Below are 57,671 nucleotides of genomic sequence, written 5' to 3'. Positions count from 1 at the left end.
GTTCACCGAACCTCCAAACCCGCCGGTTCGGGCCACGCCGCCACCTGCGCGGAAGGCCGATACCGAAGCCCGGATCCCAGGTCATCGTGCCGGTGGGGCGCCTGCGCTCCGGCCGCTTCGTGGGCGGGGAAATCGATCGCGCCCCGTGAGGTGAGCCGTTAGCCTCCGCCTGAGCGCAGCGAGGTACGAGACGCGACGACACAGGGGCGGTCATGGAGACTCACGGCGCGCGGACGGACCGACTGGGTCTGCTGCTCGACCAGTTCGACCAGGTCAGGGAGATGGCCGAGGTGCGGCTGACGGGGCTCGGCGACGAGGAGTACCTGTGGAAGCCGGTGCCAGGCAGCTGGTCGATCCGGCGCCGGGACGAGGCGGTGACGCCCAGGGCGTACGGGCCGGGGGAGTGGCTGATCGACAAGGGCGCCCCGGACATCCCGGCGAACGAGTACGCCGAGGTCGCCCGGCAGGCCGCCGACGGCATGACCGTCGCCAAGATCGCCGAAGACTGGAGCGTGAGCGTCGAGCGGGTCGAGCAGATCCTTGCCCACACGGGTACGCCGGAGCCCGACGAAGTGCCGGTCACCACCATCGCGTGGCGGCTGGGGCACCTGCACTCCTGCTTCGCGGGCCAATGGGAGTGGACCTTCGGCGAACGCCGCCAGGACCCGAAGCTGCTGGTCGACTTCACGCCCTCCGCCGCCCTGGCACTCGAGCGGTTCTGGAACCTGATCGACCGCTGGCGCGACAGCGTCGGCGCCGTCACCGAGGAGCAGCTCGACACGGTCGGCTTCTCGCAGTACCCGTACGGCTCCGACCCCGACGATCCGTTCATCTCCGTCCTGGCGGGGTCCAACCTCGAATTCATCCACCACATGGCCGAGATCGCGCTGCTCCGCGACCTGTGGCGGGCCCGCTTCACCGCTTCGCGGTAGAGGGGCCGGCCGAAGCCCCGGCCCCTCTACTGGTGCCGGGGCGCGTACATGATGACGGCCATGCCGACGAGGCAGACAGCGGCTCCGCCCAGGTCCCAGCGATCGGGGCGGTAGCCGTCGGCGATCATTCCCCAGGCCAGGGAGCCGGCCACGAACACACCGCCGTACGCGGCGAGGATGCGGCCGAAGTTCGCGTCGGACTGGAAGGTGGCCACCACGCCGTAGACACCCAGGGCGATGACGCCCAGGCCGATCCAGACCGCGCCTCTGTTTTCCCGGATGCCCTGCCACACCAGCCAGGCGCCGCCGATCTCGAAGAGGGCGGCGAGGACGAACAGGACGACGGAGCGGGCTACCAGCATGGCGGGGCGTTCTCTTCTCTGGGACGGGCGGGGCGTGAGGGACGGGTAGGCCGGGTGGGACGTCAGGACGTGGGGGCGAAAAGCTCGGCCAGTATGGTCGCGCCCTCCTTGGGCGCGCGGACCTCCGCACGCATCAGAGCGCCGTCGACGTGGATGCGGAAGTCGTAGAAGGGGCAGCACTGTTGCTCGGCGACCGCGAGCTCGGCGAAGGCGCCGGCGCGGTCGACGGGCAGGGTCAGGCGCAGTCCGTCGTCGATGGGTTCGGCGGTGCTCCCGGAGAGCACGCGATGCCATCGCTCGGTGCGCTCCATGCGCGAGGAATCGGTCAGGCTGCAGGCCACCGGGGGCGAGAGCCGGCGTGCGGTCCCGTCGGCGGGAGCCGTATCGCTCCCGGGGTCACCGGGCTCGTCCCGCTCCACGCCGGTCGGCACGTCGCAGGCCGGGTCGCACGGGCCTGCTCGGGAAGGGAGCCGGTCGAGATGCTCGACCGCTCTGCGCAGAGTGGTGATGAAGGTGCCCAGGCCCGTGATGTGCCGCTGGGCATCGCCGATGCGTGCGTCGAGGCGGGCACGCAGTTCCGTCTTGACTTCGGTGCAGTCTCCGGCTTCCCGGACCCTCAGCAGGTCGGCGATCTCCTCCAGGGGAAGGCCGAGTTGCTTGGCCGTGGTGATGAAGGAGAGCCGTTCCATCGCGTCTTCGTCATAGATTCGGTACCCGCTGGGGCTCCGGTCGGCCTTGAGGAGACCGACGGTCTCGTAGAACCGCAGTGCGCTGGCGCGCACGCCCGTGCGCTCGGCCAGTTGGGAGATCAGCATGGTGCTCACGGGAGAAACGGTAGGCCTTCAAGTCGTCTCGAAGGTCAAATCCGGCTGCACCCGGAGCGAGCCGCCCGCCACCACCTGCGGCTTCGCCGGCAGCTTTGCTCAGCCGCCGCTCGAGGGGTCGCCACGGGAGGGATCTCCCTGCGCCCGATGCGCCCGCCTGTCGCGGTACCGGGCGAGCATGAACGCGGCGGCGAGGGTGGCGAGCGCGATGGTGAAGAGAATGCGGGCGACGGCGTCGTCCGCGTTGGTCGCGGTACCGGCGAGCACCGCGCTGGCCGCGGCGGCGGCGAGCAGGAGGGCGGTGACGCCGACGCCGGGCTGTGAGTTGCGTTTGGGCACGATGTTCCGCCTTCGGCCGAGTGTGCTGGGGGGAGCTCTGTCTGCCCGGCGGGGGAAGTGCCGCCGATGCGCCGTGGCTGTGCGTGCCGCCGTCACTCCGGACCGCGTACGCGAACGGTGCCTGCGGAGTCCGGCGCGTGCCGTATCAGCAGTGCGGTGATCTCCCGGCGGAGCTCTCGGAGCAGGACCATCTCGGCGTCCAGCGCGCCGAGGTGCCGGCGCAGCAGGCTGTCCGCCGTGGAGCCGGGTGCGCCGTCGCGTACGGACAGGAGCTCTGTGATCTCCGCCAGGCTCAGGCCCAGCCGTTGAGCCGAGCGAATGAAGCGCAGGCGGCCGAGAACGGCTTCGTCGAAGCGGCGGTGGCTTCCGCGGGCCCTGTCGTGTGCGGTGAGAAGACCCAGGCGGTGGTAGTAGCGCACGGTGCTGGCCCTGAGGCCGGATCGGGCGGCGACGTCGGCGACCGTCAGGAGGTGTGTCACGGCGTGTTGCTCACTCCCCTTGAGGAGGCAGGTCCTTGAAGCCGTCCTCGAAGCGTCGGTCAGCGGGAAGGCGGCGGACGCGGACGGGAAGCTCCGCGTCCGCCGGGCACAGGGTGTCAGCAGCCGCAGCTGGAGTCCTTGCCCGCTGCCTTGCCCACGCTCACCTTCTCCTTGGCCTTGACGGCGCCCTCCGGCGGCTTGACGGCGCGGCCGATGGCCATCGCCTCGATGAACTGCCACGCGCCCGGCATCTTGGTCTCGTCGAGGTCGGCGATCTCCAGCGAGGAGTCCGCCAGCGTGTCGAGCGTGGGCCGGTTGCAGTGGCACTCGTTGCCGAACCAGTACCAGCCGAGCTGCACGATGTCCTGCTTGAGCGCGATGCGCGGGTCACGGTTGCGCACGTGCTCCAGGAACAGGTACTGGCCACCCGGCTTGAGGACCCGCTCGATCTCCCGCAGCGCGACGTCGGGATCGGGCACCGTGCAGAGGATCATCGCCGCCGCGACCGTGTCGAAGCTGTCGTCGGGGAACGGCAGACGCTCCGCGCCGGCCACCGTCAACTGGATGCGCCGCGGGTCGTCGCGGACCTTCTCCTCCAGCTTGGACACCATCGGCGCGTAGGGCTCGGTGAGAATCAGCTCGCTGACCGCGTCCGGGTAGTGCCGCAGGTTCAGGCCGGTGCCCGTACCCAGTTCGATCGTGCGTCCGTATGCCGGTGCGAGCATCTGGGCGCGCTTCTCCGCCAGGCCGTGCTTCTCCACGTGAGACAGGAACTTGTCGTACATCCCAGCGAAGACGTACTTGCCCCATGTTGCGTTGTAGGCCTTCTTCAGAAGATTAGCCACGTCACTCCCTCAGAGCAGTCACTTTTGCTCCCCCGTTCGGAGAGTTCTTAAACCGAGCGCTTGTCGATGCGTTGCCGTGCGCACTTTCGAGGGCCGAGCCGAGTGCCTCGAGAGACCATGTCCATATGCCGGCCGCTGCGAAAGTGAACGCTCCGCGCAAGCCGCACGAACCGCCCTTTGACCGCGAGCTGGGCAAGGCAGCCCTGCCCTTTCTGTCTGGAGCCAAGGCCTGGATGGCTGATCTCTCGGACGGTAGTGTTGCCGTTGAAGCCAGCTTCAAGTCAACACTGTCGGGGGAGTTCATGGACGACACGTTGCTGTCGATAAGCGAGGTCGCGCGGAGAGCGGGTATAGCCACTTCCGCCTTGCGGTACTACGAGCGATGCAGCTTGATCCCCGAGGGTGTGAAGGTGGCCGGCCGCAGGCACTATCCGCCCGCTGTCCTGCACCGATTGTCGGCGATCAAGATCTGCCAGCGGATCGGGTTCAGCCTCGCGGAGATCTCCGGACTGCTGCAGAGCAACGGGGTCGGAGGCGGCGTGTGGCGCCACGTGGCCACTGCCCGCCGGTCACAGGTCGAACGTGAGATCGTGGCCCTGAACGAGCTGCTTCGGCTCATCGACCAGACCCTGGACTGCGACTGCCGGACCCTGTGCGACTGCCCGCACATGGGTCCCGACGGCCCGTTTTCGGCCGCCGCCCAGGAGGCCGAGGAGGACGGTTGCTGCGAGCTGGAGCCCTGGCCCTCCCAGGTGTCGGGCCTGTGACCCATGGGGCCGGCGCTCCGGCCGCGGGCGCGCCGGGCCCATGGGTTGTCCTGAATGTGCAGGGTCCGCCCCAGGTCGGGCGGTCCCCCCGGGGGAGTGCCTCCTTCCTTTGAAGGATGGGAATCCGGGGTTCCCGCTGCGGCCTGTCCGGGTGTTCGCGTGAGGCGGTAGTTCCAGCCATCACGTTTCCTTTCGGCCGTTTCATTTCGGCCAGCTGCTCGTATGGTTGCGCAAGCGATCGTGGTGGTCTAGCTTTCTGGCCGTCGAGCGCTGTCACCGTGAAGTATCACGGGTTATCGAAGTCATCGTTCTGTGATGCCTCGAATCATTCGCTGCCGTTGCCGTGCAGAGTGAGCGCGCCGCCTTTTCCGTGCCTGTTCCAGAAACATCGCCGCTTAATGGTCGACGGTTCATCACCGTCCAGTCCGGCTGGAGCAATGAATTGCCCGGAAAGCGATCTGAAACAGTGCTGACCAAATCGGGTGTACCTGCCGCAGGAGCGGAAACCTCCGTGTTTCCGGGCCGCAGTCACCTGCCCGTCACTTCCTCGTGGATGACCGCGGTCCTGGTCGCCACGGGCGGCTCACTCATGGTCGTCGTGTCGCTGGGGGCGATGGCCGCGGAACTCGGCAACGTGTCGATCTGGGTGTGGATCGCCACCGCCGCCATCGGCGGCGCGCAGTGCATGCTGATCGCGGAACTCGCGTCCCGCTTCCCCGAACGAGCCGGCGGAACGGCGCAGTTCGCCTACCGCGTCCGCGCCCAGGGCTCTCCCACGATGGGCGCCCTCTCCGCATGGTGCTACTGGTTCGCCTGGACCCCGGGCATCGCGGTCAACCTGATCCTCGCCGGGACATTCCTCAGGAATCAGTGGCTGCCGGGAGCTTCTCCCGTCGTGCTGGCGCTCGCGATCGCGGCGGTCCTCTACGTCATCACCGCGCTGGGCCTGAAGCTGTCCACAGTGATCAACAGCGTGCTGGCCCTCGTCGCGGTGGCCGTCGTCCTGGTGGTCGTCCTGTCCCCGGTGGCACGTCCCCACGCCGCCGACCTGTCGCAGGTGTTCCCCTCCGCGCTGCCGGCTGACACCGGGGCGAAGGACGGGCTGTGGGATCAACTGGCCCTCATCGCGAAGTGGAGCTTCGTCGCCACCTGGTCCGCCTACGCCGCGGAGATGGCCTCCACGGTGTGCGCGGAGATCAGGCAGCCCGAACGCACCATGAAGCGGGTCATGTCGACATCCGCCGTCATCTGCTTCGTCGCCTTCGCCGCCGTGCCGACAGCGATGTTCGCGCTCTCGGGCGTCGACGGCATCCAGCAGGACCCGTTCGACGTCTTCGCCAACGCGGGACATGTCCTGCTGGGCACGACCGGTGAAGTTCTCGTTCCGCTGGGCCTGACCGCCGTCCTCATCCTTGGAGCCGAGACGTTCATCATCGGCTCGTCCCGGACCATCTACCAGATGGCACAGGACGGCCATCTGCCCGCCTCCTTCGGGAAGGTCAACAGGCGTGGAGCGCCGGTCGGTTCCATCGTCTGGGACGCGGTGGTCATCGCGCTGCTGCTGGTCGTCTTCGGTACCAACGTGGTGGACGTGGTGGCCGCCGCCAACTTCGGCTACATGGCGGTGTTCGTCCTCTTGCCCATCGCCTACCTGGTGCTGCGCAAGCATCCGGCCGGCCGGCCCGGCAGCTTCCGCCTGGGCGGGTATGCCAGACCCCTGGCCGTGGTCCTGTGCGCGGTGAACGTGGTGCTCCTGGTCTTCGGGGGAGCCCAGTGGGGCGGCTCCGTCCTGCTGATCGGCCTGGGCGTGAGCCTCGCGATCGTGCCGATCTCCTACCTCACCCGCCGGCGGCGCGCCAGGACCGCACCGTCCGAATCGAAGGAGCCCGAGCTTGTGCCCTGACCTCGGGCCGAGTGCATGACGGCCCAGGCCGAGTTGTTCACCAGGCACGCCGGGTACGCACCAGGTGCCCACCGAAGTGCCGAGCACCTGGACGAAGCGTTGCCGCGATCCGCCTGAACCCATGGGGGAGAACCAGACATGACGCACGCGGAATCGACGATCCCCGGAGAACAGGGCATGTCCGTCGCGGTGTTGGCCCGGCTGGCAGGGACCACCTCGGACACCATCCGCTACTACGAGCGGCTCGGCCTGCTGCCCAAGGCTCCACGGAACGGCGCCGGCTATCGCCGGTACGGGAGCGACGCCATCGACCGCATGAAGTTCATCCAGGGCACCCAGCGGCTCGGCCTGAGCCTGAGCGACATCGGTGACCTGCTCAGCATCCGGGACACGGGCACCTGCCCGTGCGGCGACGCCGCCGTGATCCTGCGCAGGCGCATGGACGAGGTCCGCACGGAGGTCGAACGGCTCACGGCCCTGTACGGCGAGTTGGCGGTGATGGTCGGCCAACTGCCCAGCCAGGAGTGCCCGGACCCGGCTCCCGGCGTATGGAAGCCGCAAACGGCGGAGTCGGCCTGAAAGCGGTGGCAGCCGGAGCGCACGCTGCCGGCTGCCACCGCCGCACCGGCGCGGACGCCCCGCCTGCAGGCCGGCACTTGCTGTCCAGCGCGGCTCTCGTGCGGATCATCGCGCCCGCTGGGAGTGAAGGCGAGCGTCAACGCCCGCAGGTAGAAGCCCGACTGCCGGGGGATTGCAGTCGGGCTCCTGGTCAGGAAGGGATCACGTACGGCGTTGCGACGTGATCGTGCCGATCGCCGGCGTCGACGAGCAGCCGCACCCGCCGTCGCCGCAGCCGTCCGTGGTGCCGGCCGGCTCGGGCAGCACGACGGCCTCTTGCTTCGGCGTCCCGCAGCCGGGGCCGCAACCGCAGTCGGCGTCGCCGGACGCGGCTCGGGCCGTGGCCGTGGCCTTGGCCGGCGGGGTCGTCGAGGTCATGGAGCCGGCCGTCCGCAGGGACGAGTGCAGCCGCAGCAGCCTCAGCCCGTTCGCGATGATCACCAGGGCCCAGGCCTCGTTGATCAGCACACCCTGCGTGAGGGTGAACCTGCCGCCGACCGCGAAGACCACCAGGAACAGAATGACGGCCAGTGACAGGGCGATGTTCTGCGCGATGATGCGCCTCGCCCGACGGGCCAGCGCGACCGCGTAGGGCAGCTTGTTGAGGTCGTCGGCCATCAGCGCGACATCGGCCATTTCCAGTGCCACGTCGGTGCCGGCAGCGCCCATGACGATCGAGACGTCCGCGGTGGCCAGTGCCGGGGCGTCGTTGACGCCGTCGCCGACCATGGCGGTGATGCCGGACTCCTTGAGCGAGGCGACGGCCCTGCTCTTCTCGTCGGGCATGAGCTGGGCACGGACGCTCTCGATACCCAACTTGTCGGCGATCGCGACGGCGACTCTCTCCCGGTCGCCGGTGAGCATCGTGGTGTGCGTGACACCGAGCCGGCGAAGGGACTTCAGCGCGGTGACCGCTTCCGGGCGCAGTTCGTCGGCGACGCCCAGCAGCCCGATGAGGCGGCCGTCCACGCTGACGGCGACGGGAGTACCGCCGGCGTCCTCGACGGCGTCGAGCGCGGCCTGCGCCTCGGGGCTGCCGCGCAGTTCCCCGACCCTGCCGACCACGACCGTCGCCCCGTCGACGACGGACTGGGCACCCACACCGGGAACGACCTCGACGTCGTCGGCCGGAGTGACGACGATTCCGCGCTCCCGCGCCGCCCGCACGATCGCCTCGGCGATCGGATGGGTGGCCCCGGCCTCCACGGCGGCCGACAGCGTCAACAGCTCGGTCTCGCCGCAGCCGTCGAGCGGATGCGTCTGGAGGAGAGTGGGCCGGCCCAGCGTCAGGGTGCCGGTCTTGTCGAAGGCCACGGAGCGCAGCTTGGCCAACTGCTCCAGATACGCGCCGCCCTTGATCAGTACGCCGTCCCGGGCCGCCCGCGCCACCGCGGACACGACACTGACCGGTACGGACAGCACCAGGGAGCACGAGCAGGACACGATGAGCACGACGAGCGCCCGGTAGAGAGCGTCGGTGTAGGAGATGTCGAACAGCTGCGGGCCGAGCGCGGCCATGAGGACCGCGAGCGCAATCATGATCGGCGTGTAGATCGTGCCGAACCTGTCGGCGAACCGCTGCGCCTGCCCGCGGTTCTGCTGAGCCTCCTCCACCTCCTTGATGACGCGGGCCAGCACCGTGTCCTCGAAGGGCTTGGCGACCTGGATCCGCAGCGCCGCATGGCCGTTCAGGGTCCCGCCGTACACCTCCGCGCCGGGCTCGACCTCCACGGGCATGGACTCACCCGTGATCGCGGAGGCGTCGATCCAGGACGCGCCCTGGACCACGGTGCCGTCGGTGGGCAGCCGGGAGCTCGGGCGGACCAGCACGACGTCGCCGACCTGGAGCCGTTCGACCTCGACCCGCTCGACGGTGCCGTCGGCGGAGAACCGTTCCGCCATGGCCGGGCTGAGGTCCATCAGCTTCTGGATGGACTTGCGTGCCCGGTCGGCGACGTAGCTCTCCAGCACGACGCCGAGCGAGAAGATCACCACGACGCAGGCGGCCTCGCGCACCTTGCCCAGCGAGAGCGCCCCCGCCACCGCGACGACGAGCAGGACGTTGATGGACACCCGCTTGGCCTTGAGCATCATCAGGGCGGTGCGCGCGGGATAGAAGATGCCGACCGCCACACAGGCGTACGCGAGGAGGGTGGCGATCGACTGGGCCCGGGTTGCGGAGGCCACGACCTCGGACGCCACCATGAGCACGGTAGCGATCTCGAGCATGATCATTTCGGGGCGCAGCCACCAGCGGGTCCGCTTCGCGGGCTGTTCGGCCGCCTCTGCCGCGCCGCCGCCGGTGTGAGCGGGCTCGAGGACCAGGCCGGACGCGTTCGCCGTCCTGAGCAGCACGGCGTCATCCAGCACCGGCGGCGCCTCGATCACGAGGGTGCCCGTCGCGGACAGCACGCGTACGTCACGTACGCCGGGGACGCGGCGCAGCGCCGTCAGGTCACTGGCGCACTCGACACAGCCGGATATCACCCGGTAGCGGCGGGACTCGACGTCGGCTTCGGGCGGGACAGTCGTATGGCCGCCGGTCGAGGCAGCGAACTCGTTCACCCTTGATCACCTGCCTGTTGATGGGGACTTGTGCCAACTGGGCGAGCGTAAAGTTTGGAGTCGACTCCAAGGTCAAGCCCTCCGGCGCACTTTTTTCGCGGTGCGCGGGCAGCGTGCTCGCGCTGCCGGCCGGTATCAGCTCGGAACAGGGTTGACTTAAAGCCGGGTTCAACGGAAAGACTCGCGCCCTGGCAGCAGCCCTGGTACCCGCCCTACGCGGCAGCGCCGATCACACGCCTCGTCTCGCACCTCTACCGGTGACGTTCATTCAGCAGGTTCGGCCCCTCGGCCCGGCCTCGAAGGAGGAATGGAAAATGGGCGATTCTTCGGAGTCTTCGATCGAGCGCGCCGTCGAGACGATGACCCAGGGCATCGACTCGAGCGGCCCGGCGGCAGACCGGCGGGCGTTCATCGGCGGCGGCCTCGTCGATCTGCTGGCGGCGGTCACCGGCCTCCCGGCCTCCGACGTGCCCGAGGAGACGCCACTGCAGGTCGAGTCACTCCAGGCGGCCCTCATCAGCACGGTGCTCGATGCCGCCTTCGGCGTGCGGGTGCCCATGGCCACTCTGACCACAGGGGTCCGCGTTCCGGAGATCACCGAGCTGCTCCTCGACGCCGCCGCGCCGAACCCCGACAACCGCCCCACGCCGGAGGCACTCGCCGATCCCGAGCGCAGCTGCGATCCGTTCGACCTCACCGACGTTCAGCAGGCATACCTCCACGGCAGGGAATCCGGCCACGAACTCGGCAACGTGGACGCCTCCTTCTATGTCGAACTGGACACCACGGAGCTGGACGTCGACCGTTTCGAGCGGGTGCTGCGCGCCGCTGTCGCGAGCCACGACATGCTCCGCGTGGTCATCCTCGACGACGGGCGCCAGCAGGTGCTGCCCGAGGTGCCCGACTTCACCGTCGTCAGGGAAGACCTCTCCTCGCTGTCCGCGACGGACCAGCAGGAACGTCTTGAGGCGCTGCGCACCGCGGCGACGGCCAAGCGGCGCGATGTGCACACGTGGCCCCTGTTCGACGTGCATGCCACGCGACTCGACCCTCGACGGACCCTGCTGTGCTTCGGCATGGACCTGCTGATCTGCGACGGCGCCTCGTTCGCGGTGCTCGTCGAGGAACTCGCCGGGCGCTACGAGGACCCGGAGCGGCAGTGGCCGGTCACCGGTCTCAACTTCCGTGACTACCAGCGCGCCGTCACCGGCCCGGAGCACACGGACGGGCAGGAGAGCGCACGCACGTACTGGACCGACCGGCTGGACAGTCTGCCGGCCGCGCCCCGACTACCGCTGGCAGGGCCGCTCGCCGCCATCGGAACGCCGCGCTTCCACCGCCGGCATCACACCCTCTCCGCGCCGCAGTGGCAGAGTTTCAGGGCCCGCGCCTCCGCGCGCGGGCTCACCCCTTCGGCCGCTCTGGCCGGCGCCTACTCCGATGTGCTGGCCCGCTGGTCGCAGTCCCCCGATTTCACCGTCAACCTGACCGTGAACAACCGCAAGCCCGTGCACGAGCAGGTCGGACGGGTGATCGGGGACTTCACGACACTCACGCTGCTCGAGGTCCGCTCCGACGGCGGCAGGCCGTTCACCGAACGCGTTGCCGCCCTGCAGGCACAGCTGTGGGAAGACCTGGACCACAGCGAATACAGCGGGATACGCGTCATGCGGGAACTCGCACGCCGGTCGGGGCCCGGGACCGCGGTCGCCCCCGTGGTCTTCTCGACCTTCGTCGGCTCCGGATTCAGCGACGACTTCGACCCCGACTGGCTGCGCGGCATCAACTACACGCTGGCGCAGGCGCCCCAGCTGACCCTGGAATGTCTCACTCTCGAGTACCGCGGCGAGTTGCACATCACCTGGGACTCCGTCGACGACGCGTTCGCTCCCGGGCTGCTCGACGACATGTTCACGGCCTACCGGGACCTCGTGCGGCAGCTGGCCTCGAGCGACGAGGCATGGGAGCAGCGGGCGACCGTCCCCCTGCCCGATCGCCAACTGGACGTGCGCCGACGGGTCAATCGGACGGCGACGGCGGCTCCGGACCTGCTGTTGCACCGACTGGGTACGGCCCTGGAGCGCCGCGGCCGCGAGCCGGCAGTGATCACCTCGGAACGGACCCTCAGCTACGACGACCTGGACAGGACGGCCTGCCGCATCGGCCGCGGGCTGCGCCGCGCGGGAGCCCGCCCGAACCGGCTGGTGGCCGTCGTGATGGACAAGGGCTGGGAACAGGCCGTCGCCGCCCTGGCAGTCCTCTACTCCGGCGCCGCCTACCTCCCGATCGACGCATCCCTTCCTCCCGACCGCATCCACCGCCTCCTGGCCCTGGGCGAGGCCGGCATCGTCCTGACCCAGACGCTTGTGCGCGACCGGCTGGAATGGCCCCCCGGCCTCACCGTGCTCGACGTCACGGACCCGGGCGCGTGGTCGCACGAGACGGACGGCCCCCTGGAGGACGTCCAGAGCGCCACGGACCTCGCCTACGTCATCTTCACCTCGGGATCGACCGGCGAACCCAAGGGCGTGATGATCGACCACCGCGGAGCGGCCAACACCTGCCGGGACATCAACACCAGGTTCGGCGCCGGACCCGACGACCGGGTCCTCGGCCTGTCGTCGCTCAGCTTCGACCTGTCCGTGTGGGACCTCTTCGGAGTCTTCGCCGCCGGAGGAGCACTGGTCCTGCCCGAGCGCGACGCCGGGCGGGACCCCCAGCGCTGGGCGGAGCTGGTCACCCGGCACCGGGTGACCATCTGGAACACGGTCCCCGCCCTGATGCAGATGTACACCACCTACGCCGAGGCGCAGCCCGCCTGCGACGCGCTCGAGCCCCTGCGCCTGGTCCTCATGTCCGGTGACTGGATCGAGATCGGCCTGGCGGACCGTATCCGGGCACAGAAGGCCGCTCCCATCGAGATCATCAGCCTGGGGGGCGCGACGGAAGCCTCCATCTGGTCGATCTGGCACCCGATCGGCACGCCTGCCCCCGGCTGGAAATCGGTGCCCTACGGCAAGCCGCTGGCCAACCAGTCCTTCCACGTCCTCGACGACCACCTGCGGCCGTGCCCGGACTGGGTGACGGGCCGGCTCTTCATCGGCGGCATCGGACTCGCCCGCGGCTACTGGCGGGACGCCGAGCGCACCGGCGAGCGTTTCGTGGTGAACCCGCACACCGGCGAGCGCCTCTACGACACCGGTGACCGCGGCCGCTACCACCCCGACGGGACCATCGAATTCCTCGGCCGTGACGACGGCCAGGTCAAGGTGAACGGCTACCGCATCGAGCTCGGAGAGATAGAGCACACCCTCACCGGGCACAGCGAGGTGCAGCAGGCGGTGGCCGTCGCGGAGGGCAACCGGCTGCTGGCGTTCGTGACCACCCGGGGTGAAACCGCCCCGGACCATCAGGAGGCGGCACGCGCGCAGGTCGCCGACTGGCAGCAGGTCTTCGACTCCCTGAGGAGCGGGACCTCGGCGCAGACCGCCGGATGGGCCGACAGTTTCACCGGCCGGACGATTTCCGACGAGGACATGGCCGACTGGGCCGACGTCACGGCGCGCCGCGTCCTCGCCCACCGCCCGCGCCGGGTCCTGGAGATCGGATGCGGAGCCGGGCTGATCGCCACCCGCCTGCTGCCCGAATGCGTGGAGTACGTGGGGACCGACCTGTCCGCACGTACGCTCCAGGACCTGGCGCTGCGCCTCGAACAGGACGGCACCCGCGACAGAGCGACCCTGCTGCACCGCGAGGCGACGGACCTCGCAGGCATACCGCGCGACCACTTCGACTGCGTCGTCGTCAACTCGGTCGCCCAGTACTTCCCCTCCGCCGAGTACCTGCTGGACACCGTGCGCACGGCACTGTCCGCGCTGCGTCCCGGCGGGGTGGTCTACCTGGGTGACGTCCGGGACCTGCGCCAACTGCGCCCCTTCCACGTGGCGGTCGAACGCGCACAGGCCGGACCGCGGGACGTGGTCCGGGACCTGCTGTGGCGGGTGGAACAACGGGAGCTGACCGAGAGCGAGCTGGTCGTGGCGCCCGGCCTGTTCTGGTCGGAACTCGGCAGCCCGGCCACGGTCCTGCCGCGGCCCGGGAACGCGCACACCGAAATGGCCGACTACCGCTACGACGTCGTGGTGTTCAACGAAGCAGGCGCTGCCCGCGAGCTTCCCCCCGCCCTACGGTGGACCGACCGCACGCGCACGCTGCCCGAGCTCGAACAGACCCTCGGCCGCCGGCTCCCGTCGGTCTGCCTGCACGGCGTACCCAACGAGCGTCTCCAGCACGACGGCGCCTGGGCGGCACACCTGCGCGACCCGGCGACGGCAGACCTGCCGCTCGCCGAATTCGGCGACGCGGTGCGGCCGCGGACCGGCACCGACCGGTCTCTCACCCCCGCGCACCTTCTCGACCTGGCCGGCCGGCACGGATACGCCTGCGAGTTCTTCTACCGGCCGCAGGCGGCGCCCGGCACCTTCGACGCGGTCTTCACCCTGACCCCGCACGACGCCGAAACGGCGGTCCGGGCCTACGCGTTCGCTCTCGGCGACCCAACCGAGGCCGGGGCCATGTCCAACACACCGTTGCGGGCACGGCGGATCGCCGCTCTTCCGGCCCGGCTCATCCAGCACGCCCGCACGGTCCTTCCGTCCTACATGGTGCCCAGCGACGTGTTCGTCGTGTCCGCGCTCCCGCTCACCGCGAACGGCAAAGTCGACACGGCCCGTCTCCGCGAGACCGCCGGCCGAGACGGCGGACACCCCCACACACCGCGGGACGCGCAACCCGCGGACAGCGTCGAGCAGGCACTGGCCACCGCCTGGCAGCAGGTCCTGGGCCTGGCAGGGGTGTCCGTGCACGACGACTTCTTCCGCATCGGCGGCGACTCGCTGCTCGCCGTGCACCTGGTCAGAACGGTCGGCCACGCGGGCATCGACATCACCGTCGCCGAGGTGTTCGCCCACCCCACGATCGCGGGACTCGCCGCCCTCGTACGCGACCGGCAGCCGGAGCACCGCACCGGTCTCGAGCCGGTGGAGACCGCTCCCATCACTCCCGCCCCGGAGGACCGTTTCACCCCGTTCCGCCTCACCGATCTGCAACAGGCCTACCTCCTCGGCCGCAACGGCTTCTTCGACCTGGGCAACGTCGCCGCCTCCTTCTACGTCGAGCTGAGCGCGCCGGACCTCGATCCCGGACGCCTGTCCGCGGCCGTCGACGGGATGGTGCGACGCCACGACATGCTGCGCGCCGCCATCGGGCCGGACGGCCAGTGGCATGTGCAGCGTGAGGCAGCGCCCTACCCGGTGGCGGTGACCGACCTGCGCTCCCTCGGCCGGGCCGAGGCGGAAGCCGGACTCGCCCGCGTCCGCCGCGAGTGCAGCACCACGATCTTCGACCCGGGCCGGGCGCCGCTCTTCGACGTCCGAGTCAGCCGGCTCCACGGATCCAGCCGGCTCCACATCACCCTGGACCTGCTGATCGCGGACGGCGGGACGGTCGCCGTGTTCCTCACCGAACTGGCCGCACGCTACGCCGACCCCGACCGGCACTGGCCGGAACTCGAGCTGACCTTCCGGGACTACCAGCGCGCCATGGACGACGCGGAGAACAGCCCTCGCTACCGCCGCGCCCGTGACTACTGGACGGCACGGGCCGCCGACCTGCCGCCGGCCCCCCGCCTTCCCCTGGCCGCCGACCCCGCGGACATCGACGAACCCCACTTCACCCGCCGCACCCACCGGTTGCCCGCCGCCGCCTTCCAGGCCCTGCGACGCCGGGCCGCCCAGCACGGCCTCACCCCGTCCGCCGCCCTCGCCACCGCCTACGCCGACACGCTGAACGCATGGTCCGACGGGGACCCGTTCACCTTGAACGTCACCGTGAACAAGCGTCCTCCGCTGCACGCCCGGATCGCCGACATCATCGGCGACTTCACCGCCACCAGCCTGCTGGCCGTGTCCGTCGATCCGGCGGCGCCCTTCGCCGAACGCGTCAGGACGCTCCAGACCCGGCTGGCCACGGACCTCGACCACAACGAGTTCACGGGCATCAGGGTGCTCCGGGAACTGGCACGGCTGCACGGCCCCGAACGGGCCACGATTCCGGTGGTCTTCACCAGCGCCCTCGACTCCGCGGGCGCCGACTTCGGACAGGCGGCCGACGCCCTGGGAACGATGGTCGACAGCATCGTGCACACCCCCCAGGTCCATATCGACCACCAGGTGTTCGAGTACGACGGAGAGCTCGTCCTGAACTGGGACTCGATCGACGAACTCTTCGAGGCGGACGACCTCGACCGGATGTTCCGGCTCTACGTGGAGCTGGTGGAAGGCCTGGCGGCGGAGGACCGCGCATGGCAGGGCGCGGCCCCGCGCCGCGCCGAGGCCGGCGGCTCCGCCCGGACCCGCCCCCTGCCGGCCACTGCCCCCGACACCTTCCCGGCCGCGGCCACGACCGACGTCGCGCAACGGACACTCAGCCGGATCTGGGCCGAGGTGCTCGGCATCGAAACGGTGCCCCCCACCACGGAGTTCACTCGGCTGGGAGGCGATTCCCTGCTGGCCATGCAGGTGATAGCCGGAGCAGCCGCCGCAGGGCTCGTGATCTCTCCCCGGGACTTCTTCGCCAACCAGACCGTGGCCGCGCTCGCCTCCGTCGCACGCCCGGCCGTCCCCGATGCCCGCCCGCCGCACGAGGGCGACATGGTCCTGCTGCCCCGGCAACAGGTCCTGCTCGAGCAGTGGAAGTACCCGCAGGAACACAACTACGTGCTGCTCTTCGACATCGCCGAACCTCTGGACCGGACCGCGCTCAGAGTGGGGCTGCGAACCCTGCTGCGGCACCACGAAGCACTGCGCCTGTCCTTCACCGCGGGGGAGCGGGGCCACACCGGGCACATCACGCCGATGGACCGAATCGAGGTACCGCTGACCTGGGTGGATCTCACCGAAGCCGCAGCGGAGACGGTCGCACAGACCATCAGGGACGTCAGCCTCGGCCTGCAGTCCTCCATCGACATCGCGGCCGCTCCGCTGCTGCGCGTCGCCGCTCTGCAGCAGCGGGGACGCCAGCAGCTGCTCATCGTCGTCAACCGGCTGGTCTGCGACAACTACTCCTGCCGGATTCTGTGCGAGGACCTCGTCTCCGCCTACCGCCAGGTGCAAGCGACCGGTGAGGCCGCCCTCGCCGCGGCGGACTCACTCGCCGCCTGGTCCGAGCTCGTGCGCTCCCGGGCCGACGATCCAGAGGTCCGGGGCGAGCTGGCCCACTGGCTGGCCCTGGAAGCCGCCCCCGCACCGCCGGCGATGGACGATCCCCAGCCGGCCGAGCCGGCTCTCATCGCACTCGACGCGGAAGCCGGCGCGGCACTCGTCCGCACGACAGCCGTCCCCGACACGCTGCTCGCCGCCATCGCCCGCGCCGTCGCCCGGCGCGGCGGCGGACGAACGGTCCGCGTCGACGTCGACTCGCACGGCCGCGATGTGCCGTCCGGCGCGCTGAACCCGGCCCGCATCGTCGGCCGCCTGGCCACCCGATGGCCCCTGGACGTTCCGGCCCTGCCCGACCTGCCCCTGCACGAGGCCGCCGCCGCGGTCGGCGAGAAACGCCGCCGGACCCCAGCCTCCGGAAACCACTACGAACTGCTCGCCACCCTCGGCGCCGACCCCGGCCTGCGCGTCGCCCCGGCCCCCCTGCTCTTCAACTACCTCGGCCACTCGGACGCGTTGTGGGAACGACTCGGCCTGTCGCTCAGCCCGGATCACCCAGGGGTACTGCCCGACCCCGACCCGCAGAGCCACTGTCTGGAGTTCATCGCCGGCTTCTTCTCGGGCCGGCTCGTGCTGGCCTGCCTGTCCGGGGCGCCCGACCTGCTGCATGAGATCGGCGACGACCTCACCGTCGGGCTCCTGGGGCGTCCCGCGCCCCTGACCGTTCCGGACGATCTCGACGTACTGCGGCACTGGCTCGCCCACTGACAGAGGAGACCACCCCGTGACAGACATGACAGACCGGTCGATCGTCGAACGCCTGGCCGTGCAGCCCCACGACCGGCCGCTGACCGTCCTGGACGACGAACTGCGCCCCACCTCGGTCTCCCTGGGCGACCTGCGCACCCGGGCCGAGGTCGTCGCGGGGGTACTGCGCCACCGGTACGGCGTCGGACCGGGGCATCGCGTGTGTGTACTCGGCCGCACCTCGCTGGACCTGATCACCACGCTGTACGGGATCTGGCGGGCCGGCGCGGCGGTCACCGTCCTGCCCGCCCCGCGCACCGGAGACACGACCGACCTGCACGACCCGGCCCAACGCAGGGTGACGGCGGCGCACGCCTCGCTGCTGGTGACCGACCCGCACACGGCCACCGCCCTAGAGGGCAGACTCTCCGTCCCCGTGGCCGACTTCCCGTCCCTGGCCGTGAGCGTCCCCGGCGGGCCGCTTCCGCTGCCCGATGCCCACGACACGGCCCTGCTGCAGTTCACCTCCGGCACGACCGCCCTGCCGCGCGCCGTCGCCGTCACCCAGGGCCAGATCGTCGCCAACTCCGCCGAGTGCTTCGCCGCGGGAGGGATGACACCGGGCGATGCCTTCGTCTCCTGGCTCCCGCTCTTTCACGACATGGGCATCATCTTCCTGACCGGCGCCATCGTGCACGGCCACCATGCCTGCACCATGGCCACCCAGACGTTCAGCGCCCGGCCGGGCGCCTGGCTGGAAGCGCTGACCACGTACCGCGCGGCGGCCACCGTCGCCCCCAACTTCGCCTACGGACTGGCCCACCGCTACCTCACCCTGAGCCGCACACGCTACGACCTGTCCTCCCTGCGGTTCGCCGTGAACGGCGCCGAGCCGATCGACGCCGAAGCCCTGCAGCGCTTCACCACGTCCGCGGCCGCCTACGGGATGCCGCCCACGGCGATGGCTCCCTCCTACGGGCTGGCCGAGGCCACCCTGGGGGTCACGCTGGGACGCCACGACGAGAACTACCGCAGTGTCACCGTCGACCGGACCGCGCTCGAGGAAGGGTCCGTCCAGGAAGTTCAGGACGGCGCCGGCGGCCGGACCTTCGTGGACTGCGGTACGGCGATCGCCAACACCGACGTCACCGTCACCGACGACCACGGAGTGCCGCTGGCCGACGGCCGTATCGGCTCGATACGGGTCCGGGGACCGGGCGTGGTCGACCAGTACTGGACCGTGGACGGCAGCCCTCACCCGGTCCCGCTGCTGGACGGGAGCCGGCGGCTCGTCACGGGAGACCTCGGCTTCCTGCTGGACGGGCGCCTCTACGTCTGCGGACGCCAGAAGGACATGATCATCGTGGCGGGCCGCAACCTCTATCCCGAAGACTTCGAGTTCACCACCGAGCGGATTCAAGGCATCCGGCTGGGCAACGTCATGGCCTTCTCGCTCCCCGCCGGCGAAAGCATGGTCGTCGTGGCCGAGACCAGCCTGGTGGGCGCACCGGCGATGGAACTCGCCCGCACCGTCCGCGACACGCTCTCCCAGGAGCTCTCCTACGCGCCCCACAATGTGGTGCTGGTGCCCCCGAGAACGCTGCCCAAGACAACCTCCGGAAAGCGGCAGCGCGGCCGGTGCCGCACCCAGTACGAGACCAACCAGCTCACCGTGCGCGCCAGCACGCTCGCGGCGAAGTAGACCGGGATGCAGCCCGCGACCCCCACCCACGCCCAGGGACGACGCGCCGCGCATGCGGCCGACGACGCATGGTTCCTCGCCGTCGATGCTCCCGCCTCGCTGCCGACACTCGTCGTCTTCCCCCACGCGGGGGCCGGCGCGGCGGCCTACTGGCGGCTGGCACAGTCGCAGCGGGATCTCGCCCGCTCACTCGTCGTGCGCCTGCCCGGCCGCGAGAGCAGAGCCCAAGAGCGCCGCTTCACCGACATCCGACCCCTGGTGCGGGCGCTCGCCCCGGCCCTGCGCCCGCACCTGGCCGGCGACTACGTGCTCTACGGCCACAGCATGGGCGCCCTGATCGCCTTCGAAACGGCGAGACTGTTCTCCCTCGCCTACGACATGCCGCCCCGCCGCCTGGTCGTCTCCGGGATGGAACCGCCCCAGGACAGCCCCACCGGGCATGCCCGCCACCGGCTCAGCGACGGCGAACTGTGGCGGGTGGTCGGCGAGATGGGCGGCATCCCGGCCGAGATCATGGCCGACGACTCGATGCGGCGGCTACTGCTGCCCACTCTCAGAGCCGACTTCGAGGTGACCGACACCTACACCTTCCGCGCCATGCCGCTGATCTCCTGCCCCATCAGCGCCTACGCCGGCGAGACGGACCCGGAACTGCCCGCGGCCGCCATGGCCGGGTGGGGGGCCAACACCGCGGGCGACTTCACCCACACGGCGATGCCCGGAGACCACTTCTTCAACCTGGACAGCCGGTCCGGGTTCACACAGGCGCTGAGGACCTGCCTGACCGGCTAGCCCGGCGACAGCCCTGATCATCCCCGAGGGGTCAGAGCTTTCGTGCCGCCGGGCGCCGTTGCGCACAGTGGTCACGGTTCGCGGCCGGTGCGGCGGGGCCGGCGTAGGCGCATCCGACGGCGGCAAGCCGACGCGGGCCTGAGGGGCGGAGGGTCGACGGGGTTCGGCGGTGCGGTGCGCAACCCGGCGACGCCCAAGTCGTCCGCGAGCAAGAGCAGCACATCCGGTTCCTGTCGGTGCAGCACGTCCACGGCCGTCCACAGGTCGATGGCGAAGGCCCGCGCCGTAAGGCGCTGGGCCGCCTCGGGGTCGGTCGCGTTGGCCAGGTGGGCCAGGGTCCGGGCTTGGATCTCCGGGCGGGTGATCCGGTCCGCGATTTCCTCCGCCCGCTCGGGCTGTCCCGTCTCGGCCGCTGCCCGGGCGAGACCCGCGAGCAGATCCTCGTTGTTGTGCGAGCCCGCCGCCTCAAGCGCGTCCTCGATCTCAGTGGCCAGCGCGGCAGCCCGTCCGTGATCCCCGGTCCAGGCGATCACCTCGGTGACCACCGCCAGGGTTCGTGCCCGCACCGACGTTCCGCCGACGGGGCGGGCCAGCACTCCGTCCCCGCCGACGACCACGACGACCTGCTCATGGTCTTCGGCCTGGTTGATCGTTTCGAGAAGGGATGCCACGGTACGTACCCGATCGTGAGGTCCACCGATGCTGCGGGCCACCGCCTCGGCCTCGTCGACGAGCGCCGTGGCTCGGCTCACCTGGCCACTGCGGGCGGCTGCCCGCGCCACCGCCGCCAGTGCCCGGGCTCGTAGCGCGAAGTCCTCGATCACGCGGGCGGCGTGCTCGGACTGCTCGACGCCACCGGCGTCGGCGACGGCCTTGGCCAGGGCGAGCACGCTCGACTCGTCCAGGTCCTCACCCGCTTCGGGGATGCCCTCCATGAGCCAGTCCATCAGGGCTACCGCACCATCGCGGTCACCAGATGCCTCTCTCACGCCGACCACCGCGGCAGCGGCCAGCATCAGCGGACGCGACGTCTCGATCTTGGCAATGATCTCCGCGACCCGTTCCACGGCACCCGCTTCGAGGGCGGCCTCAGCGACGACGGCCAGTACAGCGTCGCGCTGGCCGATCACGTTGTCGATGGTGCAGGCGACGGCCTCGGCACGATCGAAGTGCCCCGCGTCCGCTGCGGCCCGAGCAGCCCCCTCCCGGCAGCGGCCTGCGGATGGTCGGCCAGCGCCCTGATCTCGCGAACCAGCTCGGCGGCGCGCTGCCGGTCACCTGCCGCAGCTGCGTCCGTGGCCAGCGCGGCCCAGCAGCCGGCCCGCGTAAGGAAGTTGACTGTCCGGCGGGCCGCCCGCTCAGCTGCAGCGGCCAGCTCGGCGGCCCGATGCCGGTCGCCGTCCCTGGCGGCCGCTGCGGCAACCCCCGAAAACGCCATGGCCCGTTCGTCCGGTTCGGTGATGCTCCGTGCGATGGACTCGGCGAGCACCCGGTTGCCGGTTACGGCCACCTCCCTCGCCACCCCGGCGAGCGCCATCTTCGAGCTCCCGCTCCATATGGACTCGGCCAGCGCCCGGGCCGGTCGACGCGGCCGAGCAGCGCCAGACGACGGGCACGGCCGCGGGCAGCGAGGCGTTACGCTCCGACAGACTCACCCGGCACAGGACGATTCTGGTCAGCTGTGGCAGGTCCGGGCTCGCAGCGGCGAGGATCGCGTCCTGGGTCGCGGTGAGTTCGGCGAGGGCGGTGGCGTCGCCGCCGGTGGTGTCGAGCAGCCAGGCGTGGCGGCCCGGGTCGAGCGCGAGGTCAAGCATTCTGGGGATGCCGCCGTCCGCGCGCAGACTGCGGAAGTAGCCGAGCAGCAGGTAGCCGGGGGTGCGCGTCCCAGCCGCGTTCCCGGTGCCCGTCCACCCATGTGTGCAGGCGTAGACGGCAGGCGGCGAGCCGCTCTCCGGCGAGGAAGGCCGCCGCCTGCTGGAGGTCCTCGTGGGCCAGCAGATAGACGTGCTCAGGTCGCTCCGGTCCGTGCCGGACCAATGTCGGGCGCTGCGCGAACGTCCGGCCCCCTGACGCATTGAACGCCCAGCCTTCCAGCACACCGCTTTCTCCGCACGAGACTTCGACGATTTGCCCCATAGGCAGTGTGGCGAGCTTCGTGTAGCAGGTCGACATGGCGGTGACGCCGTGGCAGAGAGGAAGTTGCTGCTGTGCCCTTGGTCCGGTGGCGCGGCAGCGGAAGCATTAGGTCAACTTGAGCCGGTCGAGACCAGCCGAGGTGGATCCTGTCGTGGCGCTCCCAGGCGTGCTGCTGCTGGACGCGACGAGCCCCGGAGTCGGGTTCCTCGTGGCGGCGGACGAGGTCGCGGGCGGGGATGCGACCGGCTGTATGTCACCTGACCTGAGAAACGCCGCCTACTTGGCGGCGCGTCAGTGGCGCCCCCGGCAGGACTCGAACCTGCGGCCAAGCGCTTAGAAGGCGCCTGCTCTGTTCCTGGACTTTCGCTCGTCCAGGTCGAGTGCTTGGTGGGTGAGCGTTAGCGATTTCCAGGTCAGCATGGTGGTTCACGCTGCGGAAGCACTCCCACTTCCTGCCCCGCGCCGGCGCACGAGGCAGCGCCGCCATCGACGCGATCTTCGCGTAGCCGAGGCCGGTCGGCAGAGCCCGTGGAGCGTGGCTCGTAGCCCGCCGCAGGCCCAAAGTCCCGGAGAAGTCCCAGAGATGCCGCCGCACCCCTCCCTGACCAGCTGAGTAGCAGGTCAGGGAGGGGTGCGGCGGCATCCGCGTATCAAATGTCGCGGAAGATCTCGATCTGCGCCCCCACCGAGTTCAGCCGCTCCGCCAGCTCCTCGTAACCGCGGTTGATCACGTACACGTTGCGCAGCACCGACGTGCCCTCCGCCGCCATCATCGCCAGGAGGACGACCACCGCCGGGCGCAGGGCCGGCGGGCACATCATCTCGGCGGCGCGCCAGCGGGTCGGGCCCTCGACGAGGACCCGGTGTGGGTCGAGGAGCTGGAGGCGGCCGCCGAGACGGTTGAGGTCCGTCAGATAGATCGCGCGGTTGTCGTAGACCCAGTCGTGGATCAGGGTCTGGCCCTGGGCGACGGCGGCGATCGCCGCGAAGAACGGGACGTTGTCGATGTTCAGGCCGGGGAACGGCATCGGGTGGATCTTGTCGATGGGCGCCTCCAGCTTGGAGGGGCGCACCGTCAGGTCCACCAGCCGGGTACGCCCGTTGTCCGCCGCGTACTCGGGGGTGCGGTCGTGGTCGAGGCCCATCTCCTCGAGGACCGACAGCTCGATCTCGAGGAACTCGATCGGCACCCGGCGGATCGTCAGTTCTGACTCGGTGACGACGGCGGCGGCCAGCAGGCTCATCGCCTCGACCGGGTCCTCGGAGGGCGAGTAGTCGACGTCGACGTCGATGTTCGGGACGCCGTGCACGGTCAGCGTCGTCGTTCCGACGCCCTCGACCTTGACGCCGAGCGCCTCCAGGAAGAAGCACAGGTCCTGGACCATGTAGTTGGACGACGCGTTGCGGATGACGGTGACGCCGTCGTACCGGGCGGCGGCCAGCAGCGCGTTCTCGGTCACGGTGTCGCCGCGCTCGGTCAGCACGATCGGGCGGCCGGGGGAGACCGAACGGTCCACCACGGCGTGGTAGATGCCCTCGGTCGCCGTGATGTCCAGACCGAAGCGGCGCAGCGCGATCATGTGCGGCTCGATGGTGCGCGTGCCGAGGTCGCAGCCGCCGGCGTACGGCAGCCGGAAGTTGTCCATCCGGTGCAGCAGCGGGCCGAGGAACATGATGATGGAGCGGGTCCGGCGGGCGGCCTCTGCGTCCATGGACTCCATGTCGAGCCCGGCCGGCGGCACGATCTCCAGGTCGCGGCCGTCGTTGATCCAGCGGGTGCGGACGCCGATGGAGCCGAGGACCTCCAGCAGCCGGTAGACCTCTTCGATACGGGCGACGCGGCGCAGGACCGTACGCCCCTTGTTGAGGAGTGAGCCGCAGAGCAGGGCCACGCACGCGTTCTTGCTCGTCTTGACGTCGATGGACCCGGAGAGCCGGCGGCCGCCGACAACCCGCAGATGCATGGGGCCGGAGTAACCCAGAGCGACGATTTCGCTGTCAAGCGCCTCGCCGATTCGGGCGATCATCTCAAGACTGATGTTCTGATTGCCGCGCTCGATGCGGTTGACCGCACTCTGGCTGGTTCCCAGTGCTTCGGCAAGCTGCGTCTGTGTCCAGCCACGATGCTGACGGGCGTCACGGATGAGCTTGCCGATACGTACGAGGTAGTCGTCTGCCATGACGAGGAGGCTATCTCACATATGAGATGGGGTCGCATCGAGGTGGCCCATCGGGGTGACGCCCTGTCATGCGCCCGGCCTTACGCGGGACTGCGCTCCCGAAGCTGCGCACACTCCGCTCCCGATGTTCGGCGAACCGCGCGCCCCGGGCAATCGGAGCGCGGCCGGACGGGTTGCGTGATTAAGGGGGTGAATGTCGTATTCATGTGCTCGGGAGGTGTATTGAGCGGTATGACTTGCCCTCCTGGGCGCCGCACCCGTCAACCGTGTTTCGGCCGGGCGCGGTTGCTCACCCCGTGCCGGCCACCGGGAGCGAGCGCCGCATCAGGAGTGCGTAGACGGCGGAGGCGACGACCATGCCCGCGGGCAGGGCGAGGTCCACGCCGTCCAGGGCCCGGGCGAGCGGGCCCGTGTAGAGGGTGTCGACGCACAGCGCGGCCGTGGTGACGCCGGCGCCGAGGGCCAGGGCGCCGGCCGGGCTGACTCCGGCGGTGTACCAGAAGGGGCTGGTGCGGCTCTCGTCCGTGAGCGCGAGGCCGTCGTAGCGGTTCCGGCGCAGCAGGATGTCGGTGGCGTAGACGGCCATGCTCGGGCAGAGCAGGACGACGGTCGGCTGGAACACGTTGCTGACGGTTTTGAGGAAGTTGGAGACGAGCAGCCCGTACAGGGTCAGGGTGACGGCCACGGCACCGTCGACGAGGACGCTGTAGGAGCGGCGGATGCGCAGGCCGACGGCCTGGAGGGCGAGGCCGGCGCTGTACGCGGTCAGCGCGTTGATGGAGATGGTGCCGAGCACCAGGGCGAGCAGGAAGACGGGCGTGAACCAGCCCGGCAGGATCTGCTCCAGCGCGGCCTGCGGGTCGCTCATGTCGACCGCGGTCGCGGCGAACGCGCCGAGGGAGCAGGCGAGCACGCTGGGGACGAAGCTGCCGAGTGCGGTCCAGCCGGCGACCGCCTTCGGTGAGGTGGTGCGCGGCAGGTAGCGCGAGAAGTCGGACCTCCCCGTGCTTCTCACCGTCCTCGACGGCCGCCCCACCCACCGCGCCGCGAGCCTGTGACCCGGCCACCCCGCCCCCCGGCCCGGCCGACACCGGACCGGGGGGCGGTGGCGCGTCAGTTCTCCGTGGGCGTCAGCGCGACGACCGGGATGCGGCGGCCGGCCCGCTTCCGCCGGGACGGAACAGGGGGTGTCCGGGCATGACCTCGAAGCGGTCATGTACTAGAGTTATCTCGACATCGAGATATCTGCCGAAGGCGTACCGCAAGCCGCCAATCGGTAAGGGTTACCTAACTAAGCCTTACCTTAGCGGATCGGCGAGCAGCCGTGGCGGCAGCATTGAGGTAGTACGCGCACATTGATGAAGGAGACTGTCGTGTCGGCGAACAGCTTCGACGCCCGCAGCACGCTGCGCGTGGGCGACGAGTCGTACGAGATCTTCAGGCTGGACAAGGTCGAAGGCGCTGCGCGCCTCCCCTACAGCCTCAAGGTTCTGCTGGAGAACCTGCTCCGCACCGAGGACGGCGCGAACATCACCGCCGACCACATCCGGGCGCTCGGCGGCTGGGACTCCCAGGCGCAGCCCAGCCAGGAGATCCAGTTCACGCCGGCCCGCGTGATCATGCAGGACTTCACCGGCGTTCCCTGTGTCGTCGACCTCGCCACCATGCGCGAGGCCGTCAAGGAGCTCGGCGGCGACCCGGCGAAGATCAACCCGCTGGCCCCGGCCGAGCTGGTCATCGACCACTCCGTCATCGCCGACAAGTTCGGCACCGCGGAGGCCTTCGGCCAGAACGTGGAGCTGGAGTACGGCCGCAACAAGGAGCGCTACCAGTTCCTGCGCTGGGGCCAGACCGCCTTCGACGAGTTCAAGGTCGTCCCGCCCGGCACCGGCATCGTCCACCAGGTGAACATCGAGCACCTGGCCCGTACGGTCATGGTCCGCGGCGGCCAGGCATACCCCGACACCCTCGTCGGCACCGACTCGCACACCACCATGGTCAACGGCCTCGGCGTGCTCGGCTGGGGCGTCGGCGGCATCGAGGCCGAGGCCGCGATGCTCGGCCAGCCGGTCTCCATGCTCATCCCGCGGGTCGTCGGCTTCAAGCTCACCGGTGAGCTCAAGCCCGGCACCACCGCGACCGACCTGGTCCTCACGATCACCGAGATGCTGCGCAAGCACGGCGTCGTCGGCAAGTTCGTCGAGTTCTACGGCGAGGGTGTGGCGGCGACGAGCCTCGCCAACCGCGCCACCATCGGCAACATGTCGCCGGAGTTCGGCTCCACCGCGGCCATCTTCCCGATCGACGACGAGACCCTGAAGTACCTGCGCCTGACGGGCCGCGACGAGCAGCAGGTCGCGCTGGTCGAGGCGTACGCCAAGGAGCAGGGCCTTTGGCTCGACCCGGCCGCCGAGCCCGACTTCTCCGAGAAGCTGGAGCTCGACCTCTCCACGGTCGTCCCCTCCATCGCCGGCCCGAAGCGCCCGCAGGACCGCATCGTCCTCGCGAACGCCGCCCAGCAGTTCGCCCAGGACGTCCGCAACTACGTGGACGACGACATGGAGGCGAGCAAGGAGTCCTTCCCGGCCTCCGACGCCCCGGCGAACACGCCGAACGGCGGACCGTCGAAGCCGGTCACCGTCACCGCCTCCGACGGTTCGACCTACGAGCTCGACCACGGCGCCGTCACCGTCGCCGCGATCACCTCCTGCACCAACACCTCGAACCCGTACGTCATGGTCGCCGCCGCGCTGGTGGCCAAGAAGGCGGTCGAGAAGGGCCTGACCCGCAAGCCGTGGGTCAAGACCACGCTCGCCCCGGGCTCCAAGGTCGTCACCGACTACTTCGACAAGGCGGGCCTGACCCCGTACCTCGACAAGGTCGGCTTCAACCTGGTCGGTTACGGCTGCACCACCTGCATCGGCAACTCCGGCCCGCTGCCGGACGAGGTCTCCAAGGCCGTCAACGACCACGACCTCGCGGTCACCTCGGTGCTCTCCGGCAACCGCAACTTCGAGGGCCGGATCAACCCCGACGTCAAGATGAACTACCTGGCCTCGCCGCCGCTGGTCGTCGCGTACGCCCTCGCCGGCTCCATGAAGGTGGACATCACCAGGGACGCCCTGGGCGTCGACCAGGACGGCAAGCCGGTCTACCTGACGGACATCTGGCCGACCGAGGCCGAGGTCAACGACGTCGTCGCCAACGCCATCGGCGAGGACATGTTCAACAAGTCCTACGCCGACGTCTTCGCGGGCGACGCCCAGTGGCAGGCGCTGTCGATCCCGACCGGCAACACCTTCGAGTGGGACCCACAGTCCACCTACGTGCGCAAGCCCCCGTACTTCGAGGGCATGACGATGGAGACGACCCCGGTCGGCGACATCTCCGGCGCCCGTGTGCTGGCCAAGCTGGGCGACTCGGTCACCACCGACCACATCTCCCCGGCCGGTGCGATCAAGGCCGACACCCCGGCCGGCAAGTACCTCACGGAGCACGGCGTCGAGCGCCGCGACTTCAACAGCTACGGCTCGCGCCGCGGCAACCACGAGGTCATGATCCGCGGCACCTTCGCCAACATCCGGCTGCGCAACCAGATCGCGCCGGGCACGGAGGGCGGCTTCACCCGCGACTTCACGCGGGCCGCCGAAGGTGACGGGGAAGCGCCGGTGTCGTTCATCTACGACGCCTCGCAGAACTACCAGGCCGCCGGCACCCCGCTGGTGATCCTGGCGGGCAAGGAGTACGGCTCCGGCTCGTCCCGCGACTGGGCCGCCAAGGGCACCGCGCTGCTCGGCGTCAAGGCCGTCATCGCCGAGTCGTACGAGCGCATCCACCGCTCGAACCTCATCGGCATGGGCGTCCTGCCGCTGCAGTTCCCGGAGGGCGGCTCCGCCGAGGGCCTCGGCCTGACCGGCGAGGAGACCTTCACCATCACCGGCGTCACCGAGCTGAACGACGGCACCACGCCGCGCACGGTCAAGGTGACCACCGACACCGGTGTGGAGTTCGACGCGGTCGTCCGCATCGACACCCCCGGTGAGGCGGACTACTACCGCAACGGCGGCATCATGCAGTACGTGCTGCGGAACCTCATTCGTGGATAGGCACAGCCGCGGCTGACCCGACCTCGGGTCGTCCAGGGCCGTCACCCCGCTCGCGGGGTGGCGGCCCTTCGCCGTGTGCCGAGCCGCGTGTCGAGGCGTGTGCCGAGCCGTGTGCCGAGCGTGTGCCGACCGTGTTCGGACCGGTGTCTGCGCGAGGCGTTTACACCGCGCCCGCCGCGCGCTAGCTTCACCGGTTGACAGCGTGGGAGCGCTCCCACGCGCTGTTCCCCAGGAACCCCCACATCCCGAAGGGACCACGGATGAATCAGCGATTAACGGTGCTGAGCCGACCACGCGCCCTGCTGCTCACCCTCCTCGCGCTGCTGACCGCCATCCCCGCGCTCGGTCTCGTCGTCACCGCCGGCGGCGACGCCAAGGCCCATGGCACCCCGATGAAACCCGCCAGCCGCACCTTCCTGTGCTGGCAGGACGGACTGACCGCCACCGGAGAGATCAAGCCCGTCAACCCCGCCTGCCGGGCCGCGGCGCAGGTGAGCGGGACCACGCCCTTCTACAACTGGTTCTCCGTGCTGCGTTCCGACGGGGCCGGCCGCACGCGCGGCTTCGTCCCGGACGGGGAGCTGTGCAGCGGCGGCAACACGAACTTCACCGGCTTCAACGCCGCCCGCGACGACTGGCCGCTCACCCATCTGACCTCGGGCGCGACCATCGACTTCTCGTACAACGCCTGGGCGGCGCACCCGGGTTGGTTCAAGGTCTACATCACCAGGGACGGCTTCGACCCGAAGGCCGCGCTCGGCTGGGACGACATCGAGGACCAGCCGTTCCTGACCGTCGACCACCCGCCGCTGAACGGCAGCCCGGGCACGGTCGAGGCCGACTATCGCTGGACCGGCGCCCTGCCGGCCGGCAAGTCCGGCCGGCACGTCATCTACATGGTGTGGCAGCGCTCGGACAGCCAGGAGACCTTCTACTCCTGCTCCGACGTGGTCTTCGACGGCGGCAACGGCGAGGTGACCGGCGTCAAGGACCCGGGCGACGGCACCACCCCGACCGACCCGCCGCCGACCGACCCGCCCGGGACCGGTGACTGCTCGGCGACCCGGAAGACCACCGGCAGCTGGGGAAGCGGCTACCAGTCCGAGGTGACCGTCACCAACACCGGCACCGTGCCCATGCTCGGCTGGATGGTCGACTGGACCCTGCCCGCCGGACACCGGATCGACAGCCTCTGGAACGGCTCGATGACCGCCCAGGGCCAGGCCGTGATGGTCCACAACGCGGGCCACAACGGCAGCCTCGATCCCGGCGAGTCCACCACCTTCGGGTATGTGGCCACCGGCTCCGGGGCCGACACCGCGACCGGTCTGCCCTGCGCGCTGGGCTGACCCGCGGTCCGCGCCGACCGGTCGGGGGGCCGGTACGACGACGGGCGGGCGCGGGGTCGAGGACCCCACGCCCGCCCGCTGTCCGCCCGAGCGCTCAGGAGATCAGCTCCACCTCCGCGAGCGTCGCCTCACCCGTGGAGACCAGCCGGTAGTGCGGGTACGAGCCCGGCTCCGCCACGCTGAAGACGCGGGTCTGCCGGTCCCAGTCGAAGGACTCGCCCGACCGCTGGTCCAGGTCCGTCCACGACGTCCCGTCGGCGGAACCCTGCAGCACCCAGCCCGAGGGGGCCTTGCCCTTCGCCGCCGAGGTGAGCGTGTACTGCACCGCCTTCGCCGCAGAGGCGGCCGGCAGCTCGACCGAGGTGAACGCGGCCGACGTGCCCGAGGTGTTGTCGAAGAGCGGACCCTCCGCACGGAGCACGTCGCGGCGCGGCGCGGGCTTCTCGTCGTCCTGGGTGATGGAGACCGGGGCGGCCTTCTCGCCCGTGCCCCAGGTGGACGGCTCGGGGCCCATGTCGAACTGCAGCGTGCCGCCCTCGGCGATGACGTCGTGCGGCAGCGAGGTGGAGTTCCACTTCTTGCCGTTGACCTTCAACCCCTGCACATAGATGTTCTTCGCGCTGTTCTTCGGGGCCTTCACGACCAGGTCGCGGCCGTTCTCCAGGTGCACGGTCGCCTGGGTGAACAGCGGGGAGCCGACGGTGTATTCACCGCTGCCCATGACCAGCGGGTAGAAGCCGAGCGCGGAGAAGAGGTACCAGGCCGACTGCTCGCCGTTGTCCTCGTCGCCGTGGTAGCCCTGCCCGATCTCGCTGCCGGTGTAGAGGCGGGACAGGACCTCGCGGACCTTCTCCTGCGTCTTCCACGGCTGCGAGGCCGCGTTGTACATGTAGGTGACGTGGTGGGCGACCTGGTTGGAGTGGCCGTACATGCCCATCCGGACGTCACGCGCCTCGGTCATCTCGTGGATGACGGAGCCGTACGAGCCGACGAACTCCGTCGACGCCGTCTCGGGCGTGGCGAAGTAGGTGTCCAGCTTCTCGCCGAGCCCGGCGCGGCCGCCGTAGAGGTTGGCGAGACCGCGGCTGTCCTGCGGAGCCGTGAAGGCGTAGCCCCAGCCGTTGGTCTCGGTGTAGTCGTAGCCCCACACCCGCGGGTCGTACTGCCCGCTCGGCACCCGCCAGTCGCCCTTCAGGTTCCGGCCCTGGAAGAAGCCGGCCTCCGAGTCGAAGAGGGTGACGTAATTGCGGGCCCGGTTCCGGAAGTACTCCGACTCCTCCCGGTAGCGGGGGTTCTTCGTCTTCTCGTAGAGCGCCTCGCCCATCTCGGCGATGCCGTAGTCGTTGAGGTAGCCCTCCAGCGACCAGGACAGGCCCTCATGGGTCGAGGTGGAGGCGTAGCCGAGGAACGGCGAGGTCTCCATGCCCTTGCGGCCGACGCCAGAGGACGGCGGTACGACGGTGGCGTTCTTCAGCGCCGCCTCGTACGCCGCCTCGGCGTCGAAGTCGACGCCCTTGACGTACGCGTCGGCGAAGGCCACGTCGGAGCTGGTACCGGTCATCAGGTCGGCGTAGCCGGGGGAGGACCAGCGGGAGACCCAGCCGCCGTCCTTGTACTGCTGGACGAAGCCGTCGACCAGCTCGCCCGCCTTCTTCGGGGTGAGGAACGAGTACGCCGGCCAGGTCGTCCGGTAGGTGTCCCAGAAGCCGTTGTTGACGTACACCTTGCCGTCGACGATCTTCGCGCCGGTACGGGTCGGGGTGTCGGGTCCGGTCATCGGCGAGAACGGGCTGGCGTAGCGGTACTCGGGCTTCCGCCTGGTGCCGGTGTTCTCGAAGCCCGAGTTCGGATAGAGGTAGAGCCGGTAGAGGCTGGAGTAGAGCGTGACCAGCTGGTCGTGGGTGGCGCCCTCGACCTCGACCTTGCCGAGGATGTCGTCCCAGGCGCCCTGCGCCCTGCCCCGGACCTTCTCGAAGCGGGTGCCGGCCGGGATCTCGTCGGCGAGGTTCTTCTTCGCCTGCTCCACGCCGATCAGCGAGGTGGCTATCCGCAGGTTGACGGTCCTGTCCTCGCCCGCGTCGAAGCGGAGCCGGCCGGTGACGCCCTCGGACGCCGAGTCGGTCACGGGCGCGTCGAAGACGCCGTACACGAACAGCCGGGTGGCGCCCGTGGACAGGCCGCTCTTGACGTCCGAGTAGCCGGTGAACGAGCGGGTCGCCGGGTCGAGGGTGAGGCCGCCCTGCTGGGTGACGTTGTCGAAGAGGACGCTCGCGTCGTCACCCGGGTAGGTGAAACGCATCATCGCCGCGTGGTCGGTGGGCGCCATCTCGGCCTTGAGGCCGTTCTCGAACGTGACGCCGTAGTAGTGCGGGCGCGCGGTCTCGTTCTCGTGCCGGAAGGGCAGCGCCCTGGCCGTGCGCGAGGTGTCCGGGACGCCGGCCGCGGCGGAGGGCATCACCTGGAAGGTCTGGCGGTCGCCCATCCAGGGGCTCGGCTCGTGGCTGGTGCTGAACGCCTGCACGGTGGGCAGGTTGTCCGCGTTGTTCCCGCGGGCGTACTCGTACAGCCAGCTCCGGGATCCGGCGTTGGTGACCGGCGTCCAGAAGTTGAAGCCGTGCGGGACGGCGGTGGCGGGGAAGGTGTTGCCCCGGGAGAACGCGCCGCTGGAGTTGGTGCCGCGGGTCGTGGAGGCGTAGTCCGACAGATGCTCGAGCCGCGGCTCGGGCGCGGCGGGCGCGATCGTGACGTCGTCGATCCAGCCCTGGAACTTCGCCGGGCCCTTGGGGGAGTCGTACGCCACCAGGATCCGGTCGACCGTCCTGCCCGCGGCGACGGTGCCGATGCCGGAGGCGACGGCGTTCCACTGGTTGACGTACAGCCGCTTGGCCGCGCCCTGGCCCTGCGGGGTGAGCAGGCCGCCGTGGGAGTCGGTGGCCTTCAGCTCGCTCAGATAGGTGCCGTCGGTGAAGGCGAGGTCGAGAGAGACGTTGGTCGCCGGGTAATTCAGATCCGTCTCCGCCATCGCGGGGAAGATCTTGTACGACAGCTCGGTGTCGCGCCGGACGTCGATGTCGACGTCGAAGACCTTGTTGTACGAATAGGCCCGGCCGTCCGGCTTGTGGGTGCCCGCGTACTTCAGGGCGCGCTTGCCGGTGAAACCGGCGCCGGCCTTCGCGGTGGGGGAGCCGCTCGGGCCGCGGTCGACCTGGGTGCGCATGTCGTCGGGGGTGGGCGCGCTCGTGTCCCCGTTCGAGAACTGAACGTCCGCGAGCTGGGTGGCGTTGGACGCGCCGTTGTTCCTGGTGATCTCCAGGCGGTAGTGGGCGTACGCCGTGACCTCGGACGGGTCGCCGATGTCGAACGTCCTGGTCTCGAAGCGCTTGGCGAAGGTCTCGTCCGAGCGCGTGTCGAGGACCGTCCAACTCTTGCCGTCGGCGGAGCCCTTGAGCGTCCAGTCCCGCGGGTCGCGGCTGGCGAAGTCGTTGGCCGACGTCAGCGCGTAGGTGGCGAGCTTGACCGGCTGGTCCATGTCGAACTCGATCCAGGCGGTCGGTTCGAACCCCAGCCATTTGCTGCTCGGCAGCAGGTCGACCAGATTCTCCTTGGTCTCACCGGCGCCGGTGTTCTCGTCGCTGGCGCGCAGCTCGATCACCTTGTCGGTGACATTGCCGGGGATTCCGCCGGCGAAGCCTCCGTCGACACCCGAGGACCATTTGCGGCCGGCGGCGGTGACTTCGACGGTATTGCGCCAGTCCGGCTGGGCTTCGTCCGATTCGAAGGATGACCGGAATTCCCGGTCGGCCGACGACGACTGCCCGGGCTGGGAGGGAAGGGCGATGGCGGCGGAAGGAGCCGTCAACACCAGCATGGAAGCGGTCACCACCAGGGTGACCGGATTGATCTGTCGGTGCCGGGGTCTGTTTCTGGGCTGCATCCCGGATCGTCCTCCAGGGGAAGTCGCATTGGACAACGTTGTCAGGCGCGAGGCGCAGGCACCAGTAGGGAGGCAAGTGCCATACGGTGTCAAGGGTGTTGGCGGGCCCAGCTGGACGGAATCAGACGTCCCGCGAAGAATGCTGTGGCCGCCGGGCCGAATCCCGGCGTTCTTCGTCTCGGAGGTCTCAACTCGGGAAAGATGGCCACCCACTCTGTGTTCGATCTTGCTCACGTGGCGGGAAGTGGACTATACCTGTCGGCGTCCGCACAGCTGTTTCCTGTAGCGGGCCAGGGGGGACGAGGACGACGGTCACGTGCGCGATACGCGACCGCCGGCCGAAGCAGTTCCCGCTGTCAGACGTGCACGACCCGAGCTTCGACTTGAGTTTCCCTCACGGGAGAACACAGCAACTGACTGCGGTGGCGGGGCCCTTCGCCTGAGGCGAGACGGACGGGTGACCGGTACACCGCCTGAGTCCTGGAGAAGGCGAGGACTTGAGCATGGGATCCACCTCCGCCCACGACAACGAGGGCGTCGGCCGTCGCGATCTGATCAAGCGTTCTGCCGCGCTCGGCCTGCTCACGATTCCGACGATGAGCTTCCTTTCCGCATGTGCCACCGGAGGCGGCGGCAGCGACAAGGAGACCAAGGCCCCCGTCGGCGAGAAGTCAGAGAAGAACCCGCTCGGCGTCAAGCAGGGCGCCGCGCTCGAGGCCTTCATCTTCAAGGGCGGCCTCGGCGACCAGTACGCCAAGGACGCGGAGGCCGACTACAAGGCCACCTACGGCGCCGAGGTCAAGCACACCGGCACCCAGCAGGTCGGCCCCAAGCTGACCCCGCGCTTCGCGGGCGGCAACCCGCCGGACGTCATCGACAACTCCGGTGCCGACCACCTCAACATGAACCAGCTCTCCACCCAGGGCCAGCTCCAGGACCTGACCGTGCTGCTGGACGCCCCCTCGATGGACGACCCGGCCAAGAAGGTCCGGGACACGATCCACCCCAGCACCATCGAGAAGGGCAAGCACGGCGACAAGTTCGACGTGCTGTACTACGCCTTCACCATCTACGGCACCTGGTACTCGCAGAAGCTGCTCGACGACAAGGGCTGGGCCTACCCCAAGTCCCTCGACGAGATGGTCAAGCTCTGCGGCGAGATCAAGAAGGCCGGCATCGCCCCCTGGACGTACCCCGGCAAGTATCCGTACTACGTGCACTTCAACCTCTTCGCCCAGATCGCCAAGATCGGCGGCATGGAGAAGTGGATCGCGATCGACAACCTGGAGCCGAACGCCTGGACCTCCAACGACGCGGTCAAGGAGGTCATCGAGCACTACGAGGAGCTCGCCGCCAAGAAGTACTTCCTCGCGGGCAGCCAGGGCCTGACCCACATCCAGTCCCAGACCGCGTGGAACAAGGGCAAGGCCGTCTTCCTCCCGAACGGCTCCTGGGTCGAGAACGAGTCCGCCCCCACCACGCCCGCGGACTTCGGCATGGCGGTCGGGCCGCTCTTCGACGGCACCGGCGACAAGATGCCCCACGGCACCCTGCGCGGCGAGCCCAGCGAGCCGTACATCGTCGCCTCCAAGGGCAAGAACCCGGTCGGCGGCATGGAGCTGCTGCGCATCATGCTCTCCAAGAAGCACGCGCAGAACTTCGCCACCAAGGTCAAGTCCCTGACCTGTGTCATGGACGCCACCTCCGGCATGTCCCTCTCGCCCGGCCTGGCCTCGGCCAGCAAGGTCTTCGCGGACGCCGGCGACAACCTCATCAGCCTTCAGCTCCAGGAGTGGTACCCGGCGCTGACCGACGAGAAGATCGGCGGCCTCACCGGCCAGCTCCTCACCGGTGAGCTGAAGGCCGCAGACTGGATCAAGAAGACGCAGGCGGAGGCCGACAGGGTCGCCAAGGACGACTCGGTGAACAAGTTCAAGCGCACCGCCTGACCTGACCAGTTCGGCTTCCGAGGGAAGGGCCGGGAAGCAACAGTGCAACACGGCAAGTACCGATTCATCGTGGGCTTCCTGGCCCTGCCCCTGATCATCTACGCGATCTTCGTCATCTCACCCTTCGTCCAGGCGTTCCAGATCTCGATGACCGACTGGTCGGGGCTCGTGGGGACCGCCGAGTTCATCGGCCTGGAGAACTTCCAGCGGCTCTGGGGCAACGCAGACTTCTGGAACGCGCTGCGCCACAACGTCTACATGCTGGCGCTCGTCCCCGTCGTCACGCTCGGCCTCGGACTGTTCTTCGCCTTCATGCTGAACGTCGGCGGAAAGCGCCGGAAGAACGAGGTCATCGCCGGCGTGGGCGGCTCGAAGACGTACAAGTTCGTCTTCTTCTTCCCGCAGGTCATCTCCATCGCGATCATCGCGGTCATCTGGTTCAACATCTACAACCCCGACCCGCAGGACGGAATGCTCAACTCCCTCCTCGGCGCCATCGGGCTCGACTTCCTGCAGAACGCCTGGCTCGGCGAGAAGAGCCTCGCCCTGTGGTGCATCAGCGCCGTCATGGTCTGGGGACACGTCGGCTTCTTCGTGGTCCTCTTCTCCGCGGCCATGGCATCCGTCCCGCGGGACATCTACGAAGCGGCGCTGCTGGACGGCGCCAACCGCTTCCACACCTTCTTCCGGATCACGCTCCCGCTGCTGTGGGACACCGTCCAGACCGGCTGGGTCTACATGGGCATCATCGCGCTGGACGCCTTTGCCCTGGTCCAGATCATGTCGGTGAACATGGGAGGCCCCGACGGCGCCACGGACGTCATGCCGCTGCGGCTGTATCTGACGGCCTTCCGGGACAGCCAGTTCGGCTACGCCTCCGCCATGGGCGTCGCGATGCTCATTGTCACGATGACCTTCGCAGTGCTCACCATGCGCTTCGCGCGGCGTGAGCGGATCGAGTACTAGGGGTAGCGCGGATGACGACCGAAGAGATCGAAACGGTGGCCAAGCAGGACGCGCCCGGCGAGCCCCCGGTGGCCCGGCCGCCCGCCAAGAACGGCTCCTCCGAAGGCGGCGTGCTCAACGTCTTCTCCCACGGGATCCTGATCCTCTGGGGCCTGATGGTCGGCGTGCCGCTGCTGTGGGTCGCCTGGAGCGCCTTCAAGGACAGCAACGGCATCCTCACCGACCCCTGGGGCCTGCCGACGGTCCTGCACTGGGAGAACTGGTCCAACGCGTGGGAGGACGCGAACATGGGCCAGTACTTCATCAACACCGCCATCATCGTGGGCGGCAGCGTCGTCGGCACGATGGTCCTCGGCTCGATGGCCGCGTACGTCCTGGCCCGCTTCGAGTTCCCGGGCAACCGGTTCATCTACTACCTGTTCGTCGCCGGCATGTCCTTCCCGGTCTTCATGCTGGTCATCCCGCTCTTCTTCGTCATGCGGGACTTCCCCGGCAGCTCGCTCCTCGCGACGTACCACGGACTGATCCTGGTCTACATCGCCTACTCGCTGCCGTTCACCGTCTTCTTCATGACCTCGTTCTTCCGCACGCTCCCGGTCTCCATCGCCGAGGCCGCGATGATCGACGGCGCGTCCCACAGCCGGACGTTCTTCCAGGTGATGCTGCCGATGGCCAAGCCGGGCCTGATCAGCATCGGCATCTTCAACTTCCTGGGCCAGTGGAACCAGTACCTGCTCCCGATGGTGCTCAACCAGCAGGAGGACAAGTACGTCCTGACGCAGGGCCTGGCAACGCTCGCGCTGCAGCAGGGCTACGAGAACGACTGGGGCGCGCTGATGGCCGGCATGATGATCGCGATGCTCCCGGTCCTGGTCGTCTACGCGATCTTCCAACGCCAGGTCCAGTCGGGTCTGACGGCGGGCGCGCTGAAGTAAACGACCCGGGTTCGGTATCCGGGCGTGGCCGGGCGTGGCCGGGTGGGTCCGGGTTACGCGCCCGGCCCTGGCCCGGTCCGGGTTCTTGGCCTCCGGGTGCCGCTCCGGTGGTCGTGTCCGGGACTGCTGTCCTCACCGCGCTTCGCGCGAGTTGCGACGCTTTACGTCCCGGACACGACCCCCTGCGCGTCCCCCTGCCCCGGGCCGACGGTTTCGCTGCCGCCGGTGGGCACGTGCGGGTGGGGAGTAGTCCCCCACCCCGCCCCTTCCCGAAACTGGGGCTCCGCCCCAGACTCCGACGAGGCGCGCCGGGAGCGACTGACGTGCGGGTGTCGTGCCGGGGCTCCGCCCCAAGCTCCGCGCGTACGGCTGCGGGCACCGGATTGAGCCGCCCGAGACCCCGACGCGGCGTGGGGCGGCCGGCTGACCGTGCCGTTCTTGTACCCGGGGCTTGCCCCCATGGCCCACGCGGACGCCTGCGAGAGTGGTCGGTCCTGCGGGCTCCGAGCGGGCCTTGCCCGGGACCCGCACAGCGTGCCCCCTGCGAGCCCCGAACCCGGGCTCCGCTCCGAGCGGCCGCGCTTGTACGGGCAGTCACCGCCCCGGCTCCGAACCCGGGCCCTGCCCCGGCCTGTCCGGCAACCCATCCTGCGGGCCCGAACTGGGAACCCTGCCCCAGCCCCGAAGGAGCATGGGCCGACGCCCCAGAGGCCGGAACGACTCTGTGGCCCGGTCGGGCAGTCGTCGGCGCGCACCAACCCTGCCCGGGCAGCCCCGGGACGCGCGGCCGCTCATCTGTGGATCCACATGCTCAAGGTCTTGACGGAATAAGCCCCAAAAGGTTGAACTCAGAGTTCACAAGTTGGAGAGACGCCGGGGTCGACATCACGCCGCCCCCGGCCGGGGGCGGTCGTCGCGCCGCCCACCGGGGGCAGGAGTGGATGAGTCAATGGAGACTCCGGGATCGCAGACATCTCTGCACCGGGCCAATCTCGAGCGCGTCGTGCGTGCCGTCCGCATGGCGGGCTCGCTGACGCAGGCGGAGATCGCGAGGAGCACCGGCCTCTCCGCGGCCACCGTCTCCAACATCGTCCGTGAGCTCAAGGACGGCGGCACGGTCGAGGTGACGCCCACCTCGGCCGGCGGCCGCAGGGCCCGCAGCGTCTCGCTCAGCGGGGACGCCGGCATCGTGATCGGCGTCGACTTCGGCCATACGCATCTGCGCGTGGCCATCGGCAACCTCGCGCACCAGGTGCTCGCGGAGGAGGCCGAGCCGCTCGACGTCGACGCGTCGTCCGCGCAGGGCTTCGGCCGGGCGGAGGCGCTGGTCAACCGGCTGGTCGAGGCGACGGGGATCGCCCCGGGCAAGGTGGTCGGCGTGGGGCTCGGCGTGCCGGGCCCCATCGACGTGGAGTCGGGCACGCTGGGCTCGACGGCGATCCTGCCGGGCTGGACGGGCATCAATCCCAGCGAGGAGCTGTCGGCGCGCCTCGGCGTGCCGGTGTACGTGGACAACGATGCGAACCTCGGCGCGCTCGGAGAGCTGGTCTGGGGCAGCGGCCGCGGCGTCAGGGACCTGGCGTACATCAAGGTGGCGAGCGGTGTCGGCGCAGGGCTGGTGATAGACGGCCAGATCTACCGCGGGCCGGGCGGTACGGCCGGGGAGATCGGGCACATCACGCTGGACGAGGCCGGCCCGGTGTGCCGCTGCGGCAACCGCGGCTGTCTGGAGACGTTCGCCGCCGCGCGCTACGTGCTGCCGCTGCTGCAGCCGAGCCACGGCGCCGATCTGACCATGGAGCGCGTGGTGCAGCTCGCCCGCGAGGGGGACCCCGGCTGCCGCCGTGTCGTGGCGGACGTGGGCCGGCACATCGGCAGCGGCGTGGCGAACCTGTGCAACCTCCTCAATCCCAGCCGAGTGGTGCTCGGCGGAGATCTGGCGGAAGCTGGAGAGTTGGTGCTGGGGCCGATCCGCGAGTCCGTCTCCCGTTACGCCATTCCCAGTGCGGCGAGGCAGCTCTCGGTCGCTCCGGGAGCCCTGGGCGGGCGCGCCGAAGTGCTCGGCGCGCTGGCGCTGGTGCTCAGCGAAATGGGTGATTCTACGCTTTTGCAGGGGTCTGACGGCGCACTGCCGGTCGGTGCTCCCGCCTTCACTTAGATAACGAATGGCACCGTTGTCATCTCGTTAAGGATTTACTCCTTGACGCTGGCGGCGGGGCCGAGTTGACTTCCAGCCACCTCGGCCGCAGCGACGCGGCCTCGTCAGGGAGGTTTCCAAACGTGAACGCACATCTGCGTCGTGCCGCTGTTGCTGTCGCCGCTTCCGCGATGGCCGTATCGCTGGCCGCTTGCGGCCAGGCCGGCGACTCGGGCGAAGGCTCGAACGAGTCGAGCCCGAAGAAGGGCGACGACATCACGATCGGCCTGCTCCTTCCGGAGAACCAGACCGCTCGTTACGAGAAGTTCGACAAGCCGCTCATCGAGAAGAAGATCAGCGAGCTCACGAACGGCAAGGCGAAGGTCGTCTACGCCAACGCCAAGCAGGACGCCACGCAGCAGTCCCAGCAGGTCGAGACCATGATCACCAACAAGGTCGACGCCCTGATCCTGGACGCCGTGGACTCCAAGGCCATCGCCAACAGCGTGAAGAAGGCCAAGGACGCCGGCATCCCGGTCGTCGCCTACGACCGCCTCGCCGAGGGCCCGATCGACGCCTACACCTCCTTCGACAACGAAGAGGTCGGCCGCGTGCAGGGCAAGGCCCTGGTGGAGGCCCTGGGCGACAAGGCCAAGTCCGGCCAGATCGTCATGATGAACGGCTCGGTCACCGACCCGAACGCCGCGCTGTTCAAGAAGGGCGCCCACGCCGAACTCGACGGCAAGGTGAACATCGGCAAGGAGTACGACACCAAGGAGTGGAAGCCGGAGAACGCCAACGCCAACATGGAGGCCGCGATCTCGGCCCTCGGCAAGGACAAGATCGTCGGCGTCTACTCCGCGAACGACGGCATGGCGGGCGGCATCATCACCGCCCTCAAGGCCGCCGGTGTCTCCCCGCTCCCGCCGGTGACCGGCCAGGACGCCGAGATCTCCGGTGTGCAGCGCATCGTCGCGGGCGAGCAGTTCATGAGCGTCTACAAGCCGTACGCCCCCGAGGCGTCCGCCGCCGCCGAGATGGCCGTGGCCCTGGCCAAGGGCGAGAAGCTCGACTCGATCGCCAAGGAGAAGGTCGACAGCCCCACCACCCAGGGTGTCCCGGCCGTGCTCGTCCCGGTCGTGTCGCTGACCCAGGACAACATCAAGGACACCGTCGTCAAGGACGGCGTCTACACGATCCAGGAGATCTGCACCGCGAAGCTCCAGGCCGCGTGTGACAAGCTCGGCCTGAAGTAGGCCACGCTCGAGCTCGCCGGAGACCCCGGTCCCACCGGGGCGCTCCGGCCGCTCGCCGGGACGCGAACTCCCGCCGCCGGGACGGATGTCCCGCCGGGGCGGCGACGTCCCGCCATGAACCCTCCGGTGCCCCGCCCCTCCTATCCAGCCCCCGCCGGGGGGCGGGGCACCGGTCGGAACGCTCACCCGTTTCCGCACAGTTTCAGCCCATACTGCTCAGCCTCCGCACCGCCTCACCCCGGCGGTGCGGCATCCCCGCCGGTCAGGCGGCGAAGGAGATGGTTCACGTGTCCGCTACGCCCGTGTTGGCGTTGCGCGGGGTCTCCAAGCGGTTCGGTGCCGTCCAGGCGCTCACCGACGTAGAGCTTGAGGTCCACGCCGGTGAGGTGGTCGCGCTCGTCGGCGACAACGGCGCCGGAAAATCCACGCTGGTCAAGACGATCGCCGGCGTGCACCCCATCGATGAAGGCTTCATCGAATGGGAGGGCAGGGGCGTGTCGATCAACCGGCCGCACGACGCCCAGAGCCTCGGCATCGCGACCGTCTACCAGGACCTCGCGCTCTGCGACAACATCGACGTCGTCGGCAACCTCTACCTGGGCCGGGAGCTGCACAAGCGCGGCGTCCTCGACGAGGTCGAGATGGAGCGCCGGGCCCTGGAGCTCCTCAAGACGCTGTCGATCCGCATCCCCAGCGTCCGTATCCCGATCGCCTCGCTCTCCGGCGGTCAGCGCCAGACCGTGGCCATCGCCCGTTCGATGCTCGGCGAGCCCAAGCTCGTCATCCTCGACGAGCCCACCGCCGCCCTCGGCGTCGAGCAGACCGCACAGGTGCTCGACCTGGTGGAGCGGCTGCGGGAGCGCGGCCACGCCGTGATCCTCATCAGCCACAACATGGCCGACGTCAAGGCCGTCGCCGACAAGGTCGCCGTACTGCGTCTGGGCCGCAACAACGGGATCTTCGAGGTCAAGTCGACCTCGCAGGAAGAGATCATCTCCGCCATCACCGGTGCCACGGACAACGCCGTGACCCGCCGTGCGGCGCGCAACGCGGAGGTTCAGAAGTGACCACGGAAAAGACCTCCACCGCGCCGGTCGTCAACCCGGACGCCGCGCACGACGCGCTGACGGCCGTCGACCCGCGGCTGCTGGTGCGCGAGCAGGGCGTCAAGGGCTACTGGTCGGAGTTCAAGCGGAAGATGCACGCCGGTGACCTGGGTTCCATCCCGGTCGTCATCGGTCTGATCATCATCGCCGTCATCTTCCAGAGCATGAACTCGCAGTTCCTCTCGGCGAAGAACCTCACCGACATCTCGGTCACGATGGTCGGCACCGGCATGATGGCCGTCGGCATCATCTTCGTGCTGCTGCTCGGCGAGATCGACCTCTCCGTCGGCGCCGTCAGCGGTGTCTCCGGCGCCCTCGCGGCCGTCCTGAGCGTCAGCAACGGCATGAACGAGTGGCTCGCCGTCCTCATCGCCCTCGTCGGCGGCGCGGTCATCGGCGCCCTGCACGGCTTCTTCTTCGCCAAGATCGGCGCCCCCGCGTTCGCCGTCACCCTGGCGGGCCTGCTGTTCTGGCAGGGCTTCATGCTCCAGATGCTAGGCGACACCGGCACGATCAACCTCGACTCGGAGGGCGTGGTCGGCAGCATGACCACGCACTTCTTCTCGGACGTGGCGGCCGCCTACGGCCTCGCCGCGGTCGCCGTGGTCGTGTTCTTCCTCTCGTCGTTCTTCGACAACCGCCGCCGTGACGCCGCGGGCGTGCCGTCCCGGCCGCTCTCCGACACGCTGCTGCGCACGGTGCTGCTGGCCGTCATCGCCTTCGCGGCCGCGGCCGTCTTCAACCAGTACCGCGGTCTGCCGCTGGCCCTGGTGCTCTTCCTCGCCGCCCTGGTGATCACCGACTTCGTGCTCCGCCGCACCTCGTACGGCCGCAAGGTCTTCGCCCTCGGCGGCAGCGTCGAGGCCTCACGGCGCGCCGGCATCAACGTCACCGCCGTCCGGATCTCCGTCTTCTCCATCGCGGGCTTCTTCGCGGGCGTCGGCGGTCTGTTCTGGGCGTCCAAGATCGCGGCGGCCAACCAGAGCGCCGGCGCCGGTGAGCTGCTGATGAACGTCATCGCGGCGGCCGTCATCGGCGGCACCAGCCTCTTCGGCGGCCGGGGCCGCACCTGGAACGCGCTGCTCGGCGCGATGGTGATCGTCTCCATCCAGTACGGCCTGGCGCTGGAAGGCATCAGGACCCCGGTGGTCTACATGATCACCGGTGGTGTTCTGCTGGCGACCGTGGTGATCGACTCGATCACCCGCAAGACGCAGCGCACCGCAGGTCGCGCCTAGTACGACCCCGAGTGCCCGGCACCGCACCGCGGTGCCGGGCACTGCTGCGTCTACGTCCGCGTGCACCTCCGTGTGTACGTCATAGGCGCGTTACACGGAACGCACCGCCCTGTGACGGAGCGGCGGCACGGAACATTAGACTCGGTCAATCGGTACGGACGATCAGCTTCGATCTCGATCAGCTCGAAGGCAGCTCGAATGCAAGGAGGCACGGTGACACAGCCGCGCGCAGCGCGTCCTGCAAGGGTGGTGGGCGACGGGGGGAATCTGCTGTCCCGTATCGGGGGACCGCGTGACCTCGACCGGCTCGGCCCGGAGCAGCTGGAGCAGCTCGCCGCAGAGATCCGGACCTTCCTGGTGGACGCGGTCTCCAAGACCGGCGGACACCTGGGACCCAACCTCGGCGTGGTCGAGCTGACCATCGCCCTCCACCGGGTCTTCGAGTCCCCGAAGGACAAGGTCCTCTGGGACACGGGCCACCAGAGCTACGTCCACAAGCTGCTGACCGGGCGCCAGGACTTCTCCCGGCTAAAGATGAAGGGCGGCCTGTCCGGCTACCCCTCGCAGGCCGAGTCCGCCCACGACGTCATCGAGAACTCGCACGCCTCCACCGTGCTCGGCTGGGCCGACGGCCTCGCCAAGGCCAACGAGGTGCTGAGGAAGGACGACCACGTCGTCGCCGTCATCGGCGACGGGGCCCTGACCGGCGGCATGGCCTGGGAGGCGCTCAACAACATTGCCGCCGCCAAGGACCGCCCGCTCGTCATCGTCGTCAACGACAACGAGCGCTCGTACGCCCCGACCATCGGCGGCCTCGCCAACCACCTGGCCACCCTGCGTACCACCGACGGCTACGAGCGCTTCCTCGCCCGCGGCAAGGACCTCCTCGAGCGCACTCCCGTCGTCGGCAGGCCGCTCTACGGCACGCTGCACGGCGCCAAGAAGGGCCTCAAGGACTTCATCGCCCCGCAGGGCATGTTCGAGGACCTCGGCCTGAAGTACGTCGGCCCCATCGACGGCCACGACATCGAGGCGCTCGAGTCGGCCCTCGCCCGCGCCAAGCGCTTCGGCGGCCCCGTCATCGTGCACTGCCTCACCGAGAAGGGCCGCGGCTACCAGCCCGCCCTGGCGGACGAGGCGGACCGCTTCCACGCCGTCGGCAAGATCCACCCCGACACCGGCCTGCCCATCTCCAGCTCCGGGCTCGACTGGACCTCCGTCTTCGGCGAGGAGATGGTCAAGCTCGGCAAGGAGCGCGAGGACGTCGTCGCCATCACGGCCGCGATGCTCCAGCCCGTCGGCCTCGACAGGTTCGCCAAGGCCTTCCCCGACCGGGTCTACGACGTCGGCATCGCAGAGCAGCACGGCGCGGTCTCCGCGGCGGGCCTGGCGACCGGCGGTGTGCACCCCGTCTTCGCCGTCTACGCCACGTTCCTCAATCGTGCCTTCGACCAGGTTCTGATGGACGTCGCCCTCCACAAGTGCGGTGTGACCTTCGTACTGGACCGGGCCGGGGTCACCGGCACCGACGGCGCCTCCCACAACGGCATGTGGGACATGTCGATCCTCCAGGTGGTGCCCGGTCTGCGGATCGCCGCCCCGCGCGACGCCGACCAGGTCCGCGCCCAGCTGCGCGAGGCCGTCGACGTCGACGACGCGCCGACCGTGGTCCGCTTCTCCAAGGGCGCGGTCGGCCCCGCCGTCAAGGCCGTCGGCAAGGCCGGCGGCATGGACGTACTGCGCCGCCCCGAGACCGAGCGGCCCGACGTGCTGCTGGTGTCCGTGGGCGCCCTCGCTCCGATGTGCCTGGAGATCGCCGACCTGCTCGACGCCCAGGGCATCTCCACCACCGTCGTCGACCCGCGCTGGGTCAAGCCGGTCGACGAGGCGCTGCCACCCCTCGCCGAGCGGCACCGGGTGGTCGTCACCGTCGAGGACAACAGCAGGGTCGGCGGCGTCGGTTCGACCGTCGCCCAGGCGCTGCGCGACGCGGGCGTGGACGTGCCGCTGCGGGACTTCGGCATCCCGCCGCGCTTCCTCGACCACGCCTCCCGCGCCGAGGTGCTGGCCGAGATCGGCCTGACCGCGCCGGACATCGCCCGGCAGGTCACCGGACTCGTCTCCAAGCTCGACGGCCGCCTCGACAGCGAAGCGGTCGAACCCGCCCGCGACTGACCCGCGTCGGCCCCTTCCACTGCGAGCGCACGCCGCCGCCGTGGAAGGGGCCGATTCGTGCGCGAGTGCCGTTTCCCGGCCGGAGAAACCCCCTGCACGGGTGGTCCCTCCGGACCATTCGGTTGAACTCCACCCCGTCCGGCGCCGTACCGACCACCCCGCCTCCCGATCATGGTCGGGACGACGAGCGTGGAGGTACAGCGGTGAGTACAGAGACAGACCCCGCGGGCGGCAGGGGCGGCGTCCTCCGTACCAAATCGATCGAGCAGTCGATCAGGGACACGGAGGAACCGGAGCACGCGCTCAAGAAGTCGCTCTCGGCGCTGGACCTCACGGTCTTCGGCGTGGGCGTCATCATCGGCACCGGCATCTTCGTCCTCACCGGCAAGGTCGCCAAGGAGACCGCCGGCCCCGCCACCGCGCTCGCGTTCGTCGCCGCCGGCGTGGTCTGCGCCCTCGCGGCCCTCTGCTACGCCGAGTTCGCCTCGACCGTCCCGGTGGCCGGCTCCGCGTACACCTTCTCGTACGCCTCGCTCGGCGAACTCCCGGCCTGGATCATCGGCTGGGACCTGGTGCTGGAGTTCGCGCTCGGCACCGCGGTCGTCGCGGTCGGCTGGTCCGGCTATGTGCGCTCGCTGATGGACAACGTCGACTGGCATCTGCCCGCGGCGCTGCAGGGACCCGACGTGGACGGCGGCGCCTTCGACCTCCTGGCGTTCCTGCTCATCCTGGTACTGACCGCCGTACTCGTCCTCGGCATGAAGCTCTCCGCGCGGATCACCGCGGTCGTCGTGGCCATCAAGGTCGGCGTCGTGCTCATCGTGATCGTGGCGGGCCTGTTCTTCGTCAAGGCCGCCAACTACGACCCGTTCATCCCCGAGTCCCGGGGCCAGATCGAGGGCTCCGGCTGGGACGCGCCCCTGGTCCAGCTGCTCTTCGGCTACGAGCCCACCAACTTCGGCGTCATGGGCATCTTCACGGCCGCGTCCGTCGTCTTCTTCGCCTTCATCGGCTTCGACGTGGTGGCCACCGCCGCCGAGGAGACCAAGGTGCCGCAGCGCGACATGCCGCGCGGCATCCTCGGGTCGCTGTTCATCTGCACCGTGCTCTACGTCGCCGTCTCGCTCGTGGTGACCGGCATGCAGCACTACACCGAACTGTCGACCAGCGCCCCGCTCTCCGACGCCTTCAAGTCCGTCGGCAAGCCGTTCTTCGCCGGCGTCATCAGCTTCGGCGCCGCCGTCGGCCTGACCACGGTGTGCATGATTCTGCTCCTCGGCCAGACCCGGGTGTTCTTCGCCATGAGCCGCGACGGCCTGCTGCCGCGGTTCTTCTCCAAGACCCACCCGCGGTTCCGCACCCCGTACCGGCCGACCATCCTGCTCGGTGTGATCATCGCCGTCGTCGCCGGCTTCACCAGCATCAACGAGCTGGCGACCCTGGTGAACATCGGCACGCTCTTCGCGTTCGTCGTCGTCGCGCTCGGCGTGATCATCCTGCGCCGCACCCGCCCCGATCTGCACCGCGCGTTCCGCACCCCGCTGGTGCCGCTGGTGCCGATCCTGTCGGTCGCCGCCTCGGTGTGGCTGATGCTCAACCTGCCCGGCGAGACCTGGTTCCGCTTCGCGGTCTGGATGGCGCTCGGCTTCGTCGTGTACGCGCTCTACGGCCGCGGCCACAGCCGCCTCGGCCGCACGGGCCCCGACGCCACGTATTAGTCGGCCGGCCGCCGTACGGCACGCGGGCCCACGCACCGCGCGCCGTACGCCTCGACCCGCCGCCGCAGCTCCCGGTCGGCGGTGACGACGACGCACTCCCGGCCCGCCGCCGCCTCCACGACCTGAACGATCCTGTCGTCACCGCTCCCGGCCGCGGACTCCACCGCGACCTCCGGCACGGACGCCACGCCCCGGGCCGCGCCCTCCACCACGAGCACCACCTCCAGCGGCCCGGGCCACCCCTCGACCCCCTCCCGCGCCACCCCCACCAGCCCGTCCCGCAACCGCTCGGCGGCCCCCCGCCGGTCACGCCACCATTTGTCGGGCACAGAACCGACGACATTGGCGCCGTCGACGACGAGGAGCACGGGGAGACTGTCCATGGGGCCAGGGTGGCAGGCGGCGGGGCGTGACGCGGGAAGCCCCGGGCACCAGGTCGTAACCGGGTGGCCGGGGCTGTACCGGAGATGAGTGGCGGTCAGCCGCCCGTGGCGGGCGACTTCTTCGCGGAGGCGGGGATCTCCGTGTCCTCGCGGATCGCCTTCCACAGTTCGGTCGCCTGCGGCTCCGCGGCCACGACCCGGTTCGGGTCGATCTTGTCGTAGGCGACCGGGAGCATGATCGTCTCCATCGACGCGGGGTCGACACCGTCCATGCTGCGCGCGAAGTCGGCGAGCTTGGTGAGCGAGTCGAGGCCGGAGTCGGTCGTCAGCGACTGGGTGAGCGAGTCCGCGATCTTGAAGGACTTGGCGGGGCTGCCGAGCAGGTCCTGCGACTTGACCTCACTGAGCAGCGCCATCATGAACTGCTGCTGCAGGCCGATCCGGCCGAGGTCACTGCCGTCACCGATGCCGTGCCGGGTCCGGACGAACGCGAGCGACTCGGTGCCGTCGAGCTTGTGGGACCCGGCCGTGAGGTCGAGGCCCGACTCCTTGTCCCGGATCGGCTCCTTCACGTCGACGGTCACGCCGCCTATCGCGTCCACCAGGTCCTTGAAGCCGGAGAAGTCGATCTCCAGATAGTGGTCCATCCGGACCCCGGACATCTTCTCCACGGTCTTCACCACGCATGCCGGACCGGCAAGGGAGTAGACGGAGTTGAACATCACGCGCTCTTTGGACGGCAGGGTCGAGCCGTCGGACTTCACGCAGTCGGGCCGGGTGACCAGCGTGTCGCGCGGGATGCTGACCGCGGTGGCGCTGGCGCGGCCCTCGGGTATGTGGATCATGAGCGCGGTGTCCGAACGGGCGCCGCTGACGCTGCCTCCGGCGAGCCCGCCGTTGGATCCGGCCCGCGAGTCCGACCCCAGCACGAGCAGATTCTGACCACTCGTCGGCAGCTTCTCGGGCCGGTCGTCGCCGATGGCCTTGTCGATGTCGACGGCCTTGATGTTGCCGTCGAGGCTGCTGTACAGCCAGTAGACAGTGCCTCCCGCGGCCAGCAGGAGGACTACGAACGCCAGCAGAACGATGCGGAGCGTCTTCCTCTTCTTGCCCTTGGTATTCGCTCGCTTGCGGCGGTTCTGACGGGCCGCGACGTCCCGGGGACTGGCTTGCTCGTCCTGCGGATCAGCCGGTCTCACTCCGGTGGTCCGTTGGATCATTGCTCGGGGGCCCTTCCGTCTGGACGCTGAGCAGGCGCACGGAGAAGTCTGCCTGGCCCGTCAGCGTGAGGATGTTGTGAATAATAAACGGATGTTCGAGTCGTGTGGCCTCAGGGGGCGACTACGCCCTTGTGAATGCAAAGTGACGGGTGTGACAAGATTCGGCGGCAACCGTCCCGCGTGAACCTCGGACGACATGGTGACGGAGATCCAGAGACGGAGATGGGGGGATCGGTTCGTGATCCGCAGCAGGAACGGCGGCAGAACGGCGGGGATCAGGAACCGGACGCCAGGCGTGCACCGCCCCGGCGGGCCGCCGTGCGCGCCGAGTGGTCGCTGGCTTTTCAGAGGGCAGGACGGCCGGTTGACTGCCTATGCAACGGCACCCGACGGTCTCGTCCGCTGGACGGAACGTGTCGCCGGCGTCGATGACTGGGAGGGCCCCGAGTTCCTGGAAGCCGTGCCTGGCTGGACCGGGAATGTGACCCTTGCGCAGAGCCGCGAGGGATACGTCCACTTCGTCGCCCTTAGGCAGGAGTCGGCGGCAGGGGGCGGACCGGAGGTCGTGGTTGCCACTCAGTTTCAGACCGGACGCGGAGTGACGCCCTGGCGGAGCCTGGGTATTCCGGCATCGCCTGCGGGGCCGGCAGAGGACGTTGTTGTCTCGGGACCGATGATCGTGGTGAACCAAAGCTCCGGTTCGGTCCACGTCATTGTCTCTCTGCGTAACGGCGGAATCGTACGGCGGAGCCGCAATCCGGAGGGTGCATGGGGCGGATGGAAGAGCGTTGCTGAGCAGTCCCACGGTGGGGAACTGGCTGTCGTCATGCCCGAGCGTGGGCCACTGGAGATTCTTGTCGCCGGCCAATTCGGCGCGGACCGGTGGATAGGTGCAGCTCAAGGACGTTTCAACCTGGCTGGTCGCAGCGGCGTCGCCGTGGTGGAAGGCACGGCTGCCGCCTGTGAGACGGGACCCAAGCGGGCGACGTACTTCTGGCGTTACCCCGGTGACGGCTCTCTCGTCGCCTGGCGTCCGTTGAACCAGCAGGAAGACGTCGGTGTGATGCCCTTGGGTGGCGCCGGAGGCCGGGGAGCGCCAGGTGTGTGCCGCGCGATGGTTGATGGCTACGACTGCACTGTCCTGGCACAGCCCGGGGCCGAGGGCGGCATCGAGGTAACTGCCTACGTCACGGAGAACGAAGGGTACGGCGTCTGGTGGGCCGAACTCGGTGGTCCGGAGACGGAGGCGCCCCAGATGACTCTCGACTGCAATGGTGGCATAGCGCTTGCTGCGATCGATGAAGGCGGCTCGCTGCATGTCACCCGTCAGGACCCGGCCAAGCAGGGCCTCGCTTTCGGGCCTTGGGAATGTGTGGGCTGACAACACCCCGTCACACCGCAGCCCGGGACGCCGGCAGGACGGCAGCCAACTGTTGTACCGGCGAACAGAACCGAGGCCGGCATGGGGCGGAGTCACGGGGCGCTGACCAACGGTAGACGCTCGGCGATCTCGATCGAGAAGTGGCCCTCGTCGTCGTAGAACGGTGTGGCGACGAGTTCGTGGGGCGTCGAGCCGTTCGCCGGCGCGATGACAGTCGGCCTGCGACTCGTCGTGTCGACGTCTTCCGAGCGGCTTCGTCCCACCCGGACCTCCTGAGTCACACCCTCGAAGCTCACCGCTAGGTGCACGTCCCAGATTCCAGGGCAGACAGGCCAACCGGTCGACGTCTGCCTGACGTTGACGCGTGCGGAGAACCGCCCCATCGCCCGTGGCTTGCCCTTGGCATTGTGAAGCGTCTCGTCACGCCGGGCGGTCACCGAGAAGCGTTCCACAGCACCGGTGTATCGCTCGCGCAGGACCACTTTCGTCGCGCGGTCGCGGGTAGAGAGTTGCTCGAAAAACGCGAACCCCTCCAGCCCGAGGATCGAGCCGGTCCAACTGACGCGTGTCAATTGGTGACTCACGGTCATCCGATCCGTGATGTCGAAGACCTCGTCCGGAACCGGGACGGCGGGGTCCCTGAAAAATGGAAGCGTTGTGTACACCCGGCCGTTATCCACGGTCTTGCGAGGTGCGGGCCGTTCGTTGTCCTGCTCGTACGCCGCCATTCGTTCCGCCTCGACGAAGTGGCCGGACGACAACAGGGAGTAACGTACGGCGAGAGGGCGGGAGAGCAGGGCCAGCGCTCCCGGTGTGAGGCAGGACTGCAGGACGTCCGAGGCGGCCCACATGGCCAGCTCACGTTCGGCCTGGTTGTCGGTGGCGAGGAGCAACTTGCCTGTGGCTTTGCCCAGTTCCGCCTCGAGGTGGCGCGAGAGCAGATGGTCGCGGTGTGCACCGGCCGGAACCAGAGAGCTGACCAGGTTCATCATCCGAGCGCCCAGTTTCACGCGTTCCGTGAGAGACACCTGCGGGGCCGGCGAGGGGCCCTTGATCACACAGGCACGGTCCGCCACGACCGAGATGTTGTCGGCGCCCACGTACGCGGCTGCGGTGAAGGCCTGGTCCTCGCCGATCACCATGTCGGTCTGGAATTCCAACCCGAGCCGATGGATCAGGCTTGTGCGAAACAGTTTGTCGGGCGTGAGGGACCAGTAGACCCGGGAGTCGTACAAGTCGGCGGACGCCAGGCTTCGGCGGAACATCGACGATGCAACCGCATGCTTGCCCGAGCTCTCGAGCTTGCCCAGGACAACGTCCGACTCGTTCTTGTCCCCAGCGGCGACCAGGCGTTCGAGAGCGTCCGGCGCCAGCTGGTCGGAACCCTCCAGGAACATGATGTAGCGTCCGGTCGCCTGGCTCATGGCCCAGTTGCGGGCACTCCCGGGGTTCAGACCGCGGGACTGGTGTCCGGCGCGCACGACGCCGGCATGCTCGGCACTGATACGGGCCAGCAGAGTGGCACTGTCATCGGTGGAGCCGTCGTCGACCGCGATGACCTCCACACGCTCGATGCCGATCGACTGTTCCATCACCGAGCTCAGGCAGGCGTGCAGCGACGCCGCGTTGTTGCAGACCCGGACGACCACACTCACGTCGCGGATTTCGGAAGGATGCACAGGTACGGAACTCGTCATTGGTCTCATCGGCTCGAGGGGTGTGCCTGCGGCCAGGGCATGTCACCGGTCAGTTCTGGCCAGGTCCAGTGGTGGAAGTCGGTGGAGGTGGTGTGCTCGGGGAACACGCCGGGACACTCGTCCAGCGAGCCGACGAAGACATTCACCGGCGCCGTGACCTTGGTGGCCTCCAGGGTGCCCACGGCGCAGGTGAAGCGGTCGTAGCCTGTGAAACCTGGCGCGGGCAAGTAGGTCACCCAGCCGTCGGGCGACACCTGGGACGTACCGTGGATCGGCTGTGTCGCGGAGATGACGGTGCTGCCCGGCGGCGCTGTCGCCAAGACGTTCACGGCTCCTGGCTTGTTCCGACCGGTCGTGATGCGCAGCCCGAATATCCCATGGGTGCGAATCTGCAACGAGGCGTCGCTGAGACGGCCGGTGCGCACCAGCTTGTACCCGGAGGCATCGGGTATGGCGACCGTGATCTGGGGCCGGAGCCGGGGAGCACCGTGCGGCCGGGTAATACGGATCTGGACGAATCCGGTGCGGGTCTCACCGGCATCAGCCCGTACCCGGAACCATCGCTGCTTAGGAAAGTACTCGACGTCCTGGACGGACAGAACCTCGGCTCCGTCGGCGAGAGAGTCTTCCAGCAGATAGCCGCAGCCTCGTGGAGCACCTTCGCTCGGTGCGACGGACAGAGCGAGGTGGACGATTTCGCCGGGCGCCACCCAACTTCGCGGGTCCGCGGAGCTGTAGAGGCCCGCGTACACCAGGCCCTGGGAAGGTTCGGTGGCCTGCCCCCGGCACAACAGATAGCTCATGGTGCGGATCCCTCCGCGGGAGGAAGAACGGATACGCGGGTCTTGGTGCGATGGGCGAACGTCTCGTCATCGAGCCAGCCGAGTTCGGCGTAGTCGAATTCGCGGCGATTGAGGTCCCGCACCCAGTGGGCGGGAACCAGTTGCTGGGTGACCAGGCTGCGGGCCACGTAGCGAGCACACTCGATTGCTCCTTCGGCCCGCACATGCACGTTGTCCGCGTCCTGCACTATCTCCTGGAGCGGTTCTCCCGGCCGTAGATAGGTGAACACATGCTTGGAGTTCTCCGGTCCCAGCTCTTCCCACCACGCAAGGCTCTGCCCGTACAGGTCGATTACGGGCAGATGTTCCTCCTGCGCGAGCTGGCGCATCGCGGCGGGATAGTCCCCCAGGAAGCGGGCGACATTGCCATGACGGTCCACCCTGCGTCGTTCGAACGGCAACAGCACGACCGGGTGCGACTGGACTGCCCGAACCCCGGTCGCGTAAGCCCGCATGTGCTCGAGGAAGCTCCCGAAGGGATCGGTGTGCAGGCCCGGGTCCGGCTTCCAGTCGATCTGACCGAAGCCGAAAATCAGGTAGTCGCCGGGGCTCATGTTGTCCAGGATCCATTGGAGCCGGCCGCGTTCCCTGAAACTCTTCGAACTGGCACGCGCCCGGGCGCAGTTGACGACCTCGACATCTTCCGTCAAGAAGAGAGGGAGAGCCTGCGCCCAGCCGGCCATCGGAAGATGGCTGGCAGGCCGGGTGACCGCGGTGGAGTCGCCGGCTACGAAGATTCTGGTTCTGCCACGGTGAGTCTGGTCCGGGTAACTCACGCTGCTCCCTGGTGGACGGCGATCGTCGGCATCTTCACAGCTCCGTCTCGTCCTGTCGGCGCAGCTGCGAGGTGATCGCCTGCTCGAAGCCGGAACCGTGCACACCTGTGGAGGTGGGGTCCTGCTTGCGTATGTCGACGACGTGGCCCGTCATCCGCGAGAGCAACACGTCGAGAGAGCTGCGTGCCACGGACTCGGAAGTGAGTAGGGAGCCTTCGGGCTCCTGTCCGAATGCCTTGGTCCGCATCGGGGTCGCGGTGCGCTCCGGGTTCACGCAGTTGACGCGGATACAGTCCGCCGCCCACTCGTCGGCCAGGGCCTGGGTCAGATTCACCATCGCGGCCTTTGTCGAGGAGTACAGGCTGTACTCGGCCCGTCCACGTGTGTAGCTGCTGGAGGTGTACAGCAGCAGCTGGCCCTGAGTCTCGCTCAAGTACTTGAAGGCGGCGCGCGCGATGTTCACCGGCGCGAGGTAGTTGACTTCGAGCGCCTCGCGGATGGTTTCGTTGTCCGTCTCGGCGAGGCGGCCGATTCGGAGCACTCCGGCTGTGTTCACGACGAAGTCGATCCGGCCGGTCTCCGCGTATGCCTGGGAGAAGGCGTCGTCGATGTGTTCCGGCTTCTCGACATGCGTTCCTGTCGTGGAGCGGCCCAGCGCGTACACATGTGCGCCGTAGCCCTCCGCCAGCCGTGCGATGTCCGCGCCTATGCCGTAGGAGCCACCGAACACGAGCAGGGTCCGGCCCTCAAGTCCCCGCCGGTAGAACTCGTCCGTTGCTTGAGCGGGAGCGGTGTGCGAAGCGAGTTGGAAGAGCTTGTCGGCTATGAAGACATCTACCGGCTGGGTGACCTTCATGTTGTACTCGTCGCCCATCACCACGTGAACGGGCACGTCGGGGAGGTACTTCACCACTACGGAGCAGTCGTCGGTCGCCTGAAACGCGGGGTCGGCCAGTGCCGATTCGTATGCGCGGCGGATCGTTGACAGCCGGAAGCCCTGCGGAGTTTGGCCTCGACGCAGCCGTGCCCTGTCGGGCACCTCGGTGATGAACTCGCCGTCGTCTCCGTGCGTGCGGGTCACGACGATCGTGTCCGACGAGGGGATGGCGACATCCACCGCCTGGTAACGTTCCAGTGCCTCCACACACTCCGATATGACGCGCCCGGACAGCAGCGGACGCACCGCGTCGTGGAAGAGCAGCTTGCAGTCCTCGTCGGCCGACGACTGCTCCGATACCCAACGGATGGCGATGCTGGTCGTCTCACTGCGCGTTGCCCCGCCGGCCAGCACCTTGGAGACCTTGCTCAGACCCGCCCGCGAGACGACCTGTTCGGCCTCTTCGGTGTGGTCGGGCGTCATCAGCAGGATGATGTCGTCGATCTCGGGCGACTGCTCGAACACAAGCAGGGTGTGCTCAAGGATCGACTTGCCGGCGATCTTGAGAAGCTGCTTCGGAATGTCGAGTCCGATGCGTTGTCCCGTACCACCGGCCAGGACGACGGCGACGGTACGGCTTCGTGTGGCACTGCTGGGCAAGATTTTCAACTTCCTGGCTGAGGGACGACAAGTCGGCGGCAGAGGGAACGCGCGGTCACGCAGGCTGGGACTCCTGGGGTTGCTGCTCGATCGGGAAGTCGCGCAGCCCCCGCGCGTACAGAGCATTCGCGGCGTTGTTGAACCGGACGATCGACGGCGGGTAATCGCCGCCGAGCAGGTACTCCTTGAGTTGCTCCCGGTAGGGCGCCATGACGTCCTCCTCCGGAGTGAGCATCGCGTTGATCGCCTCGTCGAGGCCCTCGCAGTCGGCGCCGAGCAGGTAGGAGGCGTACGCCGTCCGCTGCTCGTTCCTGAACTGGGCGTCCGGCAGGCCATCGAGGTTGAAGATCGCGTACGGCTTCCTCGTCGCGACGAAGTCGGAGACGACACTGGACATGTCTCCGATGAGCAGGTCTGAGTGGTTGAAGCAGTCGTACAGCGTCGGAATGCGCTCGGTGACGACGTGGTGCGCCTCATCAGGAAGAGAAGCCCAGTACAAGTTCTCCGCCTGGTTCCGGCTGCGGCGAATCCGCGCTGTCCGTTCCTCTTCCGTGAGGTCGGGGAACCGCGAGCGCACGCCCCGCTCGGACAGCTCGCTGATGAGCTTCTCGAGTCGGCCCAGCTTGCGGGCAGCGCTCTTGGAGTCGGTGATCTTACGCCCGAACCGGCGTGCGTTGTCTTCCTGGAGCAGCGCGATGATCGTCCGATGCGCCGCTGCGGCGGCGGGTGAACGCGTACCCAGCAGGGGGTGCGGCTTGTAGATGATCCGCAGGTCCCGCTGGTGCGACAGCAGGGTGCGCATCAGCTTTTCGCCGGCGGGGATGACGGATGTGTAGCAGGCGTCGTCGGTCCAGCCCTCCCAGGTGGGGGCGTAGACGATCGTTGGGATCTTGTTCGCTACAGAGCCGCTCCAGCGGTGCAGCGGCATGAGCTGGGGGCGACCCACTTCGACGATCTGGTTGCTGCTGACAGCGTGCTTGATGCGCTCATAGCGGTCCCGGCCGGCCTTGCCCGCCACCCAGATCTCGTCGAAGACCTTGCTGACCCGGTTGCTGCTCGCCAGCTTGTCGCTGTCTCCGTGGCCGATAAAGACGTGCTTGACCTCAGCACGTTGGAGCATGTGTACGTTCTTGCCGGCATTGCCCGGATACAGCGTCACGCGCAGTTCGGGCATTTCGACACGGGCGAGATTGTCGGCCTTCGGTACGCATATGACGGGTACGGACGTTGCGTCCAGATATCGAAGAGTGGCTCTTTCTCGCAGCACGATGATGGGCCGCAGATCGAGCGATTCCAGCGACTCCAGCCACATGTTGACCTGATACATGAAGTCCCGGGACACCGCGGCGAACGTGAAGTACAGGGCGACCTGAGGCCGGTAGTCGGCGAGCTGCCGGTTGAGTTCGTCGAGTGCGTCGTCGGTCGTGGGCAACATGAGCGCGGCCCAGGCGCCAGGCAGCAGAACCAGAAGGGCAATGTACGCGACGGATACGGTGGCGATGCCGCCGAAGGCGACGAACTTCCAGTTGTCGGTGCCGATGGTGGCAAGGGCGCCGGCCACCAGTGGCACATCCAGGTGCATCGTCTTGCGCACATGCTTGTCCGTCAGGAACGGGTGCGGCATACGGCGGATGCCCAGTGCTTCGAGGTCGAGGCCGCGGGTGGTGAAGGGGAGTGCCTGACGCTTGCTGCGGACCTGCTTGAGTGCGGCCCCGTATGCCAGTTGGAGGACGAAGAGCAGCAGCAGTCCCACTGAGGTGATCTTGACGACGAAGGAGTCGAGATCGGCGATGGCACCGCAAAGGGCGAGGAGGAGGAACTGGCGGATCAGGAAGCGGATGGTGAGACCGAAGCGCGAATCCCGGAGCCGGGCCAGCGTCGAGGAGTCACTGCTGTGCAGCAACAGGTCTGCCAGGTAGCTGATGGTCGCGGCGGTTGCGAAGAGCGGGAGGGAGACCATCACCACAGCCGCCAGCATGCCGACGAAGCTGAGCACGAGCGCGGTCGAGATCAGGACACCCACCGCAGCCTGCCGCTGTTGCTTGCCCATGAACTGCTGAGCCTCCCCTTCCACGTGGTGACCGTGCGGCGACCATGCCGCACCTGATGCGGTGCTGCACGTCACGGTCCGTCGGCGGCTGTGCCAGCAGGGCAGGGCGGCGACTGTGAGGATTTTGTGAGTGCCCGCGGAATTATATGCATACAGAGAGCGGCGTCTGGACTGCTGGAAACCTGAATGAAACGTTCTGTGAACTGGTTGCTGAAGAGTTATCAATTGCCCATCGAAAAGCGACGCGCACACCTACAATCATTGCTGTAAGTAATGAGTCAATGACTCTTGGTGTGCAGTTCGGGGGTGGGGACGGCTACCCGAACTGCCGTGGGGTTCCGCATCTGCGGCCTTGAGGCGGCGAGTTGGGGCGCGCAGCGCAGACTGCCCCGGCACTGCTTACGCGGTGCCGGGAGCAGTTCGGTGATCGTCTCGGTGATCGGTGTCAGCCGGTACTCGTACGACAGCGGCACGGGACGGGTCGCCGAGCGGACCACGGACGTCGGGC

General features: G+C 68.9%; 37 protein-coding genes and 1 pseudogene. 19 read left to right on the top strand and 19 right to left on the bottom strand.

Going from position 1 to position 57,671, the window contains the following annotated elements:
• Positions 1-212: 212 nt before the first annotated feature.
• Positions 213-932, top strand: a complete 720-nt coding sequence (locus ACWD01_RS19940; RefSeq protein WP_451163565.1) for a DinB family protein — start codon at positions 213-215, stop codon at positions 930-932.
• A gap of 26 nt (positions 933-958) precedes the next feature.
• On the opposite strand, the gene ACWD01_RS19935 is transcribed toward ACWD01_RS19940, so the two are convergent.
• The 5 genes from ACWD01_RS19935 to ACWD01_RS19915 form a co-directional block, all read right to left on the bottom strand.
• Positions 959-1,294, bottom strand: a complete 336-nt coding sequence (locus ACWD01_RS19935) for a YnfA family protein (RefSeq protein ID WP_451163563.1) — start codon at positions 1,292-1,294, stop codon at positions 959-961.
• 62 nt (positions 1,295-1,356) lie between these two features.
• Positions 1,357-2,109, bottom strand: a complete 753-nt coding sequence (locus ACWD01_RS19930) for a MerR family transcriptional regulator (RefSeq protein WP_451163693.1) — start codon at positions 2,107-2,109, stop codon at positions 1,357-1,359.
• 108 nt (positions 2,110-2,217) lie between these two features.
• Positions 2,218-2,457, bottom strand: a complete 240-nt coding sequence (locus ACWD01_RS19925) for a hypothetical protein (protein WP_451163561.1) — start codon at positions 2,455-2,457, stop codon at positions 2,218-2,220.
• Positions 2,458-2,549: 92 nt separating this feature from the next.
• A complete protein-coding gene (locus tag ACWD01_RS19920) occupies positions 2,550-2,936 on the bottom strand; it encodes a MerR family DNA-binding protein (protein ID WP_451163559.1) in 387 nt (128 codons plus the stop codon).
• Between the two features lie 116 nt (positions 2,937-3,052).
• Positions 3,053-3,781, bottom strand: a complete 729-nt coding sequence (locus ACWD01_RS19915) for a class I SAM-dependent methyltransferase (RefSeq protein ID WP_451163557.1) — start codon at positions 3,779-3,781, stop codon at positions 3,053-3,055.
• A 125-nt stretch (positions 3,782-3,906) separates the two neighbouring features.
• Here ACWD01_RS19915 and ACWD01_RS19910 point away from each other — a divergent pair, with 125 nt between their 5' ends.
• From ACWD01_RS19910 to ACWD01_RS19900, 3 genes are all read left to right on the top strand, one after another.
• Positions 3,907-4,548, top strand: coding sequence for a MerR family transcriptional regulator (locus ACWD01_RS19910; protein ID WP_451163555.1), 642 nt, complete (start codon positions 3,907-3,909; stop codon positions 4,546-4,548).
• Positions 4,549-5,101: 553 nt separating this feature from the next.
• Positions 5,102-6,451, top strand: coding sequence for an APC family permease (locus ACWD01_RS19905; RefSeq protein ID WP_451163553.1), 1,350 nt, complete (start codon positions 5,102-5,104; stop codon positions 6,449-6,451).
• 138 nt (positions 6,452-6,589) lie between these two features.
• Positions 6,590-7,030 (top strand): MerR family transcriptional regulator, encoded by a 441-nt coding sequence (locus tag ACWD01_RS19900; RefSeq protein WP_451163551.1) that lies wholly within the window; start codon positions 6,590-6,592, stop codon positions 7,028-7,030.
• 201 nt (positions 7,031-7,231) lie between these two features.
• Here the strand turns inward: ACWD01_RS19900 and ACWD01_RS19895 are convergent, their stop codons facing one another.
• A complete protein-coding gene (locus tag ACWD01_RS19895; RefSeq protein ID WP_451163549.1) occupies positions 7,232-9,634 on the bottom strand; it encodes a heavy metal translocating P-type ATPase in 2,403 nt (800 codons plus the stop codon).
• 314 nt (positions 9,635-9,948) lie between these two features.
• On the opposite strand from ACWD01_RS19895, the gene ACWD01_RS19890 reads away from it, so the two are divergent.
• From ACWD01_RS19890 to ACWD01_RS19880, 3 genes are read left to right on the top strand one after another with little or no spacing between them, the layout of a single operon-like run.
• Positions 9,949-17,619 (top strand): amino acid adenylation domain-containing protein, encoded by a 7,671-nt coding sequence (locus ACWD01_RS19890; protein WP_451163547.1) that lies wholly within the window; start codon positions 9,949-9,951, stop codon positions 17,617-17,619.
• Between the two features lie 25 nt (positions 17,620-17,644).
• Positions 17,645-19,300: an AMP-binding protein gene (locus ACWD01_RS19885; protein ID WP_451163691.1), complete on the top strand. Its 1,656-nt coding sequence runs from the start codon at positions 17,645-17,647 to the stop codon at positions 19,298-19,300.
• Positions 19,301-19,306: 6 nt separating this feature from the next.
• Positions 19,307-20,092, top strand: coding sequence for a thioesterase II family protein (locus ACWD01_RS19880; RefSeq protein WP_451163545.1), 786 nt, complete (start codon positions 19,307-19,309; stop codon positions 20,090-20,092).
• Between the two features lie 71 nt (positions 20,093-20,163).
• Here the strand turns inward: ACWD01_RS19880 and ACWD01_RS19875 are convergent, their stop codons facing one another.
• From ACWD01_RS19875 to ACWD01_RS19860, 4 genes and pseudogenes are all read right to left on the bottom strand, one after another.
• Positions 20,164-21,222, bottom strand: a complete 1,059-nt coding sequence (locus ACWD01_RS19875; protein ID WP_451163543.1) for a hypothetical protein — start codon at positions 21,220-21,222, stop codon at positions 20,164-20,166.
• On the bottom strand, positions 21,219-21,629 hold the full coding sequence (locus ACWD01_RS19870) for a hypothetical protein (RefSeq protein WP_451163541.1): 411 nt from the start codon (positions 21,627-21,629) through the stop codon (positions 21,219-21,221). Before ACWD01_RS19870 ends, ACWD01_RS19875 begins: the two co-directional genes overlap by 4 nt.
• A gap of 1,249 nt (positions 21,630-22,878) precedes the next feature.
• Positions 22,879-24,408 carry a helix-turn-helix domain-containing protein gene (locus tag ACWD01_RS19865; protein ID WP_451163539.1) on the bottom strand — a complete coding sequence of 510 codons (1,530 nt, stop codon included), beginning with the start codon at positions 24,406-24,408 and terminating at the stop codon, positions 22,879-22,881.
• A 289-nt stretch (positions 24,409-24,697) separates the two neighbouring features.
• Positions 24,698-25,414 (bottom strand): annotated as a pseudogene (locus ACWD01_RS19860) (cytosine permease); the annotation flags it as partial.
• Between the two features lie 367 nt (positions 25,415-25,781).
• On the opposite strand from ACWD01_RS19860, the gene acnA reads away from it, so the two are divergent.
• The gene (gene acnA / locus ACWD01_RS19855; protein ID WP_451163537.1) at positions 25,782-28,514 is read left to right on the top strand and encodes an aconitate hydratase AcnA; all 2,733 of its coding nucleotides are present in this window, start codon (positions 25,782-25,784) and stop codon (positions 28,512-28,514) included.
• A 260-nt stretch (positions 28,515-28,774) separates the two neighbouring features.
• Positions 28,775-29,863: a lytic polysaccharide monooxygenase auxiliary activity family 9 protein gene (locus tag ACWD01_RS19850; RefSeq protein WP_451163535.1), complete on the top strand. Its 1,089-nt coding sequence runs from the start codon at positions 28,775-28,777 to the stop codon at positions 29,861-29,863.
• 94 nt (positions 29,864-29,957) lie between these two features.
• Here ACWD01_RS19850 and ACWD01_RS19845 read toward each other — a convergent pair whose 3' ends face one another.
• Positions 29,958-33,797, bottom strand: coding sequence for a GH92 family glycosyl hydrolase (locus ACWD01_RS19845; protein WP_451163533.1), 3,840 nt, complete (start codon positions 33,795-33,797; stop codon positions 29,958-29,960).
• A 503-nt stretch (positions 33,798-34,300) separates the two neighbouring features.
• Between ACWD01_RS19845 and ngcE the strand changes: the two genes are divergently transcribed.
• The 9 genes from ngcE (at position 34,301) to ACWD01_RS19800 (ending at position 47,277) form a co-directional block, all read left to right on the top strand.
• Positions 34,301-35,746, top strand: a complete 1,446-nt coding sequence (gene ngcE, locus ACWD01_RS19840) for an N-acetylglucosamine/diacetylchitobiose ABC transporter substrate-binding protein (protein WP_451163531.1) — start codon at positions 34,301-34,303, stop codon at positions 35,744-35,746.
• A 42-nt stretch (positions 35,747-35,788) separates the two neighbouring features.
• Entirely contained in the window at positions 35,789-36,712 is a 924-nt protein-coding gene (locus tag ACWD01_RS19835) for a carbohydrate ABC transporter permease (RefSeq protein ID WP_451163529.1), read from the top strand.
• 11 nt (positions 36,713-36,723) lie between these two features.
• Complete coding sequence (locus ACWD01_RS19830) at positions 36,724-37,647, top strand: carbohydrate ABC transporter permease (protein ID WP_356894818.1); 924 nt, start codon at positions 36,724-36,726, stop codon at positions 37,645-37,647.
• A gap of 949 nt (positions 37,648-38,596) precedes the next feature.
• Positions 38,597-39,805, top strand: coding sequence for an ROK family transcriptional regulator (locus ACWD01_RS19825; RefSeq protein ID WP_451163526.1), 1,209 nt, complete (start codon positions 38,597-38,599; stop codon positions 39,803-39,805).
• 170 nt (positions 39,806-39,975) lie between these two features.
• Entirely contained in the window at positions 39,976-41,040 is a 1,065-nt protein-coding gene (locus tag ACWD01_RS19820; protein ID WP_451163689.1) for a substrate-binding domain-containing protein, read from the top strand.
• A gap of 278 nt (positions 41,041-41,318) precedes the next feature.
• Entirely contained in the window at positions 41,319-42,107 is a 789-nt protein-coding gene (locus ACWD01_RS19815) for an ATP-binding cassette domain-containing protein (RefSeq protein ID WP_356894814.1), read from the top strand.
• The gene (locus ACWD01_RS19810) at positions 42,104-43,384 is read left to right on the top strand and encodes a sugar ABC transporter permease (protein WP_451163524.1); all 1,281 of its coding nucleotides are present in this window, start codon (positions 42,104-42,106) and stop codon (positions 43,382-43,384) included. The genes ACWD01_RS19815 and ACWD01_RS19810 overlap by 4 nt, the downstream gene beginning before the upstream one ends.
• A gap of 213 nt (positions 43,385-43,597) precedes the next feature.
• Positions 43,598-45,559 (top strand): 1-deoxy-D-xylulose-5-phosphate synthase, encoded by a 1,962-nt coding sequence (dxs, locus tag ACWD01_RS19805; protein ID WP_451163522.1) that lies wholly within the window; start codon positions 43,598-43,600, stop codon positions 45,557-45,559.
• Positions 45,560-45,762: 203 nt separating this feature from the next.
• Positions 45,763-47,277 (top strand): amino acid permease, encoded by a 1,515-nt coding sequence (locus tag ACWD01_RS19800; protein ID WP_451163520.1) that lies wholly within the window; start codon positions 45,763-45,765, stop codon positions 47,275-47,277.
• Here ACWD01_RS19800 and ACWD01_RS19795 read toward each other — a convergent pair.
• Complete coding sequence (locus ACWD01_RS19795) at positions 47,274-47,660, bottom strand: NTP pyrophosphohydrolase (RefSeq protein ID WP_451163518.1); 387 nt, start codon at positions 47,658-47,660, stop codon at positions 47,274-47,276. The two genes, ACWD01_RS19800 and ACWD01_RS19795, sit on opposite strands and share 4 nt — an antisense overlap.
• A gap of 95 nt (positions 47,661-47,755) precedes the next feature.
• Complete coding sequence (locus ACWD01_RS19790) at positions 47,756-48,859, bottom strand: LCP family protein (protein WP_451163516.1); 1,104 nt, start codon at positions 48,857-48,859, stop codon at positions 47,756-47,758.
• A 385-nt stretch (positions 48,860-49,244) separates the two neighbouring features.
• Between ACWD01_RS19790 and ACWD01_RS19785 the strand changes: the two genes are divergently transcribed.
• Positions 49,245-50,261, top strand: a complete 1,017-nt coding sequence (locus ACWD01_RS19785) for a hypothetical protein (RefSeq protein WP_451163514.1) — start codon at positions 49,245-49,247, stop codon at positions 50,259-50,261.
• Between the two features lie 92 nt (positions 50,262-50,353).
• On the opposite strand, the gene ACWD01_RS19780 is transcribed toward ACWD01_RS19785, so the two are convergent.
• The 6 genes from ACWD01_RS19780 to ACWD01_RS19755 form a co-directional block, all read right to left on the bottom strand.
• Positions 50,354-51,958 carry a glycosyltransferase family 2 protein gene (locus ACWD01_RS19780; protein WP_451163512.1) on the bottom strand — a complete coding sequence of 535 codons (1,605 nt, stop codon included), beginning with the start codon at positions 51,956-51,958 and terminating at the stop codon, positions 50,354-50,356.
• Positions 51,959-51,963: 5 nt separating this feature from the next.
• A complete protein-coding gene (locus ACWD01_RS19775) occupies positions 51,964-52,761 on the bottom strand; it encodes an Ig-like domain-containing protein (protein ID WP_451163510.1) in 798 nt (265 codons plus the stop codon).
• The gene (locus ACWD01_RS19770) at positions 52,758-53,576 is read right to left on the bottom strand and encodes a rhamnogalacturonan acetylesterase (protein ID WP_451163508.1); all 819 of its coding nucleotides are present in this window, start codon (positions 53,574-53,576) and stop codon (positions 52,758-52,760) included. The genes ACWD01_RS19775 and ACWD01_RS19770 overlap by 4 nt, the downstream gene beginning before the upstream one ends.
• 34 nt (positions 53,577-53,610) lie before the next feature.
• Complete coding sequence (locus ACWD01_RS19765; RefSeq protein ID WP_451163506.1) at positions 53,611-55,113, bottom strand: SDR family NAD(P)-dependent oxidoreductase; 1,503 nt, start codon at positions 55,111-55,113, stop codon at positions 53,611-53,613.
• A gap of 55 nt (positions 55,114-55,168) precedes the next feature.
• Positions 55,169-57,187 (bottom strand): hypothetical protein, encoded by a 2,019-nt coding sequence (locus tag ACWD01_RS19760; protein ID WP_451163504.1) that lies wholly within the window; start codon positions 57,185-57,187, stop codon positions 55,169-55,171.
• Between the two features lie 254 nt (positions 57,188-57,441).
• The coding region (locus ACWD01_RS19755) for a hypothetical protein (RefSeq protein WP_451163713.1) at positions 57,442-57,671 on the bottom strand (230 nt) is incomplete at its 5' end.

The organism is Streptomyces sp. NPDC002835, assembly GCF_053591995.1.
This window is presented reverse-complemented; position numbering and strand designations above follow the sequence as displayed.

What these genes read in the sequence shown, in the direction of transcription:
- ACWD01_RS19845 (WP_451163533.1), bottom strand. Translation starts at nt 33,797, where the DNA reads ATGCAGCCCAGAAACAGACCCCGGCACCGACAGATCAATCCGGTCACC.
- ACWD01_RS19940 (WP_451163565.1), top strand. Translation starts at nt 213, where the DNA reads ATGGAGACTCACGGCGCGCGGACGGACCGACTGGGTCTGCTGCTCGAC.
- ACWD01_RS19910 (WP_451163555.1), top strand. Translation starts at nt 3,907, where the DNA reads ATGCCGGCCGCTGCGAAAGTGAACGCTCCGCGCAAGCCGCACGAACCG.
- ngcE (WP_451163531.1), top strand. Translation starts at nt 34,301, where the DNA reads ATGGGATCCACCTCCGCCCACGACAACGAGGGCGTCGGCCGTCGCGAT.
- ACWD01_RS19820 (WP_451163689.1), top strand. Translation starts at nt 39,976, where the DNA reads ATGGCCGTATCGCTGGCCGCTTGCGGCCAGGCCGGCGACTCGGGCGAA.
- ACWD01_RS19870 (WP_451163541.1), bottom strand. Translation starts at nt 21,629, where the DNA reads ATGGCGCTCGCCGGGGTGGCGAGGGAGGTGGCCGTAACCGGCAACCGG.
- ACWD01_RS19930 (WP_451163693.1), bottom strand. Translation starts at nt 2,109, where the DNA reads ATGCTGATCTCCCAACTGGCCGAGCGCACGGGCGTGCGCGCCAGCGCA.
- ACWD01_RS19865 (WP_451163539.1), bottom strand. Translation starts at nt 24,408, where the DNA reads ATGGCAGACGACTACCTCGTACGTATCGGCAAGCTCATCCGTGACGCC.
- ACWD01_RS19905 (WP_451163553.1), top strand. Translation starts at nt 5,102, where the DNA reads ATGACCGCGGTCCTGGTCGCCACGGGCGGCTCACTCATGGTCGTCGTG.
- ACWD01_RS19935 (WP_451163563.1), bottom strand. Translation starts at nt 1,294, where the DNA reads ATGCTGGTAGCCCGCTCCGTCGTCCTGTTCGTCCTCGCCGCCCTCTTC.
- ACWD01_RS19780 (WP_451163512.1), bottom strand. Translation starts at nt 51,958, where the DNA reads ATGACGAGTTCCGTACCTGTGCATCCTTCCGAAATCCGCGACGTGAGT.
- ACWD01_RS19850 (WP_451163535.1), top strand. Translation starts at nt 28,775, where the DNA reads ATGAATCAGCGATTAACGGTGCTGAGCCGACCACGCGCCCTGCTGCTC.
- ACWD01_RS19775 (WP_451163510.1), bottom strand. Translation starts at nt 52,761, where the DNA reads ATGAGCTATCTGTTGTGCCGGGGGCAGGCCACCGAACCTTCCCAGGGC.
- ACWD01_RS19880 (WP_451163545.1), top strand. Translation starts at nt 19,307, where the DNA reads ATGCAGCCCGCGACCCCCACCCACGCCCAGGGACGACGCGCCGCGCAT.
- ACWD01_RS19885 (WP_451163691.1), top strand. Translation starts at nt 17,645, where the DNA reads ATGACAGACCGGTCGATCGTCGAACGCCTGGCCGTGCAGCCCCACGAC.
- ACWD01_RS19815 (WP_356894814.1), top strand. Translation starts at nt 41,319, where the DNA reads ATGGTTCACGTGTCCGCTACGCCCGTGTTGGCGTTGCGCGGGGTCTCC.
- ACWD01_RS19890 (WP_451163547.1), top strand. Translation starts at nt 9,949, where the DNA reads ATGGGCGATTCTTCGGAGTCTTCGATCGAGCGCGCCGTCGAGACGATG.
- ACWD01_RS19830 (WP_356894818.1), top strand. Translation starts at nt 36,724, where the DNA reads ATGACGACCGAAGAGATCGAAACGGTGGCCAAGCAGGACGCGCCCGGC.
- ACWD01_RS19900 (WP_451163551.1), top strand. Translation starts at nt 6,590, where the DNA reads ATGACGCACGCGGAATCGACGATCCCCGGAGAACAGGGCATGTCCGTC.
- ACWD01_RS19795 (WP_451163518.1), bottom strand. Translation starts at nt 47,660, where the DNA reads ATGGACAGTCTCCCCGTGCTCCTCGTCGTCGACGGCGCCAATGTCGTC.
- ACWD01_RS19825 (WP_451163526.1), top strand. Translation starts at nt 38,597, where the DNA reads ATGGAGACTCCGGGATCGCAGACATCTCTGCACCGGGCCAATCTCGAG.